53 protein-coding genes (2 of these 53 cut by a window edge) are annotated in these 56,507 nt (G+C 66.8%); 23 read left to right on the forward strand and 30 right to left on the reverse strand.

The genetic code is table 11. The features are described 5' to 3' along the window. Nucleotides 1-1,351, forward strand: partial view of a M16 family metallopeptidase gene (locus tag NEF64_RS15560; RefSeq protein WP_252574110.1) — the end only. It extends 1,487 nt beyond the left edge of the window; only the last 1,351 of its 2,838 coding nucleotides appear in the window; its start codon lies off the left edge, out of view; it ends in the stop codon at nt 1,349-1,351. 167 nt (nt 1,352-1,518) lie between these two features. Next, nucleotides 1,519-2,457, forward strand: coding sequence for a cell wall hydrolase (locus NEF64_RS15565; RefSeq protein ID WP_235516263.1), 939 nt, complete (start codon nt 1,519-1,521; stop codon nt 2,455-2,457). Nucleotides 2,458-2,533: 76 nt separating this feature from the next. On the opposite strand, the gene NEF64_RS15570 is transcribed toward NEF64_RS15565, so the two are convergent. The 6 genes from NEF64_RS15570 to NEF64_RS15595 form a co-directional block, all read right to left on the reverse strand. Next, nucleotides 2,534-2,758: a hypothetical protein gene (locus NEF64_RS15570; RefSeq protein WP_056405216.1), complete on the reverse strand. Its 225-nt coding sequence runs from the start codon at nt 2,756-2,758 to the stop codon at nt 2,534-2,536. A 103-nt stretch (nt 2,759-2,861) separates the two neighbouring features. Next, the gene (locus tag NEF64_RS15575) at nt 2,862-3,074 is read right to left on the reverse strand and encodes a cold-shock protein (RefSeq protein WP_031394996.1); all 213 of its coding nucleotides are present in this window, start codon (nt 3,072-3,074) and stop codon (nt 2,862-2,864) included. 249 nt (nt 3,075-3,323) lie between these two features. Next, complete coding sequence (locus tag NEF64_RS15580) at nt 3,324-3,737, reverse strand: glycine zipper 2TM domain-containing protein (protein WP_192003563.1); 414 nt, start codon at nt 3,735-3,737, stop codon at nt 3,324-3,326. A 74-nt stretch (nt 3,738-3,811) separates the two neighbouring features. Next, complete coding sequence (locus tag NEF64_RS15585; protein ID WP_056405213.1) at nt 3,812-4,243, reverse strand: DUF3597 domain-containing protein; 432 nt, start codon at nt 4,241-4,243, stop codon at nt 3,812-3,814. A 31-nt stretch (nt 4,244-4,274) separates the two neighbouring features. Beyond that, entirely contained in the window at nt 4,275-4,559 is a 285-nt protein-coding gene (locus tag NEF64_RS15590) for a hypothetical protein (RefSeq protein ID WP_156360224.1), read from the reverse strand. A 27-nt stretch (nt 4,560-4,586) separates the two neighbouring features. Continuing rightward, entirely contained in the window at nt 4,587-6,215 is a 1,629-nt protein-coding gene (locus NEF64_RS15595; protein WP_056405208.1) for a hypothetical protein, read from the reverse strand. Nucleotides 6,216-6,652: 437 nt separating this feature from the next. Here NEF64_RS15595 and NEF64_RS15600 point away from each other — a divergent pair, with 437 nt between their 5' ends. The 3 genes from NEF64_RS15600 to NEF64_RS15610 are packed head-to-tail and all read left to right on the forward strand — an operon-like array spanning nt 6,653 to nt 8,715. Beyond that, nucleotides 6,653-7,516 (forward strand): ParA family protein, encoded by an 864-nt coding sequence (locus NEF64_RS15600; protein ID WP_082446511.1) that lies wholly within the window; start codon nt 6,653-6,655, stop codon nt 7,514-7,516. After that, nucleotides 7,517-8,014 (forward strand): hypothetical protein, encoded by a 498-nt coding sequence (locus NEF64_RS15605; RefSeq protein ID WP_156360222.1) that lies wholly within the window; start codon nt 7,517-7,519, stop codon nt 8,012-8,014. A gap of 5 nt (nt 8,015-8,019) precedes the next feature. Beyond that, a complete protein-coding gene (locus NEF64_RS15610; RefSeq protein WP_252574113.1) occupies nt 8,020-8,715 on the forward strand; it encodes a hypothetical protein in 696 nt (231 codons plus the stop codon). 62 nt (nt 8,716-8,777) lie between these two features. Here the strand turns inward: NEF64_RS15610 and uvrA are convergent, their stop codons facing one another. Then, nucleotides 8,778-11,672: an excinuclease ABC subunit UvrA gene (uvrA, locus tag NEF64_RS15615; protein ID WP_056405207.1), complete on the reverse strand. Its 2,895-nt coding sequence runs from the start codon at nt 11,670-11,672 to the stop codon at nt 8,778-8,780. A gap of 152 nt (nt 11,673-11,824) precedes the next feature. On the opposite strand from uvrA, the gene NEF64_RS15620 reads away from it, so the two are divergent. Then, nucleotides 11,825-12,316, forward strand: a complete 492-nt coding sequence (locus NEF64_RS15620; protein ID WP_252574116.1) for a hypothetical protein — start codon at nt 11,825-11,827, stop codon at nt 12,314-12,316. A 39-nt stretch (nt 12,317-12,355) separates the two neighbouring features. On the opposite strand, the gene NEF64_RS15625 is transcribed toward NEF64_RS15620, so the two are convergent. The 11 genes from NEF64_RS15625 to NEF64_RS15675 form a co-directional block, all read right to left on the reverse strand. Next, nucleotides 12,356-13,018, reverse strand: a complete 663-nt coding sequence (locus tag NEF64_RS15625; protein ID WP_235516262.1) for a DUF4893 domain-containing protein — start codon at nt 13,016-13,018, stop codon at nt 12,356-12,358. Nucleotides 13,019-13,793: 775 nt separating this feature from the next. Next, a complete protein-coding gene (gene lpdA / locus NEF64_RS15630; protein WP_056405203.1) occupies nt 13,794-15,188 on the reverse strand; it encodes a dihydrolipoyl dehydrogenase in 1,395 nt (464 codons plus the stop codon). A gap of 127 nt (nt 15,189-15,315) precedes the next feature. Next, entirely contained in the window at nt 15,316-16,563 is a 1,248-nt protein-coding gene (gene odhB / locus NEF64_RS15635; RefSeq protein WP_056405200.1) for a 2-oxoglutarate dehydrogenase complex dihydrolipoyllysine-residue succinyltransferase, read from the reverse strand. 80 nt (nt 16,564-16,643) lie between these two features. Then, nucleotides 16,644-19,583: a 2-oxoglutarate dehydrogenase E1 component gene (locus tag NEF64_RS15640; RefSeq protein WP_056405199.1), complete on the reverse strand. Its 2,940-nt coding sequence runs from the start codon at nt 19,581-19,583 to the stop codon at nt 16,644-16,646. An 82-nt stretch (nt 19,584-19,665) separates the two neighbouring features. Next, nucleotides 19,666-20,550 (reverse strand): succinate--CoA ligase subunit alpha, encoded by an 885-nt coding sequence (sucD, locus tag NEF64_RS15645; protein ID WP_031395407.1) that lies wholly within the window; start codon nt 20,548-20,550, stop codon nt 19,666-19,668. 56 nt (nt 20,551-20,606) lie between these two features. Continuing rightward, on the reverse strand, nt 20,607-20,903 hold the full coding sequence (locus NEF64_RS15650; protein WP_031395406.1) for a GIY-YIG nuclease family protein: 297 nt from the start codon (nt 20,901-20,903) through the stop codon (nt 20,607-20,609). A gap of 67 nt (nt 20,904-20,970) precedes the next feature. Next, on the reverse strand, nt 20,971-21,933 hold the full coding sequence (gene mdh / locus NEF64_RS15655) for a malate dehydrogenase (RefSeq protein ID WP_056405197.1): 963 nt from the start codon (nt 21,931-21,933) through the stop codon (nt 20,971-20,973). A 262-nt stretch (nt 21,934-22,195) separates the two neighbouring features. Beyond that, complete coding sequence (gene zapE / locus NEF64_RS15660) at nt 22,196-23,287, reverse strand: cell division protein ZapE (RefSeq protein ID WP_252574119.1); 1,092 nt, start codon at nt 23,285-23,287, stop codon at nt 22,196-22,198. 129 nt (nt 23,288-23,416) lie between these two features. Further along, a complete protein-coding gene (locus NEF64_RS15665; protein ID WP_056405639.1) occupies nt 23,417-23,881 on the reverse strand; it encodes a PaaI family thioesterase in 465 nt (154 codons plus the stop codon). A gap of 296 nt (nt 23,882-24,177) precedes the next feature. Beyond that, nucleotides 24,178-24,960: a succinate dehydrogenase iron-sulfur subunit gene (locus NEF64_RS15670; RefSeq protein WP_031393667.1), complete on the reverse strand. Its 783-nt coding sequence runs from the start codon at nt 24,958-24,960 to the stop codon at nt 24,178-24,180. Between the two features lie 134 nt (nt 24,961-25,094). Next, nucleotides 25,095-25,676 (reverse strand): ClpP family protease, encoded by a 582-nt coding sequence (locus tag NEF64_RS15675; protein WP_056405193.1) that lies wholly within the window; start codon nt 25,674-25,676, stop codon nt 25,095-25,097. Nucleotides 25,677-25,772: 96 nt separating this feature from the next. Between NEF64_RS15675 and NEF64_RS15680 the strand changes: the two genes are divergently transcribed. Both NEF64_RS15680 and brnA read left to right on the forward strand, forming a co-directional pair. After that, nucleotides 25,773-26,048: a BrnT family toxin gene (locus tag NEF64_RS15680; RefSeq protein ID WP_056405191.1), complete on the forward strand. Its 276-nt coding sequence runs from the start codon at nt 25,773-25,775 to the stop codon at nt 26,046-26,048. Further along, the gene (gene brnA / locus NEF64_RS15685) at nt 26,026-26,310 is read left to right on the forward strand and encodes a type II toxin-antitoxin system BrnA family antitoxin (protein ID WP_197984579.1); all 285 of its coding nucleotides are present in this window, start codon (nt 26,026-26,028) and stop codon (nt 26,308-26,310) included. Before NEF64_RS15680 ends, brnA begins: the two co-directional genes overlap by 23 nt. Before the next feature lie 2 nt (nt 26,311-26,312). Here brnA and NEF64_RS15690 read toward each other — a convergent pair whose 3' ends face one another. Genes NEF64_RS15690 through sdhC form a run of 4 tightly spaced genes read right to left on the reverse strand, consistent with a single transcriptional unit; the run spans nt 26,313 to nt 29,132 of the window. Next, nucleotides 26,313-26,600, reverse strand: coding sequence for a hypothetical protein (locus NEF64_RS15690; protein ID WP_056405189.1), 288 nt, complete (start codon nt 26,598-26,600; stop codon nt 26,313-26,315). Continuing rightward, nucleotides 26,600-28,402, reverse strand: coding sequence for a succinate dehydrogenase flavoprotein subunit (gene sdhA / locus NEF64_RS15695; protein ID WP_031440116.1), 1,803 nt, complete (start codon nt 28,400-28,402; stop codon nt 26,600-26,602). The genes NEF64_RS15690 and sdhA overlap by 1 nt, the downstream gene beginning before the upstream one ends. Then, a complete protein-coding gene (sdhD, locus tag NEF64_RS15700) occupies nt 28,402-28,788 on the reverse strand; it encodes a succinate dehydrogenase, hydrophobic membrane anchor protein (protein ID WP_031440117.1) in 387 nt (128 codons plus the stop codon). The genes sdhA and sdhD overlap by 1 nt, the downstream gene beginning before the upstream one ends. Further along, on the reverse strand, nt 28,788-29,132 hold the full coding sequence (sdhC, locus tag NEF64_RS15705) for a succinate dehydrogenase, cytochrome b556 subunit (protein WP_031393660.1): 345 nt from the start codon (nt 29,130-29,132) through the stop codon (nt 28,788-28,790). Before sdhC ends, sdhD begins: the two co-directional genes overlap by 1 nt. 321 nt (nt 29,133-29,453) lie before the next feature. Between sdhC and NEF64_RS19295 the strand changes: the two genes are divergently transcribed. The 4 genes from NEF64_RS19295 to NEF64_RS15725 all read left to right on the forward strand — a co-directional run bounded on the left by NEF64_RS19295 (nt 29,454) and on the right by NEF64_RS15725 (nt 33,932). After that, nucleotides 29,454-30,797: a methyl-accepting chemotaxis protein gene (locus NEF64_RS19295; protein ID WP_056405186.1), complete on the forward strand. Its 1,344-nt coding sequence runs from the start codon at nt 29,454-29,456 to the stop codon at nt 30,795-30,797. 21 nt (nt 30,798-30,818) lie between these two features. Next, nucleotides 30,819-32,210: a methyl-accepting chemotaxis protein gene (locus NEF64_RS15715; RefSeq protein ID WP_235516261.1), complete on the forward strand. Its 1,392-nt coding sequence runs from the start codon at nt 30,819-30,821 to the stop codon at nt 32,208-32,210. Nucleotides 32,211-32,275: 65 nt separating this feature from the next. Continuing rightward, the gene (locus NEF64_RS15720) at nt 32,276-32,980 is read left to right on the forward strand and encodes an SDR family NAD(P)-dependent oxidoreductase (RefSeq protein ID WP_037531755.1); all 705 of its coding nucleotides are present in this window, start codon (nt 32,276-32,278) and stop codon (nt 32,978-32,980) included. Continuing rightward, on the forward strand, nt 32,970-33,932 hold the full coding sequence (locus NEF64_RS15725; RefSeq protein ID WP_056405184.1) for a 50S ribosomal protein L11 methyltransferase: 963 nt from the start codon (nt 32,970-32,972) through the stop codon (nt 33,930-33,932). Before NEF64_RS15720 ends, NEF64_RS15725 begins: the two co-directional genes overlap by 11 nt. 142 nt (nt 33,933-34,074) lie before the next feature. Here the strand turns inward: NEF64_RS15725 and phhA are convergent, their stop codons facing one another. After that, nucleotides 34,075-34,944 carry a phenylalanine 4-monooxygenase gene (gene phhA, locus NEF64_RS15730; protein WP_031396072.1) on the reverse strand — a complete coding sequence of 290 codons (870 nt, stop codon included), beginning with the start codon at nt 34,942-34,944 and terminating at the stop codon, nt 34,075-34,077. Between the two features lie 22 nt (nt 34,945-34,966). Here phhA and NEF64_RS15735 point away from each other — a divergent pair, with 22 nt between their 5' ends. Beyond that, the gene (locus tag NEF64_RS15735) at nt 34,967-35,632 is read left to right on the forward strand and encodes a TIGR02117 family protein (protein WP_056405182.1); all 666 of its coding nucleotides are present in this window, start codon (nt 34,967-34,969) and stop codon (nt 35,630-35,632) included. A gap of 212 nt (nt 35,633-35,844) precedes the next feature. On the opposite strand, the gene NEF64_RS15740 is transcribed toward NEF64_RS15735, so the two are convergent. Together NEF64_RS15740 and NEF64_RS15745 are read right to left on the reverse strand one after the other, a co-directional pair. Continuing rightward, entirely contained in the window at nt 35,845-36,123 is a 279-nt protein-coding gene (locus tag NEF64_RS15740) for a hypothetical protein (RefSeq protein ID WP_031396071.1), read from the reverse strand. Further along, a complete protein-coding gene (locus NEF64_RS15745; protein ID WP_056405636.1) occupies nt 36,124-37,128 on the reverse strand; it encodes a glycerophosphodiester phosphodiesterase in 1,005 nt (334 codons plus the stop codon). Between the two features lie 129 nt (nt 37,129-37,257). Here NEF64_RS15745 and NEF64_RS15750 point away from each other — a divergent pair, with 129 nt between their 5' ends. From NEF64_RS15750 to NEF64_RS15775, 6 genes are all read left to right on the forward strand, one after another. Further along, a complete protein-coding gene (locus NEF64_RS15750) occupies nt 37,258-37,821 on the forward strand; it encodes a 2Fe-2S iron-sulfur cluster-binding protein (RefSeq protein ID WP_081874216.1) in 564 nt (187 codons plus the stop codon). Then, nucleotides 37,818-38,798, forward strand: a complete 981-nt coding sequence (locus NEF64_RS15755; RefSeq protein WP_037530016.1) for an FAD binding domain-containing protein — start codon at nt 37,818-37,820, stop codon at nt 38,796-38,798. Before NEF64_RS15750 ends, NEF64_RS15755 begins: the two co-directional genes overlap by 4 nt. A 2-nt stretch (nt 38,799-38,800) precedes the next feature. Continuing rightward, entirely contained in the window at nt 38,801-41,032 is a 2,232-nt protein-coding gene (locus NEF64_RS15760) for a xanthine dehydrogenase family protein molybdopterin-binding subunit (RefSeq protein ID WP_252574121.1), read from the forward strand. A 365-nt stretch (nt 41,033-41,397) separates the two neighbouring features. Then, entirely contained in the window at nt 41,398-43,602 is a 2,205-nt protein-coding gene (locus NEF64_RS15765) for a xanthine dehydrogenase family protein molybdopterin-binding subunit (protein WP_252574124.1), read from the forward strand. A 46-nt stretch (nt 43,603-43,648) separates the two neighbouring features. Further along, nucleotides 43,649-44,572: an XdhC family protein gene (locus NEF64_RS15770; protein WP_056405177.1), complete on the forward strand. Its 924-nt coding sequence runs from the start codon at nt 43,649-43,651 to the stop codon at nt 44,570-44,572. Next, nucleotides 44,559-45,176: a nucleotidyltransferase family protein gene (locus NEF64_RS15775; protein ID WP_056405176.1), complete on the forward strand. Its 618-nt coding sequence runs from the start codon at nt 44,559-44,561 to the stop codon at nt 45,174-45,176. Before NEF64_RS15770 ends, NEF64_RS15775 begins: the two co-directional genes overlap by 14 nt. On the opposite strand, the gene NEF64_RS15780 is transcribed toward NEF64_RS15775, so the two are convergent. The 4 genes from NEF64_RS15780 to NEF64_RS15795 form a co-directional block, all read right to left on the reverse strand. Continuing rightward, on the reverse strand, nt 45,151-46,359 hold the full coding sequence (locus NEF64_RS15780; RefSeq protein WP_031440131.1) for an ABC transporter permease: 1,209 nt from the start codon (nt 46,357-46,359) through the stop codon (nt 45,151-45,153). The genes NEF64_RS15775 and NEF64_RS15780 overlap by 26 nt on opposite strands. 196 nt (nt 46,360-46,555) lie before the next feature. Beyond that, nucleotides 46,556-47,212 carry an ABC transporter ATP-binding protein gene (locus NEF64_RS15785; RefSeq protein ID WP_081874217.1) on the reverse strand — a complete coding sequence of 219 codons (657 nt, stop codon included), beginning with the start codon at nt 47,210-47,212 and terminating at the stop codon, nt 46,556-46,558. Nucleotides 47,213-47,267: 55 nt separating this feature from the next. Beyond that, nucleotides 47,268-48,653, reverse strand: coding sequence for an efflux RND transporter periplasmic adaptor subunit (locus NEF64_RS15790; RefSeq protein ID WP_056405173.1), 1,386 nt, complete (start codon nt 48,651-48,653; stop codon nt 47,268-47,270). After that, on the reverse strand, nt 48,653-50,086 hold the full coding sequence (locus NEF64_RS15795) for an efflux transporter outer membrane subunit (RefSeq protein ID WP_235516260.1): 1,434 nt from the start codon (nt 50,084-50,086) through the stop codon (nt 48,653-48,655). The genes NEF64_RS15790 and NEF64_RS15795 overlap by 1 nt, the downstream gene beginning before the upstream one ends. 407 nt (nt 50,087-50,493) lie before the next feature. Between NEF64_RS15795 and otsB the strand changes: the two genes are divergently transcribed. Genes otsB through NEF64_RS15810 form a run of 3 tightly spaced genes read left to right on the forward strand, consistent with a single transcriptional unit; the run spans nt 50,494 to nt 54,460 of the window. Continuing rightward, entirely contained in the window at nt 50,494-51,252 is a 759-nt protein-coding gene (otsB, locus tag NEF64_RS15800) for a trehalose-phosphatase (RefSeq protein WP_056405169.1), read from the forward strand. Then, complete coding sequence (locus NEF64_RS15805; protein WP_235516259.1) at nt 51,249-53,075, forward strand: glycoside hydrolase family 15 protein; 1,827 nt, start codon at nt 51,249-51,251, stop codon at nt 53,073-53,075. The genes otsB and NEF64_RS15805 overlap by 4 nt, the downstream gene beginning before the upstream one ends. Then, nucleotides 53,072-54,460, forward strand: coding sequence for an alpha,alpha-trehalose-phosphate synthase (UDP-forming) (locus tag NEF64_RS15810; protein WP_031394052.1), 1,389 nt, complete (start codon nt 53,072-53,074; stop codon nt 54,458-54,460). The genes NEF64_RS15805 and NEF64_RS15810 overlap by 4 nt, the downstream gene beginning before the upstream one ends. Before the next feature lie 206 nt (nt 54,461-54,666). On the opposite strand, the gene NEF64_RS15815 is transcribed toward NEF64_RS15810, so the two are convergent. Further along, complete coding sequence (locus NEF64_RS15815) at nt 54,667-55,752, reverse strand: mechanosensitive ion channel family protein (RefSeq protein WP_056405167.1); 1,086 nt, start codon at nt 55,750-55,752, stop codon at nt 54,667-54,669. Between the two features lie 258 nt (nt 55,753-56,010). On the opposite strand from NEF64_RS15815, the gene NEF64_RS15820 reads away from it, so the two are divergent. Further along, nucleotides 56,011-56,507 carry the start of an MFS transporter gene (locus NEF64_RS15820; protein ID WP_056405165.1) on the forward strand. Its footprint extends 1,162 nt past the window's final position, so only the first 497 of its 1,659 coding nucleotides appear in the window; the start codon lies at nt 56,011-56,013; its stop codon lies beyond the right edge, outside the window.

A 56,507-nucleotide genomic window follows, 5' to 3' on the forward strand; every position in this document is an offset into this window, starting at 1 on the left:
CCCCGGTACACCGATATCGCCGACCCTGCCCCAGCCGATCACGACGCAGCTCGCCAATGGCATGCGGCTTATCACCGTGGAACGGCACGATCTGCCGATCGTCACCGCCTATCTCGTTACCGGTGGCGGCGCGGCAACCGATCCTGCCAATCGAGCAGGCGTGAGCAGCTTGGCGGCCGAGTTGCTGACCAAAGGCACGCGCACGCGGACAGCCACGCAGATAGCGCGCCAGATCGAAGGCCTCGGCGGATCGATCGGCAGCGATGCAGGCAGCGACGGTGCCTCCGTCGACGTCACGGTGAAGGCTGATCAGCTTGCCCCCGCGCTGTCGATCCTCGCCGACGTGGCGATGCACCCTGCATTCGCGCCCGACGAAATCGAACGGGCACGGACGCAGCAGGTCGACGCAGTATCACTCGCGCTCAAGAATCCGGCGCAGCTGGCCGCACTGGTCGCCGATCGGGCGGTTCTAGGCACGTCTGCCTATGGCGCGCCGGTCGGCGGAACGCCGATCTCGTTGAAGGCGATCACCCGGGCCGACATCACCGCGGCCTATGCGCGCAGCTTCAGCCCCGATCAGGCTACGCTCATCATGGTCGGCGACGTCACCGCGGCGCAGGCGATGAGGCTGGCCAACGGCCAACTCGGCCCCTGGAAGAAGACCGGCGCGGCGGCGACACCCGTCATGGCTATCGATTACCCGGCGCCTCGCGTGATCGTCGTCGACATGCCCGATGCGGGCCAGGCTGGCGTCGTCGTCGCCCGGCCGGCGATCGCGCGCACCGACCCCCGCTATTATTCGCTGGCGGTAGCGAACACCGTACTTGGCGGAGGCTTTTCTTCACGGCTGAACCAGGAAATCCGGATCAAGCGCGGTCTGGCCTATGGCGCCGGCAGCACGCTGGACGCGGGGAAGACACAGGGAACGATTGCCGCGCGGACACAGACCAAGAACCCTACCGCAACGGAAGTGGTCTCGCTGATCGCAACTGAACTGGCGGGCATGGGCAAGGCACCCGTATCCCCGGGTGAACTGGAAACGCGCAAGGCGGTACTTGTCGGGAATTTCGGGCGCGGGATCGAGACGACGTCCGGCGTTGCGGGAATTTTGGGATCTTATGTCCAGAACGGCGTCAGCGTCGATGAACTGCAGCAGTTTACGGCAAAGGTTGGCGCAGTTGATTCCGCGTCGGTCCAAACCGCAGCCGCGGCGCTGCTCGATCCCAAAAAGGCCAGTATTGTGGTTGTCGGCGATGCCAGGCAGTTCGCCCCCTCGCTCCGTCAAGCCTACCCGCAGACCGAGCTGATCCCCGAGGCTGCGTTAAAGCTCGATACCGCCGCACTTAAATGACTCTCGTCGGGACGACCGCGGGCATTCGGTAGCGGAACGGTAGGGTTTCCTGCGATATGGCTGGCCGTCTTTGATGACGGTGGCGCAAGGATAGCGGGATTTTGAACACGACGCGCTGGGCCTCCCGGTCATCGAGACGGCGATGGTTGCCGGTGGCCATATCCGGCGTGATCGCGTCGACCGCGCTGTTTGCGCACGCAGCGTTCCGTGACGCGCCAAGGGATGCCGGGACACCTTTGCGTGGCGGCAATGGCGAGGGGCGCCATAGCAATGCCCTCGAGAGCATTCCCGGGGACTTTGGGGCTCCCGTCCCCGGAGTGACGGGAACGACCGCCCTCCCCAAGGTGCCCAGTTCCGTTGATGTTCGTACAGGGGATCCCGGCGTCGTGGCAGCGCGTCCCTTTTCAATGACGGGGACCAGCGCGGCGGACCGGGCGCGGGCGTTGTTCTGCCTGACGACGGCAATCTATTACGAGGCCGCATCCGAGCCCGATGCCGGGCAACGCGCGGTCGCGCAGGTCATTCTCAATCGTGTCCGCCATCCCGCCTTTCCGGCAAGCGTCTGCGGCGTGGTCTATCAGGGGCCGCATTCAGGCGGGGCACCGGCTGCATGTCAGTTTAGCTTTGCCTGTGACGGTGCGACCGCGCGCGCGCCGGCTAGGCTTGCGTGGGTCCGGGCCGAGCGGAATGCGGCGATGGTTTTGGCGGGCTATGTGTATGCGCCGGTCGGGCTAGCAACGCATTATCATACCTATGCCGTCACGCCGCCTTGGAGCAGGAGTCTGGTGATGACGGCGGTGGTCGGCGCACACTTCTTCCACCGGTGGAAAGGCTATTGGGGCACCGCGGCTTCCTTTGACCAGCACTATCTCGGCCACGAGCCGGTGCCAGGTGAGGCCATCGGGGCGGCGTTGGCAGCACTCTCGACCACAGCGCTGCCTGATAGTGCGGGTGGCGCTAGAGGCGATTCAGGTCTGGCTGGAACCGTGCCGGCTACGGTTCCAAAAAGTGCGGCCACTAGTGCGTCGACACCAGTCGAAGCGGATCGATTACCCCCCGCTCCGGAAATCCTCGATAGGTGGAAAGATACAGGCGGGCTGCGCTGACGGTGCGGCGTGTAGCCACGCTCGAACGCTGAATATGGAAACGGCCGCCGATGGCGGCGGCCGTTCTAAGCCGATCCTATTCGGCGGGGATCATCGTGGTATTTGCCATGCGCTCGCCACCGGGGGGGGCGGCTTCGCGGGCGGCGCGCAACGTCTGCGTGCGCTCGGCACGGTTGGCCATGTCATCCCAGGCCTTTTCGGCGCGGCGGCAGCGGTCGCGGACATTGTCGAGCGAGGCGGCATCGCCGTTGCGACGCTCTTCTTCAGCGCGGGCCCGGTAGAATTCTGGATTATCGGCCATGCTGCTGCGCTCCTGAGGACCTAGAGGAAGTAGGCGCGGCGACCAGAGGGGTCGCCGCGCCGCAACCGAAATCAGTCATCGGCGGACAAGTCCGCCGACAGCCTCAGTCGGCCGGCTGGAGGTTCACAGCCGACTGCTTGCCGCGCTTGTCGGGCTCGAGCTCGTAGGTGACGCGCTGGTTCTGGTTCAGCGTCGGCATGCCGGCGCGCTCAACCGCGGTGATGTGCACGAATGCGTCGTTGCCACCGCCATCGGGAGCGATGAAGCCATAGCCCTTGTCGGCGTTGAAGAACTTTACGGTGCCAGTGATAGCCATGCGATGGCTCCTTCTTTGTTATGGGGCAATCCGAGGTTCGGACCGCCCGATGCCGCGGAGCAGGGAAAGAAGGAGAAAGGTGCCGCAAAGCGCCAAGAACCGTCGATATGCGACTGTAGCAAATCTCCATATGGGCCAGACGACCCGAAATTGCAAATCTGGCGGTGTTTTTAGACGACCATTACCATCAGAAAGATCCCCCGCAGCACCAAGGCCGGCGGCGTAATAGAACGCCGCCAGCCCCGGTCGTTAGCGGCAGCGTGCCGGGGTGTTGCTGCGATCGACCGCGCGTCCGGCGAGCGCGCCGCCGGCGGCGCCGAGCACGGTGCCGAGAAGACCCGAACCGCCCGGTGCGATCACGTTGCCGAGCACGCCGCCGGCCACACCGCCGACGATCAGACCGGTCGTCCCATCGTTGCGGCGGCAATAATAGCGGCCGTCATTGCCGCGATAGATGCGGTCGTTGTTCGACAGGCGGCGTTCGCGGTAGCGGCGGTCGTCGCGGTAGTAGCGGCCCGCGTCGTAGCTGCCATAGGCGGGGTCGGGCCGGTTATAGTCATAGGACCGATAGCGCGGGTCGACGCCGTAGCGGTCGCCGCCACCGCCGACGCAGCCGGCGATCAGGGTGGAGGCGGCCATAAGGCCAAGCGTCATAGCGCGCATTTCGTGTCCTTTCAGGGGTTTGTCGGTATCACCTCAATGCTCGGCGCCGGCCTTGGTTGCCGGCGCCGATGCACTCAGTCCTGCAGACCTGCGGGGACGGTGCCACCATTCTTGGCCAGTTCGCGCATCACCGCCTTGTGCAGCCAGATGTTCATCTCCGCGCTGCCGTCCTTGGCGCCGGTATAGCCGAGCTCGGTGGCGAGTTCCTTGCGGTTGTCGAGGCTGGAGTCGAGGTCGAGCAGCTTCATCAGGTCGACGATCGAGCTGCGCCAGTTGAGGTCCGAATTCTTGCGCGACGCCATGCCCGAGAGCACCGCTTCGACATCGACCGGATGGGTGGCGGCGGGGGCGGCCTGCGGAGCCGGCGCCGCCGGGGCAGCGGGGGCGGGCTTCGGGGCGATGGCGGCGGGGGCCGGTGCGGCGGGCTTGGGGGTGCCGAAGTGACCGCTGCCGAGCGGGCCCTTTTCGCCGAAGATGGCCGATTTGATCTTGCTGAAAATGCTCATGAAACTCTCCGTGGAAAAAGAAAAACTGACATCAGGTGACTGGCAGCGTCGCGGGACGCAGCGAGTCATATTCCGCCTTGGTCGGGACCGCGGTGGGATCGGGGCGGAAGGCCTCCGGCGCGCGGTCGGCGGGGCCGGGATGCGGGCGGGCGGGGGCGAGATCGGGGGCGGCATGCTCGGCCGGATTGGCGGGCGCGCGGCGCAGCCAGGCCGCGAGCAGCGCGCCGCCCAGGCCGAGCGCGGCGACCCCCGCGGCGATCGCGGTGCGACCGAAGGTCTTGGGCTTGCGGTGCGGGTGACGCACGGGGGTTGGCATGACGAATGTCCTGGTTGTTGCGCAGCCTCAACGGCTTGCGTGCAACCCTGTTCCCGGATCGAGGCCGGGTTCGGCACCGGAACCGTCGCCGGGATCCGCCGACGCGGCGAGCTGAACCGTCAGGGCGGCGATCCGCGTCGTGACGCGCGCGAACCAGCGGTCGCGATCCTGCCGCTCCGACGCCGCGAGCGACGCGCGCGACAGATCCTGCGCCGCGTCCATCAGCTCGGCCTCGGCCGGCGTGAGCGCACGGGCATAATCGTCGTCGCCATAGTCGCCGACCACCGCGCCCGCGAACCCCGCAGGCGGCGGGAAGCGGGTGCGCCACGCGCCGGTCGCCGCGCAGCGCCAGACCGGCGGGTCGAAACCGGGCAGCGCGCCCCCGACGTCCCCCGCCTCCGCATAGTCATCGTCCTCGTCATAATCGTCGTCGTCGTCGTCCTCCTCCCCGGCCGAATGTTGCGAATGTTGAGACGCCAGCGCGGTTTCGTCGTCCGCGGCGGGAGGGGGCGCGGGGGGCGGCGGGGCGAGCGCGACCATCCCGGCGGCCTCGGCGCGCGCCCATTGCTCGCCGCTCCAGCCGGCGCGCGCGGCGGGATCGAGATCGGCGATATCGACCTCGGCCGCGGTCGCGACGCCGGTGCGGACGAGCCGATCGGCGGCGGCGAGCGCGTAGATCGGCGCGAGATCATGCGCGTCGCCGCCCGCGGCATCATCGGCGCCCCCTGCCCCGGCCCCGCCCGTCCGCCGCGCGAGGAACAGCCCCGCGCGCGCCGCGCCCTGATCGCGCCCGACGAGATCGAGATAGGCGTCGAATTCCTGCGCGACGAGCCGCGCGGCCTTGGCATCGGCATCGGGCGCGCTCTCGGCCTGGCGATCGAGCCGGGCGAGCAGCGCGAGGCCGAGCCGGTTGTCATATTTGTGCCGGGTGATGACCGTCTCGCCGCGGACGATCGTGTCGACCGTCCCCTCGAGCGCGCGGACGAGCAACGTCTCGGCGATCGAATCGCGCGCGACGAGCGCGGCGGCGCGCCAGCCGAGCGCGAACACCGCGCCCTTGGCGGTGCGGCGGAACGCATAGGCCGAGGTGGCGGACAGGCCGACGCGGCGCGCGGCGACATCGACCCCGTGCCCCTCGGCGAGCGCCTCGAGAAAGCGGCGCTGGTTGGCGGCGGACCAGCCGTCTTGGCGGCGCGAGCCGCAGGCGGCGCCCGGTGGCATGAGCTCGAGCGCGTCGCGCGCGGGCTGGTGCGGGTCGGGGTGGTCGCCGGGCGTGTCCGGGTCAGTGGGCGCGCAGTGCGGTGCCGCGGCGGCGGGTGCGTCGAGGGGGTCTTCGTCATCGTCCTCCGTGCCGCCGGTGACGAAGGTGGTGGGCGGCGAGGCCATCACGGCCGTGTAGCGATCGTCCGTGCGGGGACCGCTCGCGGGGGCGCCGGCTCCGGAGACGATCGCGCGGGGGACCGCCAGACCGGCGCCCGAGACGGCGGGGCCGGGCTGCACGCGCAGCCGCGCCGGCGTGCCGCCCCATCTGGGGGTGTCGGCGGTCGAGGTGATCCGCGGCTTTATGGGCTCGGGCGCGTAGAGCGCGGCATAGTCGGTGCCGGGGACCGTCGCGAAGGCCGGTGCGCGGGGCGGCGTGTCGGAACGTTTGTTCACGTTTTGATCCTATCCCGAAGGGAGAGGACCGATCAGATATGCTGAAACGGGGGTAGTAGGACAGCCCCCCGGGGCGGTCATTCCGTACCTTTTGGCGAGGTGTTTCGTGCAATAAGCAGGTTGAGCAGGTTCGCGGACGCCAATAGGACAGGAAAAGACGAGCCGTCCACGGAAGATTGCGGCGGTGCCTGCCGCCGGAGCGACGTGGCAAGTGACTCTGCAACCGGATCCAAACATGTCGGCTAGCGGTCGTCAGCACTGCCGAGTAGTGAGGGCGGATGCCCACCCAACGTGGGGCCGATTGAGCCCTTACAGGATGTAAGTATTTGAATGCATTTGGGGTCTTCGATCATCAGCGCCAATCGACACCCGAAATGCATTGACGATTTACGCCTGTGATTCAATGATGTGATTAACTAGGCAAATCGAGGCAAGTTTTGGGCACCATCCTTACCATCATGAATATGAAGGGGGGGGTCGGAAAAACGACAATCGCCTGTCACCTTGCGGGATTAGCGGCACGGGAGAAATTGGGGCGTCCAAATCCGAGCAAAGTTCTCCTCATCGATTACGACCCTCAGTTTAATGCGTCTCAGGCTTGGATCCCAATCGGCACCCACCTTAAGCAGGAGAGGGAGGGAAAGACGACGCTTTCCATACTGATGGACGATTCAAAAGCTGTCGATCCATTTTCTCTACACCCTATAAATCACTTTCCGGCGCCAGACGTTCGTGATTTGGCTTTGCGGGTTATGACAGGACCCACCGGTTTCGTAGACATGATTCCGTCAACGTTAGACCTAATGTACGTTGCCCTCGGACAGCCAAACAAAAACAACGATGTGATCAAAGAGCGATTTTCTGACTTCATGAGAGTGGCCAAGAGGCAATACGACCTGATAATCATAGACTGCCACCCTGCTGCATCTATCTTTACACAAACTTCTCTTTCTACTTGCGATCATGTCCTGATCCCCTGCCGCCCCGATCGCTTTGCCGTTCGTGGGTTGGCGATGATGAACCGCTTTATAGAAGGCCGCGGACCACAGCGCAGTCCTATAACCGGACACATATTGTTCAACGATGTTCTGCCGGGTGCTGCAAGTGACGAGGAGATTGCCATTCGGGCAGATAAACTCTTGGGGCCTCTCTGCTTACGAGAACGCGTCAAACACTGGTCACACCTAAGCAGACCGTCGGAAGGCCAGAACTTCGTTTGGGATCAAAAGGTCGCCTATCATAAAGCGGCTCTAACAAATATCCGGCTCGTGTTTACCGAGATAATGGGAAAGATATACTAAATGACCGATAATTCTCCCGCTGAGCGAGTGCTTTCAGGCTTCCTCAGGGTCATTCTCGATCAGCATTTCAACAGTGAAGAACGAAAGCTAGCTGCTGCTGCCCTTCGTTCCGGCGATATTACCGAGTGCGTTCTAAAATATCTTGACTACGGCACAGCAAGCTCACCAAACTCAGAGTATTTGCCCATACGGGCGGTCACCAATGCTGCTACCGAAAAAGCTTCTTCCCCCAAACCGGAACGCCGCATGGAAAGCTTGACAGTAAATCAGTTGTTTGACTTAATTAGAAAAAAGAAGATATCTCGCGGTGAGGTTTTCAATATAATAAGCAGAATAGACGAGTCTTATGATTTCGAAATGGATAGCCTTTCGCTGAGAATGGCGCTTTCTAAGTTTAAGTCTCTTGCAAGTGACGTACAGTGGCAGACGCTTTTCCGAATAGTAAACGGTGATATTGACGAGGACCCATATGTTGCAAGCATTTTAAGGCATCGTTAATTATAATGGCATTAGGCCCCCTTCTTCAGTCCGTTGACTGGAATGAGAACATGCGAGACTTTGCCGCCCAGAGCGAGCAAATGACAATATTGCAAAATGGATGCCGATTAATATCTACTTGGACGCACGAGTTACTGTTTTACGATCGGTCAAATCCTGCAAATCCCTTTTTGCAGGAAATGAAAGCCTCTTTGTTTACCGTCCCCATATGTATCGGATTGGGTTTGAATAAGCCCGCCGCCGCGTCTTTAAGAACAGCGGTAGAAAGCGCACTATATTTTAGCTACTTCTCGACCCATCCTTCTGAGCTTACGACCCTCACTAGAAATAAGAAATATTATACGGATAAGTCAAAAATTATCGATTATCACAATTCGCACACGGCTAGGTTTCAACCAATGCAGGAGACACTTGGCCTACTAAGCATGCTTAACGAATGGTATGGTCAAATATCCGCCATCATACATGGACAAATTCCGGGTATTTGGTCAGAAAAATCTGTTGCCAGCACCAAGTATGATAAGAAAAAGGCCAAACACGTTGTTGACGAGTTCAATACTGCTATAAAGATTATAAATTATTGGCTCATCGCCACGGTGACATTACACACTTGGGAGGGGCTTAGTTCACCGGCGAGGCAGCAGTTTCTTAAAGGCTTGAAACCCTCACAAAAGGTAAAGCTCGGACTGACCGTTGTTTAGCTTCCTCTGCCGCTGAAGCGCACGGAATAATGCACTCTAACTAGCATCTTTGCCTATCGATCTTATTTGGCCAACACCCGCTTCTCCAGCAACGGCGCCAGATACTTGCCCGTGAAGCTGCCCTTGGCCTTGGCGACCTTCTCCGGCGTGCCTTCGGCGACGATCTCGCCGCCCTTGACGCCGCCCTCCGGTCCCAGGTCGAGGACCCAGTCGGCGGTCTTGATGACGTCGAGATTATGCTCGATCACGACGACGGTGTTGCCCTGCTCGACGAGCGCGTGGAGGACTTCGAGGAGTTTGCGGACGTCCTCGAAATGCAGGCCGGTGGTGGGCTCGTCGAGGATGTAGAGCGTGTTGCCGGTCGCGCGGCGCGAGAGTTCCTTGGCGAGCTTGACGCGCTGCGCCTCGCCGCCCGAGAGCGTCGTCGCCTGCTGGCCGACCTTGACGTAGCCGAGACCGACCTCGACCAGCATCGCCATCTTGTCGCGGATCGGGGGGACCGCCTTGAAGAACTCGGCGGCGTCCTCGACGGTCATGTCGAGCACGTCGGCGATGCTGTGGCCCTTGAACTTCACCTCGAGCGTCTCGCGATTGTAGCGCGCGCCGTGGCAGACGTCGCACTGCACATAGACGTCGGGGAGGAAGTGCATCTCGATCTTGAGCACGCCGTCGCCCTGGCACGCCTCGCAGCGGCCGCCCTTGACGTTGAAGCTGAACCGGCCGGGCTTGTAGCCGCGCGCCTGGGCTTCGGGCAGCCCGGCGAACCAGTCGCGGATCTGCGTGAAGCTGCCAGTATAGGTGGCGGGGTTGCTGCGCGGGGTGCGGCCGATCGGCGACTGGTCGATGTCGATGACCTTGTCGAGATATTGCAGGCCGGTGATCTTGTCGTGCTTGCCCTGGACGATGCGTGCGCCGTTGAGCTCGCGCGCGGCGGCGGCGTAGAGCGTGTCGATCGTGAAGCTCGACTTGCCCGACCCCGAGACGCCGGTGACGCAGGTGAAGGTGCCGAGCGGGATGCTCGCGGTGACGCCGGTGAGGTTGTTCGCGGTGGCGTTGTGGACGGTGAGCTTCTTGCCGTTGCCCTTGCGGCGCGTGGCGGGCACCGGCACTTCGCGCGTGCCGTTGAGATAGTCGGCGGTGATGCTGCCCTTCGACTTAAGGATCTGTTTCAACGTGCCCTGCGCGACGACCTGGCCGCCGCGGACGCCCGCGCCGGGGCCCATGTCGATGATATAGTCGGCGGTGCGGATCGCGTCCTCGTCATGCTCGACGACGAGCACGGTGTTGCCAAGATCGCGCAGGCGCCGCAGCGTCTTGAGGAGCATGTCGTTGTCGCGCTGGTGCAGGCCGATGCTGGGCTCGTCGAGAACGTAGAGCACGCCCGACAGGCCGCTGCCGATCTGCGACGCGAGGCGGATGCGCTGGCTCTCGCCGCCGCTTAGGGTTCCCGAGGTGCGGTCGAGGTTGAGATAGTCGAGGCCGACATTGTTGAGGAAGCCGAGGCGCTCGACGATTTCCTTCAGGATGCGTTCGGCGATCGCGTTCTGCTGGTCGCCGAGATGCTGCGGCATGTCGGTGAAGAACTGGAGCGCGTCGACGACCGAGAGGTGGGTCGCGTAGCTGATGTCCTTCATCGCGATCTTGACCGCGAGCGCCTCGGGCTTCAGGCGCGCGCCGGCGCAGACCTCACACGGGGCGGCGGACTGGTATTTGTTCAGCTCCTCGCGCATCCACGCGCTCTCGGTCTGGAGCAGGCGGCGGTTGAGGTTGCCGATGACGCCCTCGAACGGCTTGGAGACGTCGTATTTCTTCTTGCCGTCGATGAAGGTGAGCGTGACGGGCTTGCCCTTCGAGCCGTGCAGGATGACGCGCTGGACCTCCTCGGGGAGCTCGCCCCAGGGGGTCTCGATGTCGAACTTGTATTCGCGCGCGAGGCTGCCGAGGACCTGCATGTAATAGGGCGAGGGCGGGTTGGATTTCGCCCAGGGGACGACCGCGCCCTTCTTGATGCTGAGCATATGGTTGGGGACGACGAGGTCCTCGTCGAACAGCAGTTTCTCGCCGAGGCCGTCGCAGGCCGGGCATGCGCCCTGGGGGGCGTTGAACGAGAAGAGGCGCGGTTCGATCTCGGAGATGGTGAAGCCGCTGACCGGGCAGGCGAACTTCTCGCTGAACACGATGCGGCCGTCGGGGGCGTTGCTGCCGAGGATCTCGGACTTGGGGGTGTGCGGCTCGACCGGGTCGGCGGGGTCGACATAGGCGAGGCCCTCGGCGAGCTTCAGCGCGGTTTCGAAGCTTTCGGCCAGGCGCGTGGCGATCTCGCCGCCGACGACGAGGCGGTCGACGACGACCTCGATGTCGTGCTTGTACTTCTTGTCGAGCGCGGGCGCCTCGTCGATGTCGTGGATCGTGCCGTCGATGCGGACGCGGGTGAAGCCCGCCTTCTGCCACTCGGCGAGTTCCTTGCGATACTCGCCCTTGCGGCCGCGGACGACGGGGGCGAGCAGATAGAGCCGCGTGCCCTCGGGGAGCGCCATGACGCGGTCGACCATCTGGCTGACCGTCTGTGCGGCGATCGGCTCGCCGGTCGCGGGGGAATAGGGGATGCCGACGCGCGCCCAGAGCAGGCGCATGTAATCGTAGATCTCGGTGACGGTCGCGACGGTCGAGCGCGGGTTGCGTGACGTCGTCTTCTGCTCGATCGAGATGGCGGGCGAGAGGCCCTCGATATGGTCGACATCGGGCTTCTGCATCAGTTCGAGGAACTGGCGGGCATAGGCGGACAGACTCTCGACGTAGCGGCGCTGGCCCTCGGCGTAGATGGTGTCGAAGGCGAGGCTCGACTTGCCCGAGCCCGACAGCCCGGTGATCACCGTCAGCGTGTCGCGGGGGATGTCGATGTCGACGTCCTTGAGGTTGTGTTCACGCGCGCCGCGTACGGAAATCTTGGTCAGCATAGGAGAGTCTGTTCCACATTTGTTCGGACGCGACAAGCCCGGGAGGGCGCCGGGCGGGTGCTCGCAAAGATGGGTAACGCCGAACCATTGTCCAAGGTGCCGACGATAGTTACATAGTGTATTGTTAGTACAATACAGTGCTGGAGACCGAGATGGGCAAGAAGAAGGAGCGTCGCGAACGCGAGGCGCGGGAGCGCGAGGCCGAGACGGGCGCGACGAAAGGCGAGGGTTTCGAGGCGCGCTGGTCCGCCAAGACGGGCAACCATGGCGGCGCGGCGCCGTTCGCGGGGATCGCGGCGGCGCTGACGCGGCAGATGGGCACGCCCGCGGGACGCCAGGTGATCGCGGCCGGGCTGATGATGGCGGCGACCGCGATCACGGCGAAGGATATGCGTGGGGCGACGCCGCCACCTGCACCGCCCGAACCACCCAAGCCGCCCAAGCCGCCAGAACCCTCGGCCGAGGCTTCGCCGGAGGCTCCGGGCGCGGCGGCGGCGGCCAGCGGGCCGTTCGCGGGCGAGACGCCGGAACCGCCCAGGGGCGACGCTGCTGCGCTGCCGCCCGAATTCGCCAAGGTGATCGACTCGTTCGCATCGGGCCTGGAGCGCTTCGCGGCGAACTTCGCCAAGCCGCCAAAGAGCTGACGCGTCCGATCCTCCCCCGCAAGGGGGAGGATTCTGGGCTCAGCGCGGCGTCCCGGGCGTCGCAGGCGGCACCGGGACCAGTTCGTAGAGATCGAGGATCGCGCCCTGCCCCGCGCGCGTCATCACGAGGCGCCAGCGCAGCGGCCCGACGCGTTCGACGACGCCCGCGACGTCGCGCGCCGGACTGGTGCCATAGGGCGGCGCGACCTGCGCGGGCGTGGTGCGGACGGTGCCGAGGAACACCTGCCGCCGGTCGGTGTCGGGGTGCAGCCAGCCGCCGGGCAGCGTCGTGCCGGTCTGCTTGGTGAAGGACAGCCCGGCGCCGTCGCCGTCGACATAGCAGAAATCGGGCGCGAAGCTCGCATAGCCCGCCCGCCCGCCGAGCCGGACCAGCCGGCAGCGATAGGAACCGGGCGACAGCGCGGGCAGGTCGAGCGCAGCGGCGGGGTCGAGCAGCGCACCCTCGGCCGCGATCCGGCCCGCGAGGCGTCTGGGCACCGCGGCGCGTGCGCGCGTCCAGCTGTCGCCGAGTGCGGCGAGCCGGGCGCGGTCGTCGGGCGTCGCGATCGTCGTCCAGTGTGGCGCGGCCGGTACGGGCTCCGCCGCCACGACCGGGGCCTTGCCCGCGCTGTCGCCCCGGGGCTGAGTCGCGCAGCCGGCGAGACAGGCCGTTCCTATCGCCAGGATCATCAACGCACGCACGGGCAGGCTCCTTGCACGGCCGGTCACGACGATGGCGTCGCCGCGGCGTGGAGACGAGTGGCTATGCCCGGCTGGTAAACGGATTGCTAACAACTGCACTGATCTGGCTCAGTTTCGACCCGAGGTGAGGGATGGATGCGGTGAGGTGCGGGTGAGCGGTTGGTGGAGATTGGCGGGGGGCGAGGCAACCCCCTGCCTGTCGTCATTTCGGCCCGAACTGGGACTCAGGGCCGCGGGCGGGTGCGCTTGGGGCTCTGGGTCCCGGCTTTCGCCGGGATGACGGATGGGGGGGTGGGAGCGCCTGCGGGTGCGGCGTACTGAGTTCACGCTGGATGCGGGCCGTTGCGGGTGCGGGAGCGATTTTGTGGCGTCTCCCCTTCCCGTCATCCCGGCGGACGCCGGGACCCAAGGTAGCGTGCCGGGTGATGGCGGCACGGGATCGCCGGGTCCGCCGTAACCGTGGGTCCCGGCTTTCGCCGGGATGACGGATAGGGTTCAGGGGTGCTGCGCGTGCTGGAGGATTGCGGGGGGAGGGTGCGGGGTGCGGGTCGCTCATGGGGTTTGGGCTTGAGAGCGTGGACGTTTCGCGCGCGTTCGGGAGACGTGGAGAGGGCGCCGGTGGGATTGCCACCGACGCCCTTCCGAAACGCAGCTTGAGCGGGCTTGGCCGGACAGGGGCTAAGCCCCTGTCGTCGGACGGCGCTGGAGCGCCGCCGGCCGGTCTGACCGCGGGGTGCTCGGCCGTAGCTTCGCTACGGCCGTCGCGCGGTCCGACTCAGATGTGAATCGGCTTGCCCTGTACGGCCATCGCCGCTTCCTTCAGCGCCTCGGCATGCGTCGGATGCGCGTGGCAGGTGTAGGCGATGTCTTCGCTGGTCGCGCCGAATTCCATCGCGATGGCGGCTTCGGCGATCAGCGTGCCGGCGAGGCTCGAGACGATCCAGACGCCCAGCACGCGGTCGGTCTTGGCGTCGGCGATGACCTTGACGAAGCCGTCGGTGTCGCGGTTGGTCTTGGCGCGGCTGTTGGCGGCGAAGGGGAACTTGCCGACCTTGATTTCGGTCATGTCCTTCGCGGCTTCCTCGGTGAGGCCGACGCCGGCGATTTCGGGCATCGTGTAGACGACGGACGGGATGACGTCCTCGTTGACGATGCCGGTCTGGCCGGCGATGTTCTCGGCCACCGCGACGCCCTCGTCCTCCGCCTTGTGCGCGAGCATCAGGCCGGGGACGCAGTCGCCGATCGCCCACACGCCGTCGACCTTCGTTTTGAAGCTGTGGTCGGTCTCGATCTGGCCGCGCTTGTTAAGCTCGAGGCCGATGGCTTCGAGATTGAGGCCGTCGACGTTCGCCTTGCGGCCGATCGAGACGAGCACTGCGTCGGCGGTCATCGTCTCGGACGCACCGCCGGCAGCGGGCTCGACGGTGACGGTCGCGACACCGTTGTCGACGGTCACACCGGTGACCTTGGTCGAGAGCTTCAGCTCCATGCCCTGCTTCTTGAAGAGCTTGGCGCTCTCACGGCGGACTTCGCCGTCGAAGCCGGGGAGGATCTGGTCGACGAATTCGACGACGGTCACCTTCGCGCCGAGGCGACGCCAGACGCTGCCGAGCTCGAGACCGATCACGCCGCCGCCGATGACGACCATGTGCTCGGGCACCTTGGGGAGCGCGAGCGCGCCGGTCGAGTCGACGACCGTGGTCTGGTCGACCGCGACGCCGGGGAGCGGCATGACGCTCGAGCCGGTGGCGATGACGATGTTCTTCGCGGTGACCGTCTGGCCGTTGACGTCGACGGTGTGCGCGTCCTGGAACGCGGCCTTGCCCTTGAGCCAGGTCACCTTGTTCTTCTTAAACAGGAATTCGACGCCGCCGGTCAGTTCCTTGACGGCCTTGGCCTTCTCGGCGTGCATCTGTTCGAGGTTGAGCGAGACGCCCTGGAAATCGATGCCGAACTTGGTGAGGTGGCCGCTCTTGGCCTCCTCGTAGATCTCGGACGCGTGGAGCAGCGCCTTGGACGGGATGCAGCCGACGTTGAGGCAGGTGCCGCCAAGCGTGTCGCGGCTCTCGGCGCAGGCGGTGCGCAGCCCGAGCTGTGCGGCGCGGATCGCGGCGACGTAGCCGCCGGGGCCTGCGCCGATTACGAGGACGTCATAGTCATAGTCAGCCATTGTCGCTTCTCTCTTACTTCCCCGGCGCAGGCCGGGGCCCAGTTGGGAGATATATGGGGAGGGCGAGGCGCTTCGTCACCGCGGCCTTCCCCACTGGGCCCCGGCCTGCGCCGGGGTGGTTAGATACTTACAGGTCGATCAGGATGCGCGTCGGATCTTCGATCGCGTTCTTGAGCGCGACGAGGAACGTCACGGCTTCGCGACCGTCGATCAGGCGGTGATCGTAGCTGAGCGCGAGGTACATCATCGGGCGGATGACGATCTGGCCGTTCACGACGACCGGGCGCTCCTCGATGCGGTGGAGGCCGAGGACCGCGGACTGGGGCGGGTTGATGATCGGGGTCGACATCAGCGAGCCGAACACGCCGCCGTTCGAGATGGTGAAGGTGCCGCCCTTCATCTCGTCCATCTTGAGTGCGCCGTCCTTGGCGCGCTTGCCGAAGTCGCCGATCGTCTTCTCGATCGTCGCGACCGACATCTGGTCGGCATCGCGGATCACGGGGACGACGAGGCCGCCCGGCGACGAGACCGCGACCGAGATGTCGGCATAGTCGTGATAGACGATGTCGTCGCCGTCGATCGACGCGTTGACCGATGGGATGTCGCGCAGCGCCATGGTCGCGGCCTTCACGAAGAAGCCCATGAAGCCGAGGCGGACGCCGTGCTTCTTCTCGAACAGGTCCTTGTACTTGGCGCGCGCCTCGATCACCGCGGTCATGTCGACGTCGTTGAACGTCGTCAGCATCGCGGCGGTGTTCTGCGCTTCCTTGAGGCGCTTGGCGATCGTCTGGCGCAGGCGCGTCATGCGGACGCGCTCTTCACCGCGGCCCGAGGCTGCGGGGGCTGCGGCCGGTGCGGGCGCAGGCGCTGCGGCAGGAGCGGGCTTGCTCGAGGCGGCGGCGGTCACGTCTTCCTTGGTGATGCGACCGTCGCGGCCGGTGCCCTTGACGGTGCCGGGGTCGACGCCGTGCTCGAGCACCGCGCGGCGGACCGACGGCGAGAGGGCTGCGGGCGAGTCGCTGGTGCCGGCGCCGGGCTGGTCGCCGTATCCTGCGCCGGACTCGTCCTTGGCGGGAGCGGAGGGCGTTGCGGTTGCGGCGGGCTCGGGGGCCTTTGCTGGCGCTGCGGCGGCACCGTCGCCGGAGTCGATCGTGGCGAGCATCGCGCCGACCTGGACGGTGTCGCCGACCGCGACGGCGTGCTGGCCCATGACGCCGGCGACCGGCGACGGCACCTCGACCGAAACCTTGTCGGTTTCGAGGCTGGCGATGGGCTCGTCGACGGCGACGGGATCGCCGGGCTGCTTCAGCCACTCGCCGAGGGTGGCTTCGGTGATCGATTCACCCAGGACGGGGACGGTGACTTCGGTTGCCATGGTTTCTGCCTACTTCCTTGTATCCCCGCGAAGGCGGGGACCCAGACTGGGCCCCCGCCTTCGCGGGGGAACAGAGTTGATTACGATGCGCGGGTGCGGCGGATTTCGTCGCGGACGCTGTGGCCGAGCGCGTCGGCGACGAGTGCGCCCTGCTCGGCCTGGTGACGCTTCATCAGGCCGGTCGCGGGCGAGGCCGAGGCGCTGCGCCCGGCGTAGCGCGCACGCTTGACCGGCGAATTCACGCTGGCCAGCGCCTCCTCGATCAGCGGCTCGACGAAGAACCAATAGCCGTTGTTCTTCGGCTCTTCCTGCGCCCAGACGATCTCTTGCAGGTTCGGCATCTTCGCGACGCGCTCGGCGATCGGGTTGCCGGGGAAGGGATAGAGCTGTTCGACGCGGACGATCTGCGTGTCGGTGTCGCCAGCCGCATCGCGTGCCTCGATCAGGTCGTACGCGACCTTCCCGGTGCACAGGACGAGACGCTTGGTGTCGACGTCCGCCGCACCGTTGGTGTCGGACAGGAGGCGACGGAAGTGGCTGTCGCCCTGGAAGTCCTCGGCGTTCGACACCGCGAGCTTGTGACGGAGCAACGACTTGGGCGTCATCACGATCAGCGGCTTGCGGAAGTTGCGGTGCATCTGTCGGCGGAGCAGGTGGAAATAGTTCGCCGGGCTGGTGCAGTTCGCGACCTGGATATTGTCGTCCGCGCAGGACTGGAGGAAGCGCTCGGGACGGGCCGAGCTGTGCTCGGGCCCCTGCCCTTCATAGCCGTGCGGGAGCAGCATCACGAGGCCGTTGGCGCGGAGCCACTTCGATTCGCCGGACGTGATGAACTGATCGATCATGATCTGCGCGCCGTTGACGAAATCGCCGAACTGCGCCTCCCAGAGGACGAGCGTCTTCGGATCGGCGAGCGCATAGCCGTACTCGAAGCCGAGTACGCCGTACTCGGACAGCGGGCTGTCGAGCACCTCGAAATTGCCGTGCTCGATCTCCTGCAGCGGCACGTACTTGTGCTCGTCGGTCTGGTCGACCCAGACCGCGTGACGCTGCGAGAAGGTGCCGCGGCCCGAATCCTGGCCGGACAGACGAACGCCATAGCCTTCGGAGAGCAGGCCGCCGAACGCGAGCGCCTCGCCGGTCGCCCAGTCGAAGCCCTTGCCCGACTTGAACATCTCGCGCTTGGCATCGAGCACGCGCGCGAGCGTCTTGTGGATCTTCACGCTCTCGGGGACGGTCGTCAGTGTGCGGCCGAGCGAGTCGAACAGCTTCTGGCTGAGGCCGGTCTCGACGTTGCGGCGCGCGGAGGCGCCATCGGTCGGCGCGCTGAGGCCGGTCCAGCGACCGCCGAACCAGTCGGCCTTGTTCGGCTTGTACGACGCACCCGCCTCGAACTCGCCCTCGAGCCGCAATGTGAGCTGCTTCACATTCTCGTCGATCCAGGGCTGGTCGATGACACCTTCCTTGATCAGGCGGTTGCCATAGACCGAGGAGACGCCGGGATGCTTGCGGATGATGTCGTACATCAGCGGCTGGGTGAAGGAGGGCTCGTCACCCTCGTTATGGCCGAAGCGGCGATAGCACCACATGTCGATGACGATGTCGCGGTGGAACTTCTGACGGAATTCCATCGCCATCTTGGTGGCGAAGGTCACCGCTTCGGGATCGTCGCCATTGACGTGGAAGACCGGCGCCTGGACGCCCTTGGCGACGTCCGACGGGTAGGGCGACGAGCGCGCGAACTGCGGGCTGGTCGTGAAGCCGACCTGGTTGTTGATGATGAAATGGACGCAGCCGCCGGTGTTGTAGCCGCGGATGCCCGAGAAGCCGAGGCACTCCCAGACGATCCCCTGCCCCGCGAACGCCGCGTCGCCGTGGATCAGCACGGGCAGCGACGCGACATGGTCCTTCAGATCATTGTTGAGCGTCTGGATCGCGCGCGTCTTGCCGAGCACGACCGGATCGGCAGCCTCGAGATGCGAGGGGTTGGCGACGAGACTCATATGAACCTTGTGGCCGTCGAACTCGCGGTCGGTGCTGGTGCCGAGATGGTACTTCACGTCGCCCGACCCGCCGATGTCATCGGGGTTGGCCGAGCCGCCGGCGAATTCGTGGAAGATGACGCGGAGCGGCTTGGCCATCACGTTGGCGAGCACGTTCAGACGACCGCGATGCGCCATGCCGATGACGATCTCGCGCACGCCCATCTGGCCGCCATACTTGATGACCGATTCGAGCGCGGGGATCATCGATTCGCCGCCGTCGAGCCCGAAGCGCTTCGTGCCGACATACTTCTTGCCGAGGAATTTCTCCCACTGCTCGGCTTCGATAACCTTGTTGAGGATCGCCTTCTTGCCGTCGACGGAGAACTCGATCGCCTTGTCCTGGCCTTCCATGCGCTCCTGGAGGAAGCGGCGCTCCTCGACATCGGCGATGTGCATGTATTCGAGGCCGACATTGCCGCAGTAATTCTTGCGCAGCGTGTCGACGAGCTCGCGGATGGTCGCCCATTCGAAGCCCATCGTGCCGCCGAGATAGACCTTGCGGTCGATGTCGGCGTCGGAGAAGCCGTGATATTCGGTTTTCAGATCCTCGGGCATCTCGCGCTTCGAGAGGCCGAGCGGATCGAGATTGGCGGCGAGGTGACCGCGGACGCGGTAGGTGCGGATCAGCAGCTGCGCGCGGATCGCGTCGGCCGCGGCCTTGGCGATCTCGTCCTTCGAAACGGGCGCGGGCGCGGCGGCGGCGGGAGCAGGCTTGCCGCCACCCTTTGCGGGCTTGGGCGCGGGCTCCATCTGGGTCGGGTCGAGCGCCGCGGTCAGATCGTCCGTGGTGGTCAGCGGCCAGCGCGCGCTTTCCCAGCTCGGGCCCTGCGCGGAGCCTTCGAGCCCCTCGAAGAACGTCCGCCAGCCGGATTCGACCGAGGCCGGATCGGCGGTGAACTTGGCGTAGAGCGTCTCTACGAACGCCGGGCTGACGCCGGCTGCGATATCGCTGAAATCCTGGCCTTCGTAGCCCATGTCACTCGCCTTCCGTGTTCTCCCGCGAAGGCGGGAGCCCAGACTGGGCCCCCGCCTTCGCGGGGGAACAGCCTTCTTTGACTTAACCCTTCAGCACGCTCAGCAGCGTCTCGCCGAGCAGGCTGGGGCTTTCCGAGACCTTGATCCCGGCAGCTTCCATCGCCGCGATCTTGCTCTCGGCATCGCCCTTGCCGCCCGAGACGATCGCACCGGCATGACCCATGCGGCGACCCGGAGGTGCGGTGCGGCCCGCGATGAAGCCGGCCATCGGCTTCTTGCGGCCACGCTTGGCCTCGTCGATCAGGAACTGCGCGGCTTGCTCCTCGGCGTCGCCGCCGATCTCGCCGATCATGATGATCGACTTGGTCTCGTCGTCCGCGAGGAAGAGCTCGAGCACGTCGATGAAGTTCGTGCCGTTGACCGGATCGCCACCGATGCCGACCGCGGTCGTCTGACCAAGGCCTGCGTTCGAGGTCTGGAAGACCGCCTCATAGGTGAGCGTGCCTGAACGGCTGACAACGCCGACCGAGCCCTTCTTGAAGATCGAACCGGGCATGATGCCGATCTTGCACTCGCCGGGGGTCAGGACGCCGGGGCAGTTCGGGCCGATCAGGCGCGACTTGGAACCCGCGAGCGCGCGCTTGACCTTGACCATGTCGAGCACGGGAATGCCCTCGGTGATCGCGACGATCAGCTCGATCTGCGCGTCGATCGCCTCGAGGATCGAATCGGCGGCGAAGGGGGGCGGCACGTAGATCACGGACGCGGTCGCGCCGGTGACCGACTTCGCCTCGGCGACGGTGTTGTAGACGGGGAGGTCGAGGTGCGTCGTACCGCCCTTGCCGGGGGTGACGCCACCGACCATCTGCGTGCCGTATTCCAGCGCCATCTTGGTGTGGAAGCTGCCGGTTTCGCCGGTCATGCCCTGCGTGATGACCTTGGTGTTCTTGTCGACGAGGATGCTCATCTAGTTTTCTCTCTCTCGTTCCCCGGCGGAGGCCGGGGCCCAGTTGGGAAGGCAGGTCAGTCTGGCGTCAGCGTATCAAACAGATCATCCCAGTTCGGGTTCATCCCTTCGATCGCTTTCACCTTCCAGGCCCGTTTCCATTCCTTCATCTGCAGCTCACGCTGCCGGGCGGCGTCCAGATCATCATAGACTTCGTACCAGACGAGTAGATGACAACCGTATTTCTTCGTAAATCCTGCGACGACCCCGTTGCGATGCTCCCAAGCACGCTTGGGAAGATTGCTGGTGACGCCGAGATAGATCGTGCCGTTACGCCTGCTGGCCATGATGTAGACGCAGAAGGCGGTATGCATCACGGGACTTCTCCCAACTGGACCCCGGCCTTCGCCGGGGAACAGCAGATCGGCTCATGTCCTCAAATCAGTTCAGGCTACCGTCGATACCCTTGCACGCCACGATCAGTTCCTTGACCGCGTCGACCGAGACCTGGAGGTTGCCCTTGGCTTCGTCGTCGAGCTTGATCTCGACGATCTTCTCGACGCCGCCGGCGCCGATCACCACGGGGACGCCGACATACAGGTCGTCGAGGCCGTATTCACCCGAGACGTAGGCCGCGGCGGGCAGGACGCGCTTCTGGTCGTAGAGATAGGCCTCCGCCATCGCGATGCCGCTGGTGGCGGGCGCGTAATAGGCCGAGCCGGTCTTGAGCAGCGCGACGATCTCGCCGCCGCCGCCGCGCGTACGCTTGACGATCGCGTCGATCTTTTCCTGGCTCGACATGCCCATCGCGATGAGATCGGGAACGGGGATGCCCGAGACGGTCGAATACTGGATCACGGGGACCATCGTGTCGCCGTGGCCGCCGAGCACGAAGCTGGTGACGTCCTTGACCGAGACCTTGAACTCGTCGGCGAGGAAATGGCTGAAGCGCGACGAGTCGAGCACGCCGGCCATGCCGACGACCATGTGATGCGGGAGCCCTGAGAATTCACGCAGCGCCCACACCATCGCGTCGAGCGGGTTGGTGATGCAGATGACGAACGCGTTCGGTGCGTTGGCCTTGATGCCCTCGCCGACGGCCTTCATGACCTTGAGGTTGATGCCGAGCAGGTCGTCGCGGCTCATGCCGGGCTTGCGTGCGACACCGGCGGTGACGATGATGACGTCGCTGCCTGCGATATCGGCATAGTCGTTCGAGCCGGTGATCGTCGAGTCGAAGCCTTCGACCGGGCCGCACTGCGACAGGTCGAGCGCCTTGCCCTGGGGGATGCCCTCGGCCACGTCGAACAGGACGATATCGCCCAGACCCTTGAGTGCTGCGAGGTGCGCGAGCGTGCCGCCGATGTTACCGGCGCCGATCAGCGCGATCTTCTTGCGAGCCATTCCAATCCGTCTCCGTCTGATGTGCGGGGTGATTGGTGACGCCGGTTACGCGCATTATGGCGCTACGGCAACCGTTAAAGCGGAAAAGTCGTCTCGTTATTGCAAATCGTTCGCAGGAGCAATAAGCCCGCGGACGTGCGCTGAACCACCCCGGCGGAGGCCGGGGCCCAGTTGGGGGACGGTGCAAACTATGCGCAGGTCTTCGTTACGACGGCCTTTCCAACTGGGCCCCGGCCTTCGCCGGGGTGGTGTTTGGGGTGCGTCAGATATGCCCTTCCGCCAGATACTCCTCGGAGCGCATCTCTTCCAGACGGCTGATCGTACGGTCGAATTCGAACCGGCCGTCGCCGCTCGCGTAGAGGTCGCCCGGCTGCGCGTCGGCGGCGGCGAGCAGCTTGACCTTGTGTTCGTAGAGCGCGTCGATCAGCCCGACGAAGCGCGCCGCCTCGTTGCGGTTTTCGGGGCCGAGCTTGGGGATGCCGACGAGGATGATGGTGTGGAATTTGCGCGCGATGGCGAGATAGTCGGCCACCCCCCTCGCCTCGCCGCACAGCTTCCTGAAGCTGAACACCGCGACGCCCTTGAGCGATTTCGGCACGCGCAGGGCGCGGCCCTGGACGATCAGCTCCTCGGACGGGACGTGCTCGCTGTCGTCGGGCGAGAAGTCGGTGAGGCGGAAGAAGGCGGCGGAGAGCTGCGCGGTCGCCTCGGGCCCGTTGGGGACGAGCAAGGTATCCTGGCTGCCGAGCCGGTCGCGGCGGTAATCGACGGGGCCGTTGAGCGGGAGGACGTCGAGCCGCTGCTCGATCGTCGCGATGAAGGGGAGGAAATGCTCGCGGTTGAGGCCGTTCTTGTAGAGATCGGCGGGCGGGCGGTTCGAGGTGGTGACGATCGTCACGCCGGAATCGAGCAGCGAGGTGACGAGCCGCGACAGGATCATCGCGTCGGGGCTGTTGGTGACCATCATCTCGTCGAACGCGAGCAGCCGGGTTTCCTCGGCGATCGCGGTGGCGACGGGGACGATCGGGTCGCCGACCTCCTTGCGGCGCTCGGCGGCGATGCGGGCATGGACCTCGAGCATGAATTCGCCGAAATGGACGCGGCGCTTTCGGTCGACCGCAACCTCGGCGAAGAACAGGTCCATCAACATCGACTTGCCGCGGCCGACCCCGCCCCAGAGATAGACGCCGCGCGGCGCCGGCTTTTTCGCAAAGCGCGCGAAGAAGCCGGTCGCGACGGGTGCGGCGAGTTCGGTAGCGAGCGTGTTCAGGCGCGCGGCGGCGGCGGCCTGTTCGGGGTCGGGGCGGAGTTCGCCCGAGGCGACGAGCGCTTCGTAGGCGGCGAGGACGGTCATTGGTCTTCACCACCCCGGCGGAGGCCGGGGCCCAGGGGGAAAGGTTGCCGTGATAGAACGCTACGCTTGAACAATGATCGTGTCCCAACTGGGCCCCGGCCTTCGCCGGGGTGGTGATAGCGGTCGGGGTCAGCCCTTCGGCGGCTTAGGCGACGGCTTGCGGATCGTCGCGGAGAAGGCCGCGATCTTCGCTTCGTCCTCGCCTTGCACCACGAGGCCCCGCAGGAACAAGAGGCGGCCGGTTTCCTTGAGCACCTCGACCTGCGCCTCGATCGGCGCGCCGATGCGGCCGCCACCGATGAACTGGGTGTTGAGGTCGAGCGTCACCGCGGTGCCGGCGGTGATCAGCCCGAAGCCGTGCGCGGCGGCGAACAGCGCGACGTCGATGAAGCCAAGCAGCGCGCCGCCGTGCACATTATCCTGCAGGTTCGAATGGCGACGCTCGGGCGTGATGCGGACGCGGACGCGGTGGCCGTCGACGCGGTAGAGCATGGGGCCGAGCAACGTGTTGAACCGGGTCGGGTCGGACAGGGTCCAGCTGCGCCAGCCGGGGTTTGCGGGGTCTTCGGCGTCGAGGAAATGGGGGGTGGTCAACGGCATGTCCTTCGAAGCTTGCGAACGGCGCCCACCCTGCCCGTTCGTCCTGAGCGAAGTCGAAGGACTTTTGGAAGGCGTCGTCCCTGGCCCCGGGCTTGTGCTTCGACTTCGCTCAGCACGAACGGGGTTTGGGGGGGCGCCGCGCCTGGCCCCGAGCCTGTGCTTCGACTTCGCTCAGCACGAACGGGTTTGGGGGAGCGCCGCGCCACCGCCCCGGGCCTGTGCTTCTACTTCGCTCAGCACGAACGGGAGGGGGGAGGTATCAGCGGTTAGGCGAAGAAGCCCCCCTCAAATCAGACGATCCGTTCGGCTTCCATCTTCTTGATCTCGGCGATCGCCTTGGCGGGGTTGAGGCCCTTGGGGCAGGCGTTCGCGCAGTTCATGATCGTGTGGCAGCGATAGAGGCGGAACGGATCCTCGAGCTCGTCGAGCCGCTCGCCGGTCATCTCGTCGCGGCTGTCGGCGAGCCAGCGATAGGCCTGGAGCAGGATCGCGGGGCCGAGGAACTTGTCGGCGTTCCACCAGTAGCTCGGGCACGAAGTCGAGCAGCAGGCGCACAGGATGCATTCGTACAGGCCGTCGAGCTTCGAGCGGTCTTCGGGCGACTGGAGACGCTCCTTGCCCGAGGGCGGCGGGGTGACGGTCTGCAGCCAGGGCTTGATCGACGAATATTGCGCGTAGAAATGCGTGAAGTCGGGGACGAGATCCTTGATCACGTCCATGTGCGGCAGCGGGGTGATCTGGACCTCGCCCTTGCAATCCTCGATCGCGGTGGTGCAGGCGAGGCCGTTCTTGCCGTCGATGTTCATCGAGCAGGAGCCGCAGATCCCCTCGCGGCACGAGCGGCGGAAGGTCAGCGAGCTGTCCTGCTCGCCCTTCATCTTGATCAGCGCGTCGAGCACCATCGGACCGGTCTCGTCGAGGTCGAGCTCGAACGTGTCGTAGCGGGGATTCTCGCCGCTATCGGGATCGTAGCGATACACCTTGAACGATTTCAGCCGCTTGCCCCCGCTGGTCGAGGCGTGCTTGACGCCCTTCTTAACGACGCTGTTTTTCGGGAGCGAGAATTCGGCCATTGCGAGCGGTCCGTCCGTGGTGTGATGACAAGGTTGTCAGAGCCGATACATGACAGAGGCCCTGCCCGCAAATCCTTAGCTTCGCGGGTGCAACATGAGTCACATGTGGGGCGCGGCACGGACCGCCGCAACCGTCAGATGATGTCGAGGATCAGCCCGAGATCGCGCGCTTCCTCCGCCTCGATATACCAGTTGGACGGTGCCTTGGCCTTCAGCTCCTCGATATCGACCTTGGTACCACGGACGAGATCGCGGAAACCCTCTTCCTGGATGTTGATCGAATCCTCGATCTCGTGGAGCTTGGCCTTGAGCGTATAGGACAGCGCGTTGAGCGGCCCATTGAGCTCGATCGTGCTCGTCATCTGGCGCTCATGGATCATCAGGCGGCTGTTGCGCGTGAGGAAGCGGCTGTCGGCGGGGAAGGCCGACATGAAGGTGGCGCCCGCCGAATAGACCGCGACCTTGCCGAGGAACAGCGTCTCGCGATCGGTATATTCGCGCAGCAGGCGGATATGGTCGCCCATCGCGCGCGCCATCTCGGGGTCGCCGCCAAGCGTGGTGATCGAGACGACGAGCGGGCCCTCGGTCGGCGCAGCCGCGACCTGCGCCTTGAAGCTGTCGTACATCGCGTCGTCGACGGGGCCGTGCAGCTGGACATGGGGGACGGCGAGCAACGGATAGTTGCGCGCGTTCGAAGCGGGGGAGGTGTCGGTCATGCGCGGGCAAACTTACCGCGGTATCGAGCGGTTCCGATGTCGTCCGCAAAAGACCGGGAGTATAGATTCTATACCGAAATTGCGGTAGAGTTGGGCATGTTCGAATTCGACCCGGACAAGAGCGCGGCCAACGCGGTCAAGCACGGTACTGATTTCGTCGAAGCTCAGGCGCTGTGGGGCGATGACGAGCGGATCGTCGTCGGATCGGCCCAGCGCCATGTGGGCGAGGACCGGCAACTGGTGATCGGCCGGATCGGCGATCGCCTGTGGACGGCGATCGTCACCGATCGCGGTACGGCGACCCGGATCATCTCGGTTCGCCGCGCGAGAGATTATGAGGAACTGGCTTATGAACGCGCCCGCACCGGCTAAATCCGTGCTGTACAAGGCTATCTCAGCCGACGAGCTCGACCGGCGGTTCGACGAGGGCGAGGATGTCAGCGCGTATTTCGACTGGTCCAGCCCGCGCAAGCCTGCGCTGGAGGCCAAGCGCGTGAACGTCGATTTCCCCACGTGGATGGTAGAGAGTCTCGACGTGCAGGCCCGCAAGCGTGGCGTCACGCGTCAGGCGCTCATCAAGATGTGGCTGGCGGATCGTCTGGAAGCGGCAGCGAATGCGCCCGCCAGCCCCTGAGGTCAGATGTCCCGGTCGAGTGCCGGATTGGCCTGTCGCTTGTGCTGGAGGATCCAGCCGACCAGGCCGCCAGGGACGCCGCCCGCGAGCGAGAAGAGCGCGAAGAAGGTGATGGCGATCTTCTGCGGGTCTTCGCCGGGGGCGCGCGTCTCGATGCCGTAGATGTAGATCGCGGTCCCGATCGCGACGATCGCCGGCCAGAGAAAGCCGGCGATCATCGGCGGGAACCGCGTCAGCAGCCCCACCGCGACGGGCACGAGGAACCCGATCGCGATGATGGCCCAAATCATCAATAGACCCGCTTCTTGGGCTTGATGTAGTCGACGTCGTCGGTGAGCGTGTAGTCGTGCACCGGGCGGAAATCGATCTTGGTCTGACCGCCCTTGCCACCCCAGCCGTCGAAGGTCGTGATGGTGTGCTTCATCCAGTTGGCATCGTCACGCTCGGGGAAATCCTCGTGCATGTGAGCGCCGCGCGACTCGGTGCGGTTGGCCGCCGAGTTCATCGTCACGACAGCCTGGCCGATCAGATTGTCGAGCTCCATCGTCTCGACCAGATCGGTGTTCCAGATCATGCTGCGATCCTTCACGGCGACGTCGGTCATCCGGTTGTAGATGCCCGCCATCTTCTCGACGCCCTGGTTGAGCAGTTCGGTATCGCGGAACACCGCGCAATGCTTCTGCATCGTCTGCTGCATGTCGAGACGGATCTGCGCGGTCGGCGACCCGCCGCTCGCATTGCGGAACGTGTCGAGACGCGTCAGCGCGAGATCTTCCGAGCCCTTGGGCAGCGGCGCGTGCGCGGTGCCGGGCTTGAGCGTATCGCGGATCCGCAGACCGGTCGCACGGCCGAACACCACGAGATCGATCAGGCTGTTCGAGCCCAAGCGGTTGGCCCCGTGGACCGAGACGCAGGCGGCCTCTCCGACCGCGAACAGGCCGGGGACGACCGCGTCGGGATTGCCGCCGACGAGGTTGACGACCTCACCGTGGAAGTTGGTCGGGATGCCGCCCATGTTGTAATGCACGGTCGGCGTGACGGGCAGCGGCTGGCGCGTGAGATCGACGCCCGCAAAGACCTTGCCGGTCTCGGTGATGCCCGGCAGGCGCTCCGCCAGAACCTTCGGATCGATGTGATCGAGATGCAGGAAGATGTGGTCGCCATTCTTGCCGACGCCGCGGCCTTCGCGCATTTCAAGCGCCATCGAGCGGCTGACGACGTCGCGCGAGGCGAGGTCCTTCGCCGACGGGGCATAGCGCTCCATGAAGCGCTCGCCCTCGGAGTTGGTCAGGTACCCGCCCTCACCGCGTGCGCCCTCGGTGATGAGCACGCCCGCGCCGTAGATGCCGGTCGGGTGGAACTGGACGAACTCCATGTCCTGGAGCGGAAGGCCGGCGCGGAGCACCATCGCATTGCCGTCGCCGGTGCAGGTGTGCGCCGAGGTCGCCGAGAAATAGACGCGGCCATAGCCGCCGGTGGCGAGCACGGTCTGGTGGCTGCGGAAGCGGTGGATCGAACCGTCTTCCATGCACAACGCGATCACGCCGCGGCAGACGCCGTTTTCCATGATCAGGTCGAGCGCGAAATACTCGACGAAGAAGTCCGTGTTGTACTTCAGGCTCTGCTGGTAGAGCGCGTGGAGCATCGCGTGGCCGGTACGATCGGCGGCAGCGGCGGTGCGCTGGACCGGGGGGCCCTCGCCCATGTTCTGCATGTGGCCGCCGAACGGACGCTGATAGATCGTGCCGTTCTCGTTACGGCTGAACGGCATGCCGGCGTGTTCGAGCTCGTAGACCGCCTGCGGGGCCTCGCGGCACAGATATTCGATCGCGTCCTGGTCGCCGAGCCAGTCGGAGCCCTTGACGGTGTCGAACATGTGCCAGGTCCAGTGATCCGGCGAGTTGTTGCCGAGCGACGCGGCGATGCCGCCCTGGGCGGCGACGGTGTGCGACCGGGTCGGGAAGACCTTGGTGATGCACGCGGTCTTCAGCCCGCTCTCGGCGATGCCCATCGTGGCGCGCAGGCCCGAGCCGCCGGCCCCGACGACGACCGCATCATAGGTATGATCGATGATCTTGTAGGCAGCTGACATTACGCAGGAGCTCCGGAGAAGGCGACCTTCAGGATCGCGAACAGGGCGATGCCGCCCAGCGTGAAGGTGAACAGGTTGAGCAGGATCATCGTCACGACGCGACTTTCGCCGTGCATGTAATCCTCGATCACGACCTGCAGACCGAGACGGAAGTGGTAGAAGACCGACAGGATCAGCAGCGCCATCGGGATCGCCGCCCAGGACGACTGGAGCCACAGATGCACCGAGGCATAGTCATAGGCGGGCATCCGCGCGACCGCGACCATCAGCCAGGCCATCAGGAAGATGTTGGCGCCGGCGGTCAGCCGCTGCTGCCACCAATGCTGCGTGCCGTGCTTGGCGCTGCCCAGACCGCGGACGCGGCCGACTGGCGTACCCGAACCCATTACTTCATCCCCATGTAGAGCCAGAAGGCGACCGTCAGCAGCGTGCTCGCCAGGATCGTCGCGCGCGCACCCATGCGGTTGCGCTTCAGCTCAAATCCGGCGCCGGTGTCCATCACCAGATGGCGGATGCCCGTCATCATGTGCTGGAGTAGCGACCAGGTCAGGCCGATGCCGATGACATAGCCCAGAATGTTCAGCCCGCCCGTATCGGTCGTGAACACGTCGACAAAGGTCGCATAGGCCTGATCCCCCGACGCGATCGCGGCGAGCCACCAGACGAGCAGCAGGCTGCCGACGGTCGCCATGCCGCTGCCGGTCGCGCGGTGCAGGATCGAGACCAGCATGTGCGGGCCCCATTTATAGACCTGCAGATGGGGAGAAAGCGGGCGTGCCGGGTTGCGCGATGCCAAGGGCTGTGTCCTCGAGTACGAAGGGCGAGTAACGAACGGTTTGCCGGTCTATTAGACGCCATGTGCTGCGATGCAACCCATCGCCGCCCGGCTTGATAACCCAGGGCAATGCGCAGGGGCTGCCGGACGGTTGGTCGGGCGGGGCGGCGGGCGCCCCCTGCCCCGCGGCATCGATCCCTAACCTGGCCTTAAGGAATCACCGTTAGCGCTGGCCGGGCAACGCGATCCGGAGTTTACCCTTTGACCTCACTCGACATGCCGGCCCCCGGGTCGATCGCCACCCAGATCGACCTGGCCGCACGGCTGCGCGCGTTCGACTTCGACGGCTCGCTCGCGGCGGCCAGCCGCGAGCTCTGGGCGCTGATCGAACCGCATGTCGTCACGATCTCCCAGGCCTATTGGGAACAGTGGCAGCGCTGTTTCAGCAACGAGCGCATCTGGTCGCCGCACGAGGCCGACGCGATGATCGAGGTCGGCTGCAATTTCCTGCGCGACCGCTTCCTCAACACCAATGCGCGCGGCTGGGTCGAATCGGTCGAGCGGTCGGTCGCCGCGGCCTATGCCGCCGACGTGTCGCCGATGGCGCTGCTGTCGATGATCAGCGCGAGCGACCGTGCCGCGCTCGGCGTGCTGATGCAGACCGTGGCGCGCGACAATGACCGACTTTCCTTGTATATCGACACGCTGATGAGGCTGTCGGCGCTGGAAGGTGAGATCACCGTGGCGATCTATACTAAATATCGCAACTTCTCGGCGCAGGGCGCGCGCGACACGCTGGCGGTCGAATTCCGCGACGGAATCGCGACGATGGTCGAGACCGCGACCGACGAGGGGCATGTCCTGCGCGAACAGGCGGTCCGCAGTTCGGCCTCGACCCGCGCGGTGCTGGGCAAGGCGAGCGAGGTGGCCGCCGCCGCCGAACAGTCCGCGGTCGCGATGCGCGAGGCCGCGCAGACCGCCGCGGGGCTGATCCGCGCGATCGAGGATGCGCGCAGCGAGGTCGAGGCCGCGGCCGAGATCGCCAATCGCGCATCCGCACAGGCGACCGACGCGGTCGGCATGTCCGAGGCGCTGAGCGATCACGCCAAGTCGATCGAGTCGATCCTGGGGCTGATCCGCGACATTGCCGGCCAGACCAATCTGCTCGCGCTCAACGCGACGATCGAGGCGGCGCGCGCGGGCGATGCCGGACGCGGCTTCGCGGTGGTGGCGCAGGAAGTGAAGAGCCTCGCCAGCCAGACCGCACGCGCGACCGACGACATCGCCGCCAAGATCGCCGCGATCCAGTCGGCGACGCGCGGCACGGTGGCGACCAATGCGAGCATCAAGGCGACCGTCGCCGAGGTGCAGGACAGCGCCGACCGGATCCGGCACGCGATGGAGGCGCAGGCGCAGACCGTCACCGCGATCACCGCCGCGGTCGACGAGACCGCGCTCGCCGCCGATTCGATGTCGACGACGATCGCGGCGATCAGGGCGGATACCGAAATGGTGGCGACCGAGATCGACGGCGTCGGCCGGGGCTTCGACATGCTCGACAGCCGGCTGAGCAATCTGAAGACCAGCGCGGGCGTATTCATCGCGAAGGTGGCTGCATAACGGAGGGCACAAGGGGGGAGCATGACCGCGCCAATCGACCGCATGAGCAATGGCGTGCCACACGGCACGCTGGACTGGGGCAATGATGGCCGGCCGCTGTACGAACGCGTGCGCGACTATGACTGGGACGGCGCGATCGGGCCGAGCTGCGCGACGCTGACCGCGATGCTGGATGCCGCCGACCACCGGCTGATCGCGGAGACGTTCTGGCGGCATTACCTCTCGCTCGAGAGCGCGCTTCATGTCCGGCCCGCCTTCACCCCCGAGCGACTCGAGCGCAGCATCGTCGCGAGCGCGGACTATGTCCGGCTGAAATATCTCTCTCCCTATGACCTGGCGTGGCGGGACATCGCGATCGACCATGCGGTCCAGTCGCGCAAGGCGAACATCCCGCTGCCCGCCTTGCTCGCCGCGCTGGCGTTCGCGCACAGCGTCACGCTCGGGCTGATCGCCGAACGGGTCGGCACCGACACCGCGTCGATGCGGATGCTGGGCGACGTGATCCAGCGGCTCGCGCTGATCGAGGCGGACATCATGGCGTCGCATCTGAGCGCGTCCGATGCCGAGGCGGCGCGGATCGCCCGCAGCGCGCGGGCGGCGGCGTTCCGTGAGAGCATCGCGACGTCGATCGAGGACACCGCCGAGCTGGGCGCGCGGATCCGCGTCCAGGCGATGGGCGCGTCGACCTCGACCCGCAGCGTGCTGGGCAAGACGAGCGAGGTCGCCGCCGCCGCCGAACAGTCCGCGCTGGCGATGCGCGAGGCGGCGCACACCGCGTCGGGACTGATCTGCGCGATCGAGGGCGCGCGGATCGAGGTCGAGGCGGCGGCCGAGATCGCCAACCGCGCGTCGGCGCAGGCGACCGACGCGGTCGCCATGTCCGAGACGCTGAGCGCGCATGCCCAGTCGATCGAATCGATCCTGGGGCTGATCCGGACGATCGCGGGGCAGACCAACCTGCTCGCGCTCAACGCGACGATCGAGGCGGCGCGCGCGGGCGATGCCGGGCGCGGCTTTGCGGTGGTGGCGCAGGAGGTGAAGAGCCTCGCCAGCCAGACCGCGCGCGCGACCGACGACATCGCGACCAAGATCGCCGCGATCCAGGCGGCGACGCACAGCTCGGTGACGACCAGCGTCGGCATCCGCACGACCGTCGGCGAGGTCCAGGACAGCGCGGTGCGGATCCGCCAGGCGATGGACGCGCAGGCGCGGACCGTCGCGTCGATCACCGCGGCGGTCGACGAGACCGCGCTGGCCGCCGACACCATGTCCGCGACGATCGACATGATCCGCGGCGATGCGGAGGCGGTCGCCAACGAGATCACGCTGCTCGGCCAGGATTTCGGGCTGATCGACGACAAGCTGAGCGTGCTGCGCGGGGCCGCCGACGGGTTTTCGTCCAGCGTCGCGTGAGCGACCTCACCGCCGTGCGATCGGGTGGGTGACGAACCGTCATCGGGCGCGCTAAGGCCCTGGGCATGACCATCCTACTCACAGGGTCGAGCCGGGGCATCGGCGCGGCCATTCACCAGGCGCTGACCGACGCGGGCGCCACCGTCATCGGCCACAAGAGCACTAGCGGGGGCAGCGCGAGCGGGCTCCCCGCCGACTTTGCCGATCCCGCCGGGCCGACCGCTTTGTGGAGCGCCGCGCTCGAACAGGCCGGCGGCACGATCGACGTGCTGATCAACAACGCCGGGGTGTTCGAGGCGAGCCCGCTGGGTGACGGCGACTGGACCGCTCAATGGGAGCGGACGATGCGGATCAACCTGACCGCGTCCGCCGAACTGTGCCGGCTCGCGGTGCTGCACTGGCAGGCGCGCGGGTTTGCCGGGCGGATCGTCAACATCGCCAGCCGCGCCGCCTATCGCGGCGATTCGCCCGCGCACTGGCATTATGCCGCGTCGAAGGCGGGGATGGTGGCGATGACCAAGACGATTGCGCGGGGCTATGCGCGCGAGGGGATTCTCGCGTTCGCGATCTGCCCCGGCTTCACGATGACCGGGATGGCGGAGGATTATCTGTCGAGCCGCGGCGGTGATGCGCTGCTCGCCGACATTCCGCTCGGCAAGGTCGCGGACCCCGCCGAAGTCGCCTCGGTCGCACGCTATTGCGCGCTCGAGGCGCCAGCCTCGATGACCGGCGCGGTGATCGACGTGAACGGGGCCAGCCATGTCCGCTGAGAGCTGGAAACTCACCCTCCCCTGCACGCGCGCGGAGGCGGAGGCGATCGATGCGAGCGGCGATCTGGGGGATGCGATTCCCGGCGACGCGGTACTGATGACCACCGAGGAGATCGAGGACGACGTCGAATCCTGGCGGCTTGATGCGTATTTCGAGCATGAGCCGGGCGCCAACACGGTCGCGGCGGTGCGCGCGCTGGTGCCGAGCGCGGCGGGGGCCGGAATCGCGGTCGAGCGGCTGGCCGCGGCGGACTGGGTGACGATGAGCCAGGCGGGGCTCGAGCCGCTGTCGGTCGGGCGGTTCTTCGTCCACACCCGCGCGCATGCCGATGCGGTGCCCGAGGGCAAGCGCGCCTTCCTGATCGAGGCGAGCCGCGCGTTCGGGACGGGGCATCACGAGACGACCAGCGGGTGCCTGGCGATGCTCGACGGGCTGGCGGATGCGGCGTCGGGCGAGCGGTTCGCCAACGTCATCGACATCGGCACGGGGACCGGGCTGCTCGCCTTTGCCGCGGCGCATCTGTGGCCCGAGGCGGCGGTGATGGGGACGGACATCGATCCGGTCTCGATCGAGGTGACGCAGGAGAATGCGGACCTGAACGGGGTTGCGGGGATCGACCTGGTGGTGGCCGACGGGACGCTCGACGACGCGATCGTCGCGCGCGCGCCCTATGATCTGGTGATCGCCAACATCCTGGCGGGGCCTTTGGTGTCGATGGCGCCCGAGATCGCGTCGATCGCGGATGCGGGGGCGACGATCGTGCTGGCGGGGCTGCTCGAGACGCAGCGCGCGGGCGTGGTCGCGGCCTATGAGGCGTGCGGGTGCTCGCTGGCGGCGGTCGACCGGCGCGGGGACTGGAGCGTGCTGCGGCTGCGCGCGGGGGCGACGCGGTTCGTGGCGGACGGGCCGTTCGATCCCAAGGGGCGCGACGGGTGGGCGCTGGATATCTGACCGGCCTGCGTCTCGCCGCACACCCGACGCCACCCCGGCGGAGGCCGGGGCCCAGTTGGGTGAACCTTCGCGCATGAATCGCACAGCCTTCCCAACTGGGCCCCGGCCTTCGCCGGGGTGGGTTTGGGGTTAGCGGCTGGGTTCAGGCCGCAGCCTTGGCCTTCGCATAGGCCTGCGTGCCGTGTGTCAGCACGACGTCGCCGGGTTCGATCTGCGCGACGGGGATGTCGGGCTGGGCCTTCAGCGCCTCGTACAGCGGTGCGAAATCGGTTTCGACAGTCAGGCGCAGCAGTTCGTCGAAGCTCGGGATGACGAAGTAGTTCTGCTGGAAATCGTCGATCCGGTACTCCGTCCGCATGACGCGCGCGAGGTCGAGCGCGATGCGGTTGGGGCTGGGGTCGTCGAGCGCGAAGCGGGTTTCGGCGAAGCTCGAGACGATGCCCGAGCCGTAGATGCGAAGCCCCTCGGGTTCGGCGATCAGGCCGAATTCGACCGTGTACCAGTAGAGCCGGCCGAGATATTTGAGCGCGTCGAGCCCGAGCGCGCGCTGGCCGCCGCGACCATAGGCCGCAAGATAGTCGGCGAAGACCGGGTCGGCGAGCATGGGCACGTGCCCGAACACGTCGTGGAAGACGTCGGGTTCCTGCAGATAATCGAGCTGGTCGGGACGGCGGATGAAATTGCCCGCGACGAAGCGGCGATTGGCCATGTGGTCGAAGAACACGTCGTCGGGGACGAGGCCGGGCACCGCGACGACCGACCAGCCGGTGAGCTTCATCAGGCGTTCGGACAGTTCCTCGAAATCGGGAATGCCGGGCTTCGAGAGTTTCAGCACGTCGAGCCCGCGCAGCCACGCGTTCGACGCGCGGCCGGGGAGCAGCTTCGACTGGCGCGCGAACAGCGTGTCCCAGGTCGCATGATCCTCGGCGGTATAGCTCGACCAGTTTTGCGGGATCGTCCAGTCGGGTGCCCCTTCGGGCGGCGTGCTGAGCACGTGCGTTTCTTCTAGCATGGCCATCGTCTAGCATGACCGAATGACAACGGAAACGCGCTGGATTCATTGGTCGTTAAGGATCCTAGCGGTCGTCCTCGGGCTCATTGCAGCATATGCGGTGGCGGGGCTGGTCGGCGGGGCGATCCCGACCAACCGGGACTGGCGCCCTCCCCCGCGCGGCATACGCATCTTCGTCGAGAGCAACGGGGTGCATACCGGGATCATCGTCCCGAAGGTCGCGGCAGGGGTGGACTGGCGCGGGTTTGCCCGGCCCGGTGACCTGCGCGATCCGCGTTATGCCGCGTCCGATCACCTGGCGATCGGCTGGGGGGAGAAGGCGTTCTTCCTCGAGACGCCGACCTGGGCGGACGTGAAGCTGCGGACCGTGGTGGCGTCGGCGACCGGCAGCGACGCGGTGCTGCTGCATGTCGAGCATCTTGCCGCGCCGGTGCCGGGTGGCGATGTGCGCGCGGTGATGCTGAGCGAGCGCGAGTATCGGCGGCTGGCGGGGTATATCGCGGCGACGATCCGGCCGGGGGGGCGGGCCTATCCGGGCTATGCCGGTTATGACGCGTTCTACGACGCGCGAGGGCATTATAGCGGGGTGGCGACGTGCAATGCGTGGACGGGGGATGCGCTGCGGTTTGCGGGCGTGCGGGTCGGGTGGTGGACGCCGTTTCCGGCTACGGTGATGTGGTGGTTTTGAGCTGAGATTGTTCTCCCGCGAAGGCGGGAGTCCAGACTGGGCTCCCGCCTTCGCGGGAGAACAAAGAAGCAGAGGGACTGATCTCCTCCGCCACCACCCCGGCGGAGGCCGGGGCCCAGTTGGGGGACGTTGCTGACTGAGGGCAGCGCTAGGTTACTTCCGTTTCCCAACTGGGCCCCGGCCTTCGCCGGGGTGGTGTTTTTTTTGGGCTATCACTCCCCCGCGCGATACCCCTGATATTGCCCACACTCACCACGCCGCGGATCCTTCCTGCAGCGTTTGGCGAGTTCCTTGCGCTGCTTGCCCTCCTCGGCCTCCTGCTTGCGCATCTTGCGGCCGTAATTGCGGTCCGATTCCTCCTGGCTGGTGGTCGTCCAGTCGACCGCCTTGCCCGCGACCTGGAACGGCGCCTTCACGATCGACGTCGCGGTGCTGATGCAGCCCGCGGTCATCAGGGGCAGGATCGCCAGAACGGGAAGAACCTTACGCATCTACTTCACTCCCGCGCGCAGCCGATCGCGCGCCTGCGCCCCGTATAGCGGAAAATCGGTGAAGAATCCGTCGATACCTTGCGCGAGCCCGGCGTCGATCTCCGCGGCGATATCGCCCTGCGCGGCGGGGTCGGTGCCGCGACGGAAGCGGTCGGGGACGAACATGTTCTCCGCACGATAGGTCCAGGGATGGACGCGCAGCCCCGCCGCATGCGCGTCGGCGACGAGCGGCGACGGCGTCGTGCCCGCCCACAACATGCCCTTGTTCGGGCCGATGCCATACGCATAGCCCGCCACCGCCTTCAGGCCCGCGGGCGTGATCATCGCGGCATAGCTCGGCTGGGCGGCGTCGGCGGGGCCGCCCTCGCCGTCGATCAGCTGGATCAGCCGCACCCGCGTCACCGCGTGGAGCCGCTGGAGGTTCTTCACCTCGAACGACTGGATGAACACCGGTGCCGTCGCCGAGTCCCAGCCTGCCGCCTTGAGCTGCGCGACGAGCAGCAGGTCGGTCGGATGGCCGATGCCGGCGAAATAGGTCGGGTGCTTGGTCTCGGGATAGATGCCGATCGTGCGGCCCGTCTCACCTGAGCGCCGCTTGGCGAGCGCGATGATCTCGGCGAGCGTCGGAATCTCGAACCGGCGGTCATAGGCGGTGTTGGCGGGGCGGAGTTTCGGCAGCCGCTCCTTCGCGCGCAGCGTCTTCAGCTCGGCGAGCGTGAAATCCTCGACGAACCAGCCGGTGAGGTTGTGCCCGTCGATCGTCTTGGTCGTGCGGCGGCTGGCGAATTCGGGATGGTCGGCGACGTCGGTCGTGTCGGCGATCGCGTTTTCGTGCCGCGCGACGAGCACGTCGTCCTTCGTCGGCACCAGGTCGGGCTCGATGAAGTCCGCGCCCTGCTCGATCGCGAGGTCGTAGGCGGCGAGGGTATGTTCGGGCCGGAGCCCGCTCGCGCCGCGGTGCGCGATCACGATCGGGGGCGTCGAGGGAGGATTTTTCGGCGTCATGGCAACAGATTGCCCGCCGGCGACGCCAAGCACCAGCGCGGCGATCCGTGAGAGCCAATCGCAATAGGAAACCATTCGGCGCATCGGCGTTCAGTCCTCATAATTCCCGGATCCAGAAGGGGCGACCCCATGCATTTCACGATCAATGGTCAATCATATGACGCCGAGCCCGATATCCGCACCTCGGTGCTCGACCTGTGCCGCGAGCATCTCGGCCTCACCGGCTCGAAAAAGGGCTGCGACCACGGTCAGTGCGGGGCGTGCACCGTCCTGATCAACGGCCGCCGGGTCAATTCCTGCCTGACGCTCGCGGTCATGCACCAGGATGACGAGATCACGACGATCGAGGGTCTCGGCCAGCCGGGCAACCTTCACGCGCTGCAGGATGCGTTCGTGCGGCATGACGGTTACCAGTGCGGCTATTGCACGCCTGGCCAGATCTGTTCGGCGGTCGGCATGCTCGACGAGGTCAAGAAGGGCTGGGCCAGCCATGCCTCGGGCGACCTGACCGATCCCAAGTTTGACGATGCCGAGATTTCGGAGCGGATGAGCGGCAATCTGTGCCGCTGCGCTGCCTATCCGAACATCGTCGATGCGATCCGCGAAGTCGGCGACACCGCGCCCAAGGGCCGGTCCGCGGACGAGAAGGACGCGGCGATGGACGCCGATGCGCGCGGGGAGATGGTGGCATGAAGACCTTCACCTATGAAAAACCGGCGACCCCCGAGGCCGCGGTCCGGGACGCCGGGACGACCGGCGCGCGGTTCATCGCGGGCGGGACCAACCTGCTCGATCTGATGAAGCTGCAGGTCGAGACGCCCGACACGCTCGTCGACATCAGCCGCCTCGATCTCGCGAAGATCGAGGAGCGCGAGGATGGCGGGCTGACGATCGGTGCACTGGTGCCGAACAGCGACCTTGCCGCCGACCGCCGCGTCGTCGCCAAGTACGAGGTGCTGAGCCGCGCCCTGCTCGCGGGCGCATCGGGCCAGCTGCGCAACAAGGCGTCGACCGGGGGCAACATGCTCCAGCGGACGCGCTGCTATTATTTCTACGACACGGCGGCGGCGTGCAACAAGCGCGAACCCGGCAGCGGCTGTTCGGCGATCGGCGGCTTCAACCGCATCCTCGCGGTGCTCGGCACGAGCGAGCAGTGCATCGCGACGCATCCGAGCGACATGGCGGTGGCGATGCGCGCGCTCGACGCGACGATCGTGACCTTGAAGGCGGACGGCGATCGCCGGCGCATCTCGGTACATGAGTTCTACCGCCTGCCGGGATCGACGCCCGAGATCGAGACCGTGCTCGAGACGGGTGAGCTGATCACGCATATCGAGCTGCCCGCACCGCCCAAGGGCAAGCAGGCCTATCGCAAGGTGCGTGATCGTGCGTCCTACGCCTTCGCGCTCGTCTCGGTCGCGGCCGTGGTCGACGTGCAAGACGGCGTGATCGCGTCGGCCTCGCTCGCGTTTGGCGGGCTCGGGCCGATGCCGTGGCGCAATCCGGCGGTCGAGGCCGCGCTGGTCGGCAAGGCGCCGTCGGACGAGGCCTTCGAGGCCGCGGCGACCGCATTGCTCGCCGATGCCAAGGGCTACGGCTCGAACGACTTCAAGATCCCCCTCGCGCGTCGCACGCTTATCGCGACGCTGCGCACCGTAACGGGAGCATAAACATGTTCGGTTTTGGAACCACCAACAGCCTGACGATGGACAAGCCGCATCCGGACAGTCTTCTGGACAGCGGCGTTCAGGGCGTCATCGGCAAGCCGCTCGACCGGATCGACGGTCCGCTGAAGGTCAGCGGCACCGCGACCTATGCCGCGGAATATCAGTTCGACGACATGGCGTATGGCGTGCTTGTCGGCACGAAGATCTCCGCGGGCAAGGTCGTGTCGATCGACGTCGATGCGGTGAAGAGCATCCCCGGCGTGCTCGACGTCGTCACCGACTTCGACCAGTTCATCCGCGTGTCCGCACAGGGCGGCGCGACCGATGCACCGACGCAGGGCGTCAAGGACATCGCGTTCTTTGGCCAGATCGTCGCGATCGTGCTCGCCGAGAGCTTCGAGGTCGCTCGCGATGCGGCGGCCCGCCTGCCGATAGTGTATGACGAGGCGGAGGGCCAGTATGACTTCGCCGCGCACCGCGACGAGACACGGACGCCCCCCGACGATGCCGCCCCTGCGCATTTCAAGCAGGGCGATATCGACACGGCGATGGCCGGTGCGGCGGTGACGGTCGATTCGACCTATGTCACGCCGAGCCAGAATTCGGCGGCGATGGAGCCGCACGCCTCGACCGCGGTGTGGGAAGAGGACGGCTCGCTGACGCTGTACGGTGCCTATCAGATGCCGACCTCGGACGCGCAGCAGCTCGCCAAGTCGCTCGGCCTGTCGGAGAAGAAGGTCCGGATCGTCGCGCGCTATATCGGCGGCGGGTTCGGGTCGAAGCTCGGCATCGCGCCCGAGAGCGTCGCGGCGGCGATCGCCGCCAAGCAGCTCGGCCGCCCCGTCAAGGCGGTCATGTCGCGCCCACAGGTCTTCGAAGCGACCGTGCGTCGCGCGAACACCGAGCAGCGCGTCCGGCTCGCGGCGAACGCCGAGGGCAAGCTGACCGCGATCGGGCACGAGACGCTCGCGTCGAACCAGTCGACCGAGGATTATTTCGAGCCCGCCGGTATCGGCACGCACCTGCTCTATGGCGGCGAGAACCGGCTGATCACGCATGAGCTGGTCGACGTGAACCTCGTCCTGTCGGGATCGATGCGCGCGCCGGGCGAAGCGGTCGGGATGCTCGCGCTCGAGGGTGCGATGGACGAGCTGGCCGAAAAGCTCGACATGGATCCGATCGAGCTGCGCAAGCGCAACGATCCGCGGATCGATCCGGAGAAGGACGTCCCCTATTCGTCGCGCAACCTGACGCGCGCGCTCGACGAAGGTGCGGCCCGGTTCGGTTGGGACAAGCGCCAGAAGGCGGGCACGCGCCGCGAGGGCGAGTGGCTGATCGGCATGGGCGTCGCGTCCGCCGTGCGCGGCAACATGATGATGGAATCGTCCGCCAAGGTCGAAATCCATCCCGACGGCACCGCGACCGTGTCCTCGGCGATGACCGATATTGGCACGGGCAGCTACACGATCCTCGCGCAGATCGCGTCGGAGATCCTAGGCATCCCGGTCGAGAACATCACCATGTCGCTGGGCGATACCAATGATCCCCCCGCCGCGGGTTCGGGCGGGTCCTGGGGTGCGGCCTCGTCGGGGACCGCGGTCTATCTCGCCTGCGAGATGCTGCGCGGCAAGATCGCCAAGGCGATGGGCGTCGACGAGGACGGCCTGACGCTGAAGGACGGCAAGGCGATCGGCGACAACCGCTCGACGCCGATCGGCGAGCTGGTCGGCAAGGGCCTCGAGGCGACCGGGCATATCAAGCCGGGCAAGCAGGAGAAGGAGACGTCGCAGGCAGGTTTCGGCGCGCACTTCGCCGAGGTCGCGGTCAACGTCATCACCGGCGAGACGCGCGTGCGGCGGATGCTCGGGTCGTTCGCGGCGGGGCGCGTGCTCAACGCGAAGACCGCGCGGTCGCAGTGCCTGGGCGGCATGACCTTCGGCATCGGCACCGCGCTGACCGAGGATCTGATCCACGACACGCGCACCGGCAAGCTGGTGAACCACGATCTCGGCGAATATCACGTGCCGGCCAATGCGGACGTGCCGCAGATGGACGTCCACTTCGTCGACGAGCGCGACATCCATGCGAACCCGATCCACGCCAAGGGGATCGGCGAGCTGGGGATTTCAGGCGCGGGCGCTGCGGTTGCGAACGCTGTGTATAATGCGACGGGGATCCGGGTGCGGGAGTTCCCGATTACGCTCGACAAGCTGCTGGATCAGTTGCCGGCGGTTTGATCCTCTGTGCCCCCGCGGAGGCGGGGGTCCAGGAGCCACAACGCGCACCCTTAGTAAACCTGGATCCCCGCCTTCGCGGGGAAACGAGTTGGGGTGGGCGCCACCCTCCTTGCTACCACCCCGGCGAAGGCCGGGGCCCAGTTGGGGGACTTTCCTGGCAGCGGATGGTCCTTCGTCACGACGACTCTCCCAACTGGGCCCCGGCCTTCGCCGGGGTGGTGGTGAGGGGACGGCACCGAGCCTCGTTTGAGTCGGGCTGGCGTGGCACCGGCCTGCGTCGGGGTGGTGTTGAGACCACGCCCCCCACCCTCGTCAAACACCCCCGCCCCCCCTATCTCAGACCCTCCACACCCGAGGACGAGCCTATGACCGACCATGTAATGGACGCCGCGTTTCGACCGGCCGGGCTCGACCGGGCGACGCAGGGGGTGCTCGGGCGCGGGATCGATCGGGTCGAGGGGCCGGCGAAGGTCACCGGCGTTGCCGATTATGCCTATGAGGGCACGCCCGAGCGGATCGCCTATGCCGCGATCGTCGGCACGCCGGTCGGCAGTGGCCGGATCCTGAGCATCGACGCGCGTGCGGCCGAGGCGATGCCCGGGGTGATCGCCGTGATCCACGGCGATCCGCGCATGCCCGCGGGCGAATCCAATTCCAGCGCGCTGCCGCTGTTCGATACCGACACCATCCTCCATCTCGGCCAGCCCGTCGCGATCGTCGTCGCCGAGGACCAGGCCATCGCGCGCGACGCGGCAGCGCTCGTCCGCGTCGAGACCGAGGCGGGCGAGGACCGGTTCGACGTCGAGGCGCAGCCGGTCGATACCGATCCCGCGATCGGCTTTGTAGCACCGGTCGACATGGGCGACCTCGATGCGGCGATGCGCGACGCGGCCGTGACGCTCGATGCGACCTATACGACGCCGGTGCATTTCCCCGCCGCGCTCGAGCCGCATGCGACCACCGCCTGGTGGGACGGCGACCGGCTGACGGTGCGATCGAGCAACCAGGTGATCGGCGCCGCGCGCAAGACGATCGCCAAGGTGCTCAAGATCGACGCCGACAAGGTCCGCGTGCTCGCCCCCTATGTCGGTGGCGGCTTCGGCGGCAAGACCGGCGTCGGCCCCGAAGCGATCCTCGCCGCGATCGCCGCGGAGGTGGTCGGCCGCCCGGTCAAGATCGCGCTGCCGCGGCGCCAGACCGCCTATGTCGTCCACCACCGCTCGCACACGACGCAGCGCATCCGTATCGCCGCGGACGAACGCGGCGTGATCCAGGGCATGGGGCATGAGAGCGTCGCCGCGCAGAATGACGACGCGCCGTTCCTCGAACCCGTGCCGTTCGGGACGATCCCGCTCTATCGCGGCGAATCGCGGCGGTTCAGGACCGACCTCGTCCGCGTCGACCTGCCCGCGAGCGGTGCGGTCCGCGCGCCGGGCGAGGCGGTCGGCACGTTCGGCGTCGAATGCGCGATGGACGAGCTTGCGGTCCAGCTCGGGATCGACCCGATCGAGCTGCGCCGCCGCAACGAGCCCGACTGCGATCCGGGCAGCGGCAAGCCCTTCTCCACGCGGCGCATGCTCGACTGCTACACGCAAGGCGCCGAGCGGTTCGGCTGGCCCGCAGCCGTCCCCGCGCCCGCATCGGTGCGCGAAGGCGAATGGCTGATCGGGATCGGCATGGCGGCCAGCCTGCGCGGCAATTTCACGGTCCAGGCGCAGGCGCGCGTGCGCCTCGAGGCGGACGGCCGTGCGGCGGTCGAATGCGACATGACCGATATCGGCACCGGCACCTACACGATCCTGGCGCAGGCCGCGGGCGAGATGCTCGGGCTGCCGGTCGCGGACGTCGATGTCCGGCTGGGCGATACCGACTTCCCGCTGACCGCGGGGTCGGGCGGGTCGTTCGGCGCAGGCAGCGCGGTGTCCGCGGTGGTGCTGGCGTGCGAGGACATCCTCGCCGAGCTCGCGCTCCGGATGAACGCGGCGCCCGAGGAGCTGAGCCTCAAGGACGGGTGCGTCAGCGCGGGCGGGCGGCAGGTGAAGCTTGCCGACCTACTGCGCGGTGCGCCGATCGTCGCGACCGGCAAGACCGGGCCGGGCAAGGAGAGCAAGCGGACCAGCCAGGCGAGCCACGGCGCGCATTTCGTCGAAGTCGCGGTCAACGCGGTCAGCGGCGAGGTGCGGGTGCGGCGGATGCTCGGCGTGTTCGACGTCGGCCGCGTGCTCAACCGCAAGACCGCGACCAGCCAGATCATCGGCGGCATGGCCTGGGGCATCGCCTATGCGCTGACCGAGGAGGGCGTCGTCGACACGCGCACCGGCGCGTTCGTGAACCCCGATTTCGGCGAATATCACGTCGCGGTGAACGCCGACATTCCGCAGCTCGAGGCTTATTTCATCGAGGAGATCGACGATTCGGCGAACCCTGCGGGCGCCAAGGGGGTCGGCGAGCTCGGCATTTCGGGTGCGGGCGCGGCGGTCGCCAACGCGATCTTCAATGCGACGGGCGTGCGGGTGCGTGATTTCCCGATGACGCTCGACAAGCTGCTCGAGGGCTTGCCCGCGGTATAACGTCTGTTCCCACGCCGATGCGGAGGAACGAGAAGAGAGAGAAGACATGGCCGAAAACGATAGCGTGATTGCCGCGGCGAAGACCTGGAAGGGCGAGAGGATGGCGATCGCCACGGTCGTCTCGACCTGGGGCTCGGCGCCGCGTCCCAAGGGGAGCCACATGCTGGTCCATGAGGACGGCCGGTTCGAAGGCTCCGTGTCGGGCGGCTGCGTCGAGAGCGACATCCTCGCCACCGCCGCCGACGTGATCGCGGGTGCGCCGTTCCAGGTGCGGAACTACGGTGTCGCGGATGCCGCGGCGTGGGAAGTCGGGCTGCCCTGCGGCGGCGAGATCGCGGTGATGGTCCAGCCGGTGTCCGCCGAGGGCTTCGACCCCGAATTGTTCGACCGGATCGCCGACGCGCGCGACCAGGGCGATGCGCTGACGGTGACCACCGACCTCGCCACCGGGCACAGCGATGCGCGACCGGCGGAGACGGGCGAGGTGTTCGTCAACCGCTATGATCCGCCGCGCCGCCTGCTGATCGTCGGCGCGGTGCAGATCGCGCAGGCGCTGGCCGGCCTCGCGCGCGAGTTGGGGATCGCGACGGTCGTGATCGATCCGCGCGCGCGCTTCCTGACCGACGAGCGCTTCCCCGACGTCACGCTCGACGATCGCTGGCCCGACGAGGCGATCGCCGCGCTGCGCCCCGGTCCGTCGACCGCGGTTGTGACGCTGAGCCACGACATCAAGATCGACGACCCCGCGCTGATCGCTGCCCTTGCGACCGATGCTGCCTATGTCGGTGCGCTCGGCAGCCGCAAGAGCCATGCGGCGCGGCGCGAACGGCTCGCCGCGGCGGGGGTCAGCCCTGAGAATATCGACCGGATCGACGCACCCGTCGGGATCGACATCGGCGCGATCGGGCCGTCCGAGATTGCGCTGTCGGTCGCCGCCGCCATGATCGGAGCGTTCCATGATCGCCGCTGAAGACGTCGTCCTCATCCTGCTCGCCGCGGGCCGATCGCAGCGGTTCGGCATACCGAACAAGCTCGAGGTGCCGTTCCTCAACAAGCCGGTCGGGCTGCACGTCGTCACCGCGTTCGAGGCGATCCCGTTCCGCGACCGGCTGGTCGTCACCGATGGCTGCACGCTCGATTTCGCGAGCCATGGCTATGCGGTGGTGCATAACGACGATCCCGCGGCGGGGATGGCGCAGTCGGTCAAGCTGGGCGTGCAGCGCGCCAAGGACGACGGCGCGCAGGCGGTGCTGATCGCGCTGGCCGACATGCCGCGCGTGACCGCGGCGCATGTCTACCGGATGCTCGACGCCGCCGACAGCGCGGACGCGGTGGTCGCTTCGAGCGATGGGGTGAAGCCGTCGCCCCCTGCCCTGTTCGCCCGCGACCGGTTCGACTTCCTGCTGTCGCTCGACGGCGATGCGGGCGCGCGCGACCTGGTGCGCGCGGGGCGGCACGTGGTGACCGCGCCGGCCGAGCTGATCGACATCGACACGCCCGAGGATCTGGAGCGACTGCAGGCGCTGGTCCATGACCCGCGCGCGGCGATCACTCGTGCCTTAACGCGTCGATAGGGTTCATCGCGGCGGCGCGGCGTGCGGGAAAATAGCCGAAGACGACGCCGATCACCGCGGAGATGCCGAACGCGAACAGGTTGATCTCGGGCACGAACAGCCACTGGACCTTGATCAGCGGCGCGATGATCGCGATCGCCAGCTGCGCGATCACCAGCCCGATCAGCCCGCCCAGACACGACAGCACGATCGCCTCGACGAGGAACTGCAACAGCACCTCGCGCGCGACCGCGCCGATCGCGAGCCGGATGCCGATCTCGCGCGTGCGCTCGGTCACCGACACCAGCATGATGTTCATGATCCCGATCCCGCCGACGACCAGGCTGATCCCCGCGACCGCCGCGACGATGCCGGTCAGCAACGTCGTCGTGCCGGTCAGCGTGTCGGAAATCTGCTTGGTGTCGAAGATGTTGAAATCATCCTCCTTGCCCGCGGTGATCGTCCGGCGTTCGCGCAGCAGGTCGGTGATCGACGCCTGCACGGTCGCGGTCGAGAATTTCTGGTCGACGCCCACCAGCATCAGGCGGATGTCGCGATTGCCCGTAAAGCGGCGCTGCACCGCCTTGATCGGCATGATGACCACGTCGTCCTGATCGCCGCCGAACCCCGCCTGCCCGCGCGTCGACAGCACGCCGATCACGTCGCAGCTGATCGCGCCGATCCGCATGCGAAGGCCCACCGCGTCGCCGCCGCGGAACAGGTTGGTGCGTACGGTATTGCCGATGATGCACACCGCCTTGCCCGAGGCTTCCTCGACCGGCGTGAAGATCCGCCCGGTCGCCAGCGGCCAGGGCTGGACCTGGAAATAGGCGCTGGTGGTGCCGTTGATCGTCGTCGACCAGTTCGCGCCTTCATAGATCGCGGTGGCGGTCGCCTGCGCCTGGGGGGCGACCGCGGTGACGCCGGCGATCTGGTTGGCGACCGCGGTGACGTCCTCGGGCTTGAAATCGGGCGGCCGCGGCCCGCCGCCGCCACGGCCGAAGCCCTGGCCCGGCCGGATCTGGAGGATGTTGGTGCCGAGCGCGGAGATCGACTGTTGTACCGCCGCGGTCGTAGCCTTGCCGAGCGTGACCATCGTCACGACCGCCCCGACGCCGATGACGATGCCGAGAATGGTCAGGAACGACCGCAGGATATGGCGGCGGATCGAGCGCAACGCGAGCGAGAGGGTGGTGCCGAACATTACCGGATCATCCCGCCAGCGTGGTCCTGTCGAACCTGGCCAAAAGACCGACAGACGGAACCCGTCATCCCCGCGCAGGCGGGGATCCAGATGCTCGAGGGCTGGCGGCCCTGCCGCGACGGTTGCCGGTCTGGATTCCCGCCTGCGCGGGAATGACGGTGTCGGGTCGGGGCGTGAGTGTATGGTGTCCGGGCCATCACGATTCCACCCTTTCGCCTTGCTCGTGGCGGCTTTCGATGCGTTCCACCAGGCCGTCCTTGAAGTGCACGACGGTGCGCGCGAAGGCGGCCATGTCGGGTTCGTGGGTGACCATCAGGACGGTGATGTTCTGCTCCGCGTTGAGCCGGGTCAGCAGCTGCATGATCTCGACCGAGCGTTCGCTGTCGAGGTTGCCGGTCGGTTCGTCGGCGAGCAGCACGTCGGGGTTCGTCACCAGCGCGCGGGCGATCGCGACGCGCTGTTGCTGGCCGCCCGACAGCTCGGCGGGGGTGTGGTCCCACCAGTCGGCGAGCCCGACCGTGTCGAGGCTGGCCATCGCCGCCGCGCGCCGCGCGCGCTTCTCGTCGCCGCGGTACAGGAGCGGCAGCTCGACATTCTCGAGCGCGGATGTGCGCGAGAGGAGGTTGAACCCCTGGAACACGAAGCCGAGATATTTGCGGCGGAGCAGCGCGCGCTGGTCGCGGTCGAGCGTCTCGACATGATGACCGCGGAACAGGAACGTCCCCGCGCTCGGCACGTCGAGACAGCCGAGGATGTTCATCGTCGTCGACTTGCCCGACCCCGACGGACCCATCACCGCGACGAAATCGCCGCCGGCAATGTCGAGGTCGACGCCTTTCAGCGCCTGGAACATCGTCGCGCCCGCGCCGTACGTCTTGGTGACGCCGCGCAGCGAGATCAGGGGCGGATTACTGGCCACCGCCCCCGCCCTTGCTCGCGCCGCCGCCGCGCCGACCGCCGCCACCGCGCTTCGTCTCGTCCGAGCCGCTGGCGAGCTGGCCGGTGATGACCTGCGCGCCGGGCTGGAGATTGCCCGACAGGACCTCGGTCATCGTCCCGTTGGTGTCGCCGGTGGTGATCTGCACCGGTTGCGGCGTGCCGTCGGCGCCCTTCACATAGATGGTCTGCTGCGCGCCGCGGCCGAGCGTCGCGGTCCGTTCCGCCCCGCCGCCGCGCCGCGGCCGGAAGGTCAGCGAGCCGGCAATGCCGCCGCCCGCATCGCCCGACGCGGCGGTCGGCTTGAACCGCAGCGCTGCGTTGGGGACGAGCAGCACGCGCTGCTTGTCCGAGGTGACGATATCGGCGGTCGCGGTCATGCCCGGGCGCAGCGTGAGCGACGGGTTCGCGACGGTCAGGTCGGCGGCGTAGGACACGACCTGGCCGGTGGTGGTCGTCGTGCTGGTGCTCGAACTCGACGACGTCGCCGAGCTGACCGTCAGGTTCGAGCCGAGATCGACACGCGTGATCGTCGCGGGGAAGGTCTTGCCGGGAAAGGCGTCGACGGTGAAGTTGGCGCGCTGGCCGATCTTGACCTCGCCGACGTCCGCCTCGTCGATCGCGACCTCGAGCTTCATCTTGGTCAGGTCCTCGGCGATCACGAACAGCGTCGGCGTGTTGAACGACGACGCGACGGTCTGGCCCGGATCGATCTGCCGCGCGAGCACGACGCCGGTCACCGGCGAGCGGATGATCGCGCGCGCGCGCTGCGTCTGGCTCTGCGCGAGTGCGGCGCGGCTGGCGACGACATTGGCCTCGGCGACCTTCTGCGCGGCGAGCGCGCGCTGATAGTCGGCGCGGCCGGCCTGAAGCTCGGTCTTGGACGGCACGCGCCCGCCCGACAGCCGCGCGACCTCCTCGAGCCGGTTGAGCTGTGCGCGCGATTCGGCGACGGTCGCCTGCGCCTGGTTCACCTGCGCCTGGTTGGCGGCGAGCTGCGCATTGCCCTGGCGGATCTGGTCGTCGAGCTGTTCGGGATCGATCAGCGCGAGCGGCTGGCCCGCGACGACGCGGTCGTTGACGTCGGCGACCACCTTGGTGACCAGCCCCGACAGCTGCGACCCGACCGTCACCTGGTTGGTCGGTGCGAGCTTGCCCGTCGCGGACACGGTCACGGTCAGGTTGCCGCGCTCGGCCGCCTGGGTCGAATATTGCGTCTGCTCCTTCGCGCCGAAGCAGCGCGCGAGCAGCAGGCAGAGCAGCACGACGCCGACCGCGATCGCGACCCATTTGATATAGCGTTTCCAGGGGGCCTGCGGCCTCACGCCCAGAAAGTCGTCGATCGATGCGTCGGCCATCAGCGTGCCTCTGGATTGGAGATGGGCGCTTGCGGGATCACGGTCGCGTCCCAGCCGCCGCCAAGCGCGGCATAGAGCGCGACCAGCGCGGTCGCGGCGTCGGCGCGCGCCTGGGTCGCGCCGTTGCGCGCGGACAGCAGCGCGACCTCCTGCTGGTTGAGCGTGGTGAAGTCGGTCAGCCCGGTGCGATACTGGCTGCGGCTGAGGATCGCGGAGTTGTTCGCGGCATCGAGCGCGATCGCGAACTGCCGCTCGCGTTCCTGCGCGGTCTGGAGTGCGACGACCGCATTCTCGACATCCTCGAGCGCGGTCAGCACGGTCGACTTGTAGAAGGCCAGCGCGCCGTCGGCGGCGGCCTCGCTGGTCCGCACCTGGCTGCGCAGGCGGCCGCCGTTGAAGATCGCCTGGGTCAGCCCCGCGAACAGCCCGCCGGTGATCGCATCGCCGATATTGCCGATCGAGGTGGCGTTGGTGTTGATGTTGCCGGTGATCGCGAGCGCGGGATAGAGCTGGGCCTTGGCCACCCCGATCCGCGCGGTGGCGGCGGCCAGCGCACGCTCCGCCGAGCGGATGTCGGGACGCTGGCGCAGCGTGTCGCCGGGAATACCGACGCCGACCGCCTTTGGCCCGACCGGGATCGGCTTGACCGGCGCGAGCAGCGGCCGGAGCGCGCCCGGCGCCTGCCCGGTCAACACGCCGATCCGCGCGACCGCGGCGGCATATTGCTGGTCGAGGCTCGGGATCGTCGCCGCGGTCTGGGCCCGCTGCGCGCGCGCCTGTTCCTGGTCGAGGCTGGAGACGAGCCCCGCCTGGACGCGGAACCCGGCGATTTCGAGATTGTCGTCCTGGATGGTCAGCGAGGCGCGCGCATTGGCGAGCTGCTGCTGGTAGAGCCGGGCGAGCACGTAGTTGCGCGCGACCTCGCTCTCGATCGAGATCAGCACGGTCGCATAGTCGAAGCCCGACGCGGCATATTCCGCGCGGCTCGCCTCGATCGTGCGGCGGATCTCGCCGAAGACGCCGACCTGGTAGCTGGCGCTCGCGCCCAGCGTGAAGCTGTTGGTGCCGCCGCCGCCGGTGTCGACGACGGTGCCGTCGGGCAAGGTGAACGACCGGCCGCCGCCGCGCAGATTCTCGTTGCGCTGATAGCCGCCCGAGCCGCTGAGCGTGGGGAGCAGCGAGGCGCGGTTCTGGACCAGGCTCTCGCGCGCCTGACGGAGGCGGGCGACGCTCTGCGCGATGTCGAGATTGGTCGCCGCCGCCTGCTCGACGAGCTGGCCGAGCACGGGGTCGTCGAACCGCTGCCACCAGCGCGTCAGGTCCTCGGGGCTGGTCGCGGGGGTGACGGAATAGGCGTCTGGCACCCCCAGCTCGGCCGCCGCCTTCGGACGATAATCCGGCCCGACCGAGCAGCCGGCGAGCAGGACGGGCATGAGGAGGAAAGCTCGGACGCGGGACATGGGCGGCAGGCATGACGCAATGCCCCTTCCCTCGTCCAGTGGTTTCGTGTCGCAACCTGTCGCAACCGGGGCGAGCTGTGGGCGGGGGCGTGCGGCCGTGCGGCCATCCCTCTCCGCCGTCATCCTGACGAAAGTCAGGATCCAGGGTAATACAGGGTAACGCTCGTGGCTCTGGATCCTGACTTTCGTCAGGATGACGGTGGGGGTGCGGTGGGGGTTGTGGCTCTGGGTCCTGACTTTCGTCAGGATGACGGAGAAGGGGGTGACGGCCCGAAGCATCGCCCCGATGCCCAACCCCTGCTATGACGGCAATCGAACCGCACCCGTTCCAATTTTGCACTGCAGCGGAACGGAGCGTCACAGCCGGGGGTTAGACGACCATGCTTGCCGAACGCCAGCCTGCGACTGAAGTCCTCGCACCCCCGCCGCACGTCCGCGACGACGCCAGCCTGTTCTTCGATTTTGACGGCACCCTGGTCGATCTGGCCCCGACCCCCGATGCGGTGGTCGTCGATGCCGGCCTGCTCGACCAGCTCGACCGGCTTGCCGTGCGCTTCCCGGCGCGTGTCGCGATCATCAGCGGGCGGTCGATTGCACAGCTCGACGCGATGCTGGGGCAACATGCCCGCCGGTTCGCGGTCGCGGGCAGTCACGGTGCGGAACGCCGCACGCCCGAGGACGGCCATGTCGCCGCCGAACGTCCCGCCTCGCTCGAAACCGCCGCCGAGGCGCTGCGCGCCTATGCCGAGGCGAACGCACTGGTCTATGAGGCGAAATCGCTCGGCGCCGGGCTGCATTACCGGATGGCGCCGGCGTTCGAGGCGGATGCGGTAAGCCTTGCCGAGGATCTTGCCCGCACGCACGGCCTGACGCTCCAGCGCGGCAAGATGATGGTCGAGCTGCGCACCCCCGGCGACAAGGGCGCAGCGCTGCGCGACCTGATTGCCGCACCCGCGCTGGTCGGCAGCCGCCCGTTCTTCTTCGGCGACGACGTCACCGACGAGGATGGTTTCGTCGCCGCACACGCGCTGGGCGGCGCCGGAATCCTGATCGGCCCGGAACGCCCCACCGCCGCCACCTACCGCCTCGACGATGTCGCGGCCCTACGCGGCTGGATTGCCGCCATATTGGAATCATGATGACCGCTACCCAGTCCGCCCCCCGCCCGTTCGACACCAATCCGACGCCGGACATGAACCTGTGGCCGATCGGCAATTGCCAGGTGTCCGCGCTGATCGACCGCACCGGCACGTTCGTCTGGGGCTGCGTGCCCCGCGTCGACGGCGACCCTGCCTTCTGCGCGCTGCTCGGCGGCGACGCCCCCGAGACGGGGCTGTGGGCGATCGAGCTCGAGGGCAGCGCGAAGACGACGCAGGCCTATATCCGCAACACCCCGATCCTGGTCACCCGGCACGAGGACGAGGCGGGCAACGCGGTCGAGGTCACCGATTTCTGCCCGCGCTTCGTGCGCGAGGGGCGGACCTATCGCCCGACCAGCTTCGTGCGGATCGTCAAGCCGGTCGCGGGCAGCCCGCGGATCCGCATCCGCCTGCGCGTCGCGACCAATTGGGGCCAGCCGACCACGCATACGCAGGGGTCGAACCATATCCGGTTCCTGATGGACGACCAGACGCTGCGGCTCACCACCGATGCGCCGGTCGGGCATATCGTCGGCGAGCGCTGGTTCCGGCTCGAACGGCCGATGCACCTGTTCCTGGGGCCCGACGAGAGTTTTGCCGGCGTGCTGCACGAGGCGGCCGAGGCGATGCTGACGCGGACCAAGGACGAGTGGCGCCACTGGGTGCGTGGGCTCGCGACCCCGGTCGAATGGCAGGACGTCGTCATCCGCGCGGCGATCACGCTGAAGCTGTGCCAGCATGAGGAGACCGGCGCGATCGTCGCCGCGCTCACCACCTCGATCCCCGAACATGCGGGGTCGGAGCGCAACTGGGATTACCGCTATTGCTGGATCCGCGACGCCTATTACACGGTGCAGGCGCTCAACCGGCTGGGGGCGCTCGACGTGCTAGAGGGGTATCTCGAATATCTGCGCAACATCGTCGATGCGTCGAAGGGCGGGCATGTCCAGCCGCTCTACGGCGTCGGCGGCGAGGCGACGCTGGTCGAGCGCGTCGCGCCCGCGCTGCCGGGCTATCGCGGCATGGGGCCGGTCCGCGTCGGCAACCAGGCGTATGAGCAGATCCAGCACGATGCGTATGGCCAGATCATCCTGTCCGACGTCCAGGCGTTCTTCGACCAGCGGCTGTTCCGCATGTCGAGCCACGAGGATTTCAAGAGCCTCGAGCTCGTCGGCGACCGTGCCTGGGAAACCTATGACAAGCCCGATGCGGGGCTGTGGGAGCTGCGCACCAAGGCGCATGTTCACACCTATTCGGCGGCAATGTGCTGGGCGGCGTGCGACCGGCTCGCCAATGCGGCGGGCGTGCTCGGACTCGAGGATCGCCGGACCTTCTGGAACGCGCGCGCGGACACGATCCGCAAGACGATCGAGACATCGGCCTGGCGCGAGGAGACGCAGCGCATCTCCGCAACGTTCGGCGGCGACGATCTCGACGCGAGCCTGATCCAGCTGCTCGACCTGCGCTTCTTCGCGCCCGACGATCCGCGCTTCCAGTCGACGCTGAAGGCGGTCGAAGAGGGTCTGCGCCGCGGCAGCCACATGCTGCGCTATGCGACCGAGGATGATTTCGGCCTGCCGCACACCGCGTTCAACGTCTGCACCTTCTGGCTGATCGAGGCGCTGCACGCGACGGGGCGCACCGCGGATGCGTGCGCGCTGTTCGCCGAGATGGTCGCGCGGCGTACGCCCGCGGGGCTGCTGTCCGAGGATATCGACCCCAATACCGGCGAGCTGTGGGGCAATTATCCGCAAACCTATTCGCTGGTGGGGCTGATCAACTGCGCCGTCCTCCTCAGCAAACCCTGGAGCGCCGTACGATGAGTCGCCTGGTCGTCATTTCGAATCGCGTGCAATCGGTCGACGCGCCGTCGGGCAACCAGGGCGGCCTCGCGGTCGCGCTGCTCGCCGCCCTGCGGGAAAAGGGCGGGGTCTGGTTCGGCTGGTCGGGCGCGACCACCGAGACCTTTACCGGCCATATCAACTTCCAGCAGGGCAAGGGCGTCACCACCGCGACGATCGACCTCGAGGAACAGGATTTCGACGAATATTATAACGGCTATGCGAACCGGACCTTGTGGCCGCTGTTCCATTACCGGATCGACCTGACCGAGTTCGAACGCGATTTCTCCAGCGGCTATGCGCGCGTGAACAAGCGCTTTGCCGAGACGGTATTGCCGCTGATCGAGCCCGACGATCTCGTCTGGGTGCATGATTATCACCACGTTCCGCTCGGGCGCGAACTGCGCAAGCTGGGCGTCGAGAACAAGATCGGCTTCTTCCTCCACATCCCCTGGCCGCCGATGGCGATGCTGCTGTCGCTGCCGAGCCACCGCGCGCTCGTCGAATCGATGTTCGCCTATGACGTGGTCGGGTTCCAGACGCAGGACTGGCTCGACAGCTTCCTGCATTACGTCACCAGCCAGCTCGACGGCGTGGTCGGCGAGGATGGATGGGTGACGGTCGGCGACCGGACGATCAAGGCGATCACCACGCCGATCGGGATCGAGACCGCGGATTTCGAGAAGTCCGCGAGCAGCGACACCGCGCGTCACGCCAAGGAGCGCATGTACATGTCGGCGACCGGGCGCAGCCTGATCGTCGGGGTCGACCGGCTCGATTATTCGAAGGGGCTGGCCGAGCGCTTTTCGGGCTATGAGCGGTTCCTCGCGTCGCACCCCGATCACCGCGGGCTGGTCTACATGCTCCAGATCGCGCCGCCCTCGCGCGAGAAGGTCGACACCTATCAGGAGATCCGCGCGAACCTCGATTCGATGTCGGGGCGGATCAACGGCGAGTTTTCGGATATCGACTGGACGCCGATCCGCTACGTCAACCAGGGCTTTCCGCGCGACGTGCTGGCGGGGATCTACCGCGCGGCGCGGGTCGGGCTGGTGACGCCGCTTCGCGACGGGATGAACCTCGTCGCGAAGGAATATGTCGCGGCGCAGGATCCCGAGGATCCCGGCGTGCTGATCCTGTCGCAGTTCGCGGGTGCGGCGGCGCAGCTGTCGGATGCGGTGCTGGTCAACCCGTACAGCCCGGAGGAAATGTCCGACGCGATCGCCCGCGCGCTCAAGATGCCGCTCGCGGAGCGCAAGGCGCGCTGGGAGAAGCTGATCGACAACGTCCGCAAGGAGGACGTGATGTGGTGGTGCGAACTGTTCATCACCGCGCTTGAAGATGCGCCGGAGCATGTCGAGGCGTAACCAACGTCGTCATCCCCGCGCAGGCGGGGATCCAGACTGGCTACCCCTGCGAGTCTCCTCCACGGCCAGCCAATATGGATCCCCGCCTACGCGGGGATGACGGCTTGAGCGGGGATGACGGCTTGAGCTGGGATGATGCCGAGCGGTGACGGGTTCTTCTCAAAACCCGTCATCCTGACGAAACGGGTGTCCGCGCCGCGCCAGCGTTACGACGCGACACCCCGCACCGGGTCCGGCGCCATCAGCAGGCGGCCGCGGGGCATCGCCTCGGGCATTTCCGCCGTGATATACGCCAGCATCGCCTCGCGGACGTCGCAGCGCAGGTCGAACGCGACCGAGGCGTTCTTGGCGGTCATCAGCGCGCGGAGTTCGACCGCGTCGGCCTTCATGTCGGTGACCTGCAGGTTGAAGAACCGGCCGTCCCAGCGCGGATTGGCCTTCACCACTTCGGCGAGTTTCTCGCGCAGGCGGGGCACGTCGGTCGACGGATCGACATACCAGAAGACCGAGCCCATCAGCTGACTGGTCTCGCGCGTCCAGTTCTGAAAGCTCTGTTCGAGGAACTTCGACACGGGCACGACGAGGCGGCGTTCGTCCCAGATCTTGATGACGACGAAGGTCAGGTTGATCTGCTCGACGCGGCCCCATTCGCCGTCGACGATCAGCACGTCGTCGAGACGGATCGGTTCGGTGAACGCCATCTGCACGCCGGCGATCAGATTCTTGAGCGCCGGCTGGGCGGCGGCACCGACGACGAGGCCGGCGATACCCGCCGACGCCATCAGCGTGACGCCGATCGAGCGGATGCCGGGGACGCTGAGCAGCATCAGGCAGACGCTGATGAAGATGATGAAGAAGGTGCCGATCCGGCCGAGGATCGCCGCACGGGTGCGCTTGCGCCGCGCGCGCAGATTGTCCTCGACGGTGATGTCCGAGCGGATCTCGATCACGTCCTGGAATGCGCGCAGGGCCGCGACCGCGAGCCAGCCGAGCAAAGCGGGGACGAGGAAGCCGAGCAGCTGCTTCCACAATTCCTCGATATCGTCGTCCATCGGCAGGATCCGCGCGACGAACGCGACGCTGACCGCGACGAACACTGCGCGCAGCGGCCGGCGGACGCGCGCGAGGACGAGCCCGTCGGTCTTGGCGGTCGAGCGCCGCTGCGCATGGCCGGCGATCCGCATCGTCAGCCAGTGCGCGACCAGCGCGAAGAGCACCGCCGCGGAGACCACGGCGACGCTTTCCAGCCAGACCCATTCGGGTGGTATGTGGAGCGATCTGAATATGCGCATGACAGCGCAACGGTGCGGGTGCGGGGATGTTCCGCTGCGGTGCAGCATGGGGGATCCGCTTTAGATGAGGAGCACCTCCCCGGCGGAGGCCGGGGCCCAGTTGGCAAGGTCGCGGTAATGGAGGGCGGCCCGTCGTTACCGCCGTCCCCCAACTGGGCCCCGGCCTTCGCCGGGGTGGTGATTTCCTTGGAAAATCGCTCGCCGCGACCCGCGTTCCCGGATGACGTGCCCCCGTGATCATGCCACAAGACAGCGACCATGATCGCCCGGAGAATCAGACGCTTCCTGAGCGAGGAAGACTGGACGTTCGCACCGCACGAACTGCCCGTCCTCCCCGGCTCACCGGGCTCGCCCGCGCATCCGCGGCACCGCCAGATCGCCTATGCGCTGATCGGCATCCTGCTCGGACTGACGGTCGGGTTCGGCAATGCGCTGATCAGTGCGAACACCTATACGCTGCAGGGCGCGCTCGGCCTCGATCCCGCCGAGATCGCGTGGCTGCCGACGGTCTATGTGATGACCAACGTCAGCATCAACCTGCTGATGATCAAGTTCCGCGCGCAGTTCGGGCTCAGGCCCTTCGCGCTGATCTTCCTCACGCTCTACGTGCTGGTGACGCTCGCGCATCTGTTCGTCCACGGGTTCGCCACCGCGATCGCGGTGCGGGCGATCAGCGGGATGGCGGGCGCCGCGCTCAGCAGCCTGTGCCTCTATTATGTGATGCAGTCGCTGCCCGCGAAATGGCGGCTGAAGGC

The sequence above is a fragment of the Sphingomonas aerolata genome (assembly GCF_023935825.1).
Taxonomy (GTDB): domain Bacteria; phylum Pseudomonadota; class Alphaproteobacteria; order Sphingomonadales; family Sphingomonadaceae; genus Sphingomonas; species Sphingomonas aerolata.

Bases quoted from the DNA above. Each gene is read 5' to 3' on its own strand.
- NEF64_RS15570 (WP_056405216.1), bottom strand. From the start codon at position 2,758: ATGGCCGATAATCCAGAATTCTACCGGGCCCGCGCTGAAGAAGAGCGT.
- NEF64_RS15575 (WP_031394996.1), bottom strand. From the start codon at position 3,074: ATGGCTATCACTGGCACCGTAAAGTTCTTCAACGCCGACAAGGGCTAT.
- NEF64_RS15580 (WP_192003563.1), bottom strand. From the start codon at position 3,737: ATGCGCGCTATGACGCTTGGCCTTATGGCCGCCTCCACCCTGATCGCC.
- NEF64_RS15585 (WP_056405213.1), bottom strand. From the start codon at position 4,243: ATGAGCATTTTCAGCAAGATCAAATCGGCCATCTTCGGCGAAAAGGGC.
- NEF64_RS15590 (WP_156360224.1), bottom strand. From the start codon at position 4,559: ATGCCAACCCCCGTGCGTCACCCGCACCGCAAGCCCAAGACCTTCGGT.
- NEF64_RS15605 (WP_156360222.1), top strand. From the start codon at position 7,517: ATGACCGATAATTCTCCCGCTGAGCGAGTGCTTTCAGGCTTCCTCAGG.
- NEF64_RS15610 (WP_252574113.1), top strand. From the start codon at position 8,020: ATGGCATTAGGCCCCCTTCTTCAGTCCGTTGACTGGAATGAGAACATG.
- uvrA (WP_056405207.1), bottom strand. From the start codon at position 11,672: ATGCTGACCAAGATTTCCGTACGCGGCGCGCGTGAACACAACCTCAAG.
- NEF64_RS15620 (WP_252574116.1), top strand. From the start codon at position 11,825: ATGGGCAAGAAGAAGGAGCGTCGCGAACGCGAGGCGCGGGAGCGCGAG.
- lpdA (WP_056405203.1), bottom strand. From the start codon at position 15,188: ATGGCTGACTATGACTATGACGTCCTCGTAATCGGCGCAGGCCCCGGC.
- odhB (WP_056405200.1), bottom strand. From the start codon at position 16,563: ATGGCAACCGAAGTCACCGTCCCCGTCCTGGGTGAATCGATCACCGAA.
- NEF64_RS15640 (WP_056405199.1), bottom strand. From the start codon at position 19,583: ATGGGCTACGAAGGCCAGGATTTCAGCGATATCGCAGCCGGCGTCAGC.
- sucD (WP_031395407.1), bottom strand. From the start codon at position 20,550: ATGAGCATCCTCGTCGACAAGAACACCAAGGTCATCACGCAGGGCATG.
- NEF64_RS15650 (WP_031395406.1), bottom strand. From the start codon at position 20,903: ATGCATACCGCCTTCTGCGTCTACATCATGGCCAGCAGGCGTAACGGC.
- mdh (WP_056405197.1), bottom strand. From the start codon at position 21,933: ATGGCTCGCAAGAAGATCGCGCTGATCGGCGCCGGTAACATCGGCGGC.
- zapE (WP_252574119.1), bottom strand. From the start codon at position 23,287: ATGACCGTCCTCGCCGCCTACGAAGCGCTCGTCGCCTCGGGCGAACTC.
- NEF64_RS15670 (WP_031393667.1), bottom strand. From the start codon at position 24,960: ATGGCCGAATTCTCGCTCCCGAAAAACAGCGTCGTTAAGAAGGGCGTC.
- NEF64_RS15675 (WP_056405193.1), bottom strand. From the start codon at position 25,676: ATGACCGACACCTCCCCCGCTTCGAACGCGCGCAACTATCCGTTGCTC.
- NEF64_RS15680 (WP_056405191.1), top strand. From the start codon at position 25,773: ATGTTCGAATTCGACCCGGACAAGAGCGCGGCCAACGCGGTCAAGCAC.
- brnA (WP_197984579.1), top strand. From the start codon at position 26,026: ATGAACGCGCCCGCACCGGCTAAATCCGTGCTGTACAAGGCTATCTCA.
- NEF64_RS15690 (WP_056405189.1), bottom strand. From the start codon at position 26,600: ATGATTTGGGCCATCATCGCGATCGGGTTCCTCGTGCCCGTCGCGGTG.
- sdhA (WP_031440116.1), bottom strand. From the start codon at position 28,402: ATGTCAGCTGCCTACAAGATCATCGATCATACCTATGATGCGGTCGTC.
- sdhD (WP_031440117.1), bottom strand. From the start codon at position 28,788: ATGGGTTCGGGTACGCCAGTCGGCCGCGTCCGCGGTCTGGGCAGCGCC.
- sdhC (WP_031393660.1), bottom strand. From the start codon at position 29,132: ATGCTGGTCTCGATCCTGCACCGCGCGACCGGCAGCGGCATGGCGACC.
- NEF64_RS19295 (WP_056405186.1), top strand. From the start codon at position 29,454: ATGCCGGCCCCCGGGTCGATCGCCACCCAGATCGACCTGGCCGCACGG.
- NEF64_RS15715 (WP_235516261.1), top strand. From the start codon at position 30,819: ATGACCGCGCCAATCGACCGCATGAGCAATGGCGTGCCACACGGCACG.
- NEF64_RS15720 (WP_037531755.1), top strand. From the start codon at position 32,276: ATGACCATCCTACTCACAGGGTCGAGCCGGGGCATCGGCGCGGCCATT.
- NEF64_RS15725 (WP_056405184.1), top strand. From the start codon at position 32,970: ATGTCCGCTGAGAGCTGGAAACTCACCCTCCCCTGCACGCGCGCGGAG.
- phhA (WP_031396072.1), bottom strand. From the start codon at position 34,944: ATGCTAGAAGAAACGCACGTGCTCAGCACGCCGCCCGAAGGGGCACCC.
- NEF64_RS15735 (WP_056405182.1), top strand. From the start codon at position 34,967: ATGACAACGGAAACGCGCTGGATTCATTGGTCGTTAAGGATCCTAGCG.
- NEF64_RS15740 (WP_031396071.1), bottom strand. From the start codon at position 36,123: ATGCGTAAGGTTCTTCCCGTTCTGGCGATCCTGCCCCTGATGACCGCG.
- NEF64_RS15745 (WP_056405636.1), bottom strand. From the start codon at position 37,128: ATGACGCCGAAAAATCCTCCCTCGACGCCCCCGATCGTGATCGCGCAC.
- NEF64_RS15750 (WP_081874216.1), top strand. From the start codon at position 37,258: ATGCATTTCACGATCAATGGTCAATCATATGACGCCGAGCCCGATATC.
- NEF64_RS15755 (WP_037530016.1), top strand. From the start codon at position 37,818: ATGAAGACCTTCACCTATGAAAAACCGGCGACCCCCGAGGCCGCGGTC.
- NEF64_RS15760 (WP_252574121.1), top strand. From the start codon at position 38,801: ATGTTCGGTTTTGGAACCACCAACAGCCTGACGATGGACAAGCCGCAT.
- NEF64_RS15765 (WP_252574124.1), top strand. From the start codon at position 41,398: ATGACCGACCATGTAATGGACGCCGCGTTTCGACCGGCCGGGCTCGAC.
- NEF64_RS15770 (WP_056405177.1), top strand. From the start codon at position 43,649: ATGGCCGAAAACGATAGCGTGATTGCCGCGGCGAAGACCTGGAAGGGC.
- NEF64_RS15775 (WP_056405176.1), top strand. From the start codon at position 44,559: ATGATCGCCGCTGAAGACGTCGTCCTCATCCTGCTCGCCGCGGGCCGA.
- NEF64_RS15780 (WP_031440131.1), bottom strand. From the start codon at position 46,359: ATGTTCGGCACCACCCTCTCGCTCGCGTTGCGCTCGATCCGCCGCCAT.
- NEF64_RS15785 (WP_081874217.1), bottom strand. From the start codon at position 47,212: ATGTTCCAGGCGCTGAAAGGCGTCGACCTCGACATTGCCGGCGGCGAT.
- NEF64_RS15790 (WP_056405173.1), bottom strand. From the start codon at position 48,653: ATGGCCGACGCATCGATCGACGACTTTCTGGGCGTGAGGCCGCAGGCC.
- NEF64_RS15795 (WP_235516260.1), bottom strand. From the start codon at position 50,086: ATGCCCGTCCTGCTCGCCGGCTGCTCGGTCGGGCCGGATTATCGTCCG.
- otsB (WP_056405169.1), top strand. From the start codon at position 50,494: ATGCTTGCCGAACGCCAGCCTGCGACTGAAGTCCTCGCACCCCCGCCG.
- NEF64_RS15805 (WP_235516259.1), top strand. From the start codon at position 51,249: ATGATGACCGCTACCCAGTCCGCCCCCCGCCCGTTCGACACCAATCCG.
- NEF64_RS15810 (WP_031394052.1), top strand. From the start codon at position 53,072: ATGAGTCGCCTGGTCGTCATTTCGAATCGCGTGCAATCGGTCGACGCG.
- NEF64_RS15815 (WP_056405167.1), bottom strand. From the start codon at position 55,752: ATGCGCATATTCAGATCGCTCCACATACCACCCGAATGGGTCTGGCTG.